59 protein-coding genes, 1 pseudogene and 1 riboswitch (2 of these 61 cut by a window edge) are annotated in these 54,291 nt (G+C 71.8%); of the genes and pseudogenes, 40 read left to right on the forward strand and 20 right to left on the reverse strand.

What is annotated here, in order from left to right; genetic code table 11:
• The 9 genes from ACFQRI_RS23170 to ehuA form a co-directional block, all read left to right on the forward strand.
• Positions 1-444: the final stretch of an S-(hydroxymethyl)mycothiol dehydrogenase gene (locus ACFQRI_RS23170; protein ID WP_380671995.1), read on the forward strand. It extends 642 nt beyond the left edge of the window; the window shows 444 of its 1,086 coding nt (coding positions 643-1,086); its start codon lies beyond the left edge, outside the window; the stop codon is at positions 442-444.
• Positions 441-1,070 carry an MBL fold metallo-hydrolase gene (locus ACFQRI_RS23175; protein WP_380671997.1) on the forward strand — a complete coding sequence of 210 codons (630 nt, stop codon included), beginning with the start codon at positions 441-443 and terminating at the stop codon, positions 1,068-1,070. Before ACFQRI_RS23170 ends, ACFQRI_RS23175 begins: the two co-directional genes overlap by 4 nt.
• Positions 1,071-1,302: 232 nt before the next feature.
• Positions 1,303-2,544 carry a sensor histidine kinase gene (locus ACFQRI_RS23180; RefSeq protein ID WP_380671999.1) on the forward strand — a complete coding sequence of 414 codons (1,242 nt, stop codon included), beginning with the start codon at positions 1,303-1,305 and terminating at the stop codon, positions 2,542-2,544.
• Between the two features lie 36 nt (positions 2,545-2,580).
• On the forward strand, positions 2,581-3,279 hold the full coding sequence (locus tag ACFQRI_RS23185; protein WP_380672001.1) for a response regulator: 699 nt from the start codon (positions 2,581-2,583) through the stop codon (positions 3,277-3,279).
• A gap of 286 nt (positions 3,280-3,565) precedes the next feature.
• A complete protein-coding gene (locus ACFQRI_RS23190; RefSeq protein ID WP_380672003.1) occupies positions 3,566-4,612 on the forward strand; it encodes a Gfo/Idh/MocA family oxidoreductase in 1,047 nt (348 codons plus the stop codon).
• A 194-nt stretch (positions 4,613-4,806) separates the two neighbouring features.
• The gene (ehuB, locus tag ACFQRI_RS23195) at positions 4,807-5,691 is read left to right on the forward strand and encodes an ectoine/hydroxyectoine ABC transporter substrate-binding protein EhuB (RefSeq protein ID WP_380672005.1); all 885 of its coding nucleotides are present in this window, start codon (positions 4,807-4,809) and stop codon (positions 5,689-5,691) included.
• A gap of 11 nt (positions 5,692-5,702) precedes the next feature.
• Positions 5,703-6,386 (forward strand): ectoine/hydroxyectoine ABC transporter permease subunit EhuC, encoded by a 684-nt coding sequence (gene ehuC, locus ACFQRI_RS23200; protein WP_380672007.1) that lies wholly within the window; start codon positions 5,703-5,705, stop codon positions 6,384-6,386.
• The gene (gene ehuD / locus ACFQRI_RS23205) at positions 6,386-7,042 is read left to right on the forward strand and encodes an ectoine/hydroxyectoine ABC transporter permease subunit EhuD (RefSeq protein ID WP_380672009.1); all 657 of its coding nucleotides are present in this window, start codon (positions 6,386-6,388) and stop codon (positions 7,040-7,042) included. The genes ehuC and ehuD overlap by 1 nt, the downstream gene beginning before the upstream one ends.
• 4 nt (positions 7,043-7,046) lie before the next feature.
• Positions 7,047-7,802: an ectoine/hydroxyectoine ABC transporter ATP-binding protein EhuA gene (gene ehuA / locus ACFQRI_RS23210; protein WP_380672011.1), complete on the forward strand. Its 756-nt coding sequence runs from the start codon at positions 7,047-7,049 to the stop codon at positions 7,800-7,802.
• Between the two features lie 125 nt (positions 7,803-7,927).
• Here the strand turns inward: ehuA and ACFQRI_RS23215 are convergent, their stop codons facing one another.
• Together ACFQRI_RS23215 and ACFQRI_RS23220 are read right to left on the reverse strand one after the other, a co-directional pair.
• A complete protein-coding gene (locus ACFQRI_RS23215; protein ID WP_380672013.1) occupies positions 7,928-8,890 on the reverse strand; it encodes an LLM class flavin-dependent oxidoreductase in 963 nt (320 codons plus the stop codon).
• A 52-nt stretch (positions 8,891-8,942) separates the two neighbouring features.
• Positions 8,943-9,125: a PspC domain-containing protein gene (locus ACFQRI_RS23220; protein ID WP_380672015.1), complete on the reverse strand. Its 183-nt coding sequence runs from the start codon at positions 9,123-9,125 to the stop codon at positions 8,943-8,945.
• Positions 9,126-9,196: 71 nt separating this feature from the next.
• Between ACFQRI_RS23220 and ACFQRI_RS23225 the strand changes: the two genes are divergently transcribed.
• Together ACFQRI_RS23225 and ACFQRI_RS23230 are read left to right on the forward strand one after the other, a co-directional pair.
• A complete protein-coding gene (locus ACFQRI_RS23225; RefSeq protein ID WP_380672017.1) occupies positions 9,197-9,979 on the forward strand; it encodes a hypothetical protein in 783 nt (260 codons plus the stop codon).
• Positions 9,980-10,383: 404 nt separating this feature from the next.
• The gene (locus tag ACFQRI_RS23230; protein WP_380672018.1) at positions 10,384-11,823 is read left to right on the forward strand and encodes an Nramp family divalent metal transporter; all 1,440 of its coding nucleotides are present in this window, start codon (positions 10,384-10,386) and stop codon (positions 11,821-11,823) included.
• Positions 11,824-12,019: 196 nt separating this feature from the next.
• Here the strand turns inward: ACFQRI_RS23230 and ACFQRI_RS23235 are convergent, their stop codons facing one another.
• Entirely contained in the window at positions 12,020-13,009 is a 990-nt protein-coding gene (locus ACFQRI_RS23235; protein ID WP_380672020.1) for a sugar-binding transcriptional regulator, read from the reverse strand.
• 133 nt (positions 13,010-13,142) lie between these two features.
• Here ACFQRI_RS23235 and ACFQRI_RS23240 point away from each other — a divergent pair, with 133 nt between their 5' ends.
• The 5 genes from ACFQRI_RS23240 to ACFQRI_RS23260 all read left to right on the forward strand — a co-directional run bounded on the left by ACFQRI_RS23240 (position 13,143) and on the right by ACFQRI_RS23260 (position 17,963).
• Complete coding sequence (locus tag ACFQRI_RS23240; RefSeq protein ID WP_380672022.1) at positions 13,143-14,144, forward strand: zinc-dependent alcohol dehydrogenase family protein; 1,002 nt, start codon at positions 13,143-13,145, stop codon at positions 14,142-14,144.
• On the forward strand, positions 14,137-15,480 hold the full coding sequence (locus tag ACFQRI_RS23245) for an ABC transporter substrate-binding protein (RefSeq protein ID WP_380672024.1): 1,344 nt from the start codon (positions 14,137-14,139) through the stop codon (positions 15,478-15,480). Before ACFQRI_RS23240 ends, ACFQRI_RS23245 begins: the two co-directional genes overlap by 8 nt.
• Positions 15,477-16,406, forward strand: a complete 930-nt coding sequence (locus ACFQRI_RS23250) for a carbohydrate ABC transporter permease (RefSeq protein WP_380672026.1) — start codon at positions 15,477-15,479, stop codon at positions 16,404-16,406. Before ACFQRI_RS23245 ends, ACFQRI_RS23250 begins: the two co-directional genes overlap by 4 nt.
• Positions 16,406-17,227 carry a carbohydrate ABC transporter permease gene (locus tag ACFQRI_RS23255; RefSeq protein ID WP_380672028.1) on the forward strand — a complete coding sequence of 274 codons (822 nt, stop codon included), beginning with the start codon at positions 16,406-16,408 and terminating at the stop codon, positions 17,225-17,227. Before ACFQRI_RS23250 ends, ACFQRI_RS23255 begins: the two co-directional genes overlap by 1 nt.
• Positions 17,228-17,534: 307 nt before the next feature.
• The gene (locus tag ACFQRI_RS23260) at positions 17,535-17,963 is read left to right on the forward strand and encodes an FHA domain-containing protein (RefSeq protein ID WP_380672030.1); all 429 of its coding nucleotides are present in this window, start codon (positions 17,535-17,537) and stop codon (positions 17,961-17,963) included.
• A gap of 83 nt (positions 17,964-18,046) precedes the next feature.
• Here ACFQRI_RS23260 and ACFQRI_RS23265 read toward each other — a convergent pair whose 3' ends face one another.
• Positions 18,047-18,676, reverse strand: a complete 630-nt coding sequence (locus tag ACFQRI_RS23265) for an HAD-IA family hydrolase (protein WP_380672032.1) — start codon at positions 18,674-18,676, stop codon at positions 18,047-18,049.
• Between the two features lie 32 nt (positions 18,677-18,708).
• Positions 18,709-19,596 carry a formylglycine-generating enzyme family protein gene (locus ACFQRI_RS23270; RefSeq protein ID WP_380672034.1) on the reverse strand — a complete coding sequence of 296 codons (888 nt, stop codon included), beginning with the start codon at positions 19,594-19,596 and terminating at the stop codon, positions 18,709-18,711.
• A 184-nt stretch (positions 19,597-19,780) separates the two neighbouring features.
• Here ACFQRI_RS23270 and ACFQRI_RS23275 point away from each other — a divergent pair, with 184 nt between their 5' ends.
• From ACFQRI_RS23275 to ACFQRI_RS23285, 3 genes are all read left to right on the forward strand, one after another.
• On the forward strand, positions 19,781-20,464 hold the full coding sequence (locus ACFQRI_RS23275) for an AMP-binding protein (protein ID WP_380672036.1): 684 nt from the start codon (positions 19,781-19,783) through the stop codon (positions 20,462-20,464).
• Between the two features lie 205 nt (positions 20,465-20,669).
• Positions 20,670-21,317: a TetR/AcrR family transcriptional regulator gene (locus ACFQRI_RS23280; protein ID WP_380672038.1), complete on the forward strand. Its 648-nt coding sequence runs from the start codon at positions 20,670-20,672 to the stop codon at positions 21,315-21,317.
• A gap of 109 nt (positions 21,318-21,426) precedes the next feature.
• Positions 21,427-22,866: an MDR family MFS transporter gene (locus tag ACFQRI_RS23285; protein WP_380672040.1), complete on the forward strand. Its 1,440-nt coding sequence runs from the start codon at positions 21,427-21,429 to the stop codon at positions 22,864-22,866.
• Between the two features lie 71 nt (positions 22,867-22,937).
• Here the strand turns inward: ACFQRI_RS23285 and ACFQRI_RS23290 are convergent, their stop codons facing one another.
• Positions 22,938-23,159 carry a hypothetical protein gene (locus ACFQRI_RS23290; protein ID WP_380672042.1) on the reverse strand — a complete coding sequence of 74 codons (222 nt, stop codon included), beginning with the start codon at positions 23,157-23,159 and terminating at the stop codon, positions 22,938-22,940.
• A gap of 128 nt (positions 23,160-23,287) precedes the next feature.
• On the opposite strand from ACFQRI_RS23290, the pseudogene ACFQRI_RS23295 reads away from it, so the two are divergent.
• The 3 genes and pseudogenes from ACFQRI_RS23295 to ACFQRI_RS23305 all read left to right on the forward strand — a co-directional run bounded on the left by ACFQRI_RS23295 (position 23,288) and on the right by ACFQRI_RS23305 (position 25,316).
• Positions 23,288-24,124: pseudogene (locus ACFQRI_RS23295) on the forward strand (Scr1 family TA system antitoxin-like transcriptional regulator).
• A gap of 13 nt (positions 24,125-24,137) precedes the next feature.
• On the forward strand, positions 24,138-24,338 hold the full coding sequence (locus ACFQRI_RS23300) for a DUF397 domain-containing protein (RefSeq protein WP_380672044.1): 201 nt from the start codon (positions 24,138-24,140) through the stop codon (positions 24,336-24,338).
• A 165-nt stretch (positions 24,339-24,503) separates the two neighbouring features.
• The gene (locus ACFQRI_RS23305) at positions 24,504-25,316 is read left to right on the forward strand and encodes an SAM-dependent methyltransferase (RefSeq protein ID WP_380672046.1); all 813 of its coding nucleotides are present in this window, start codon (positions 24,504-24,506) and stop codon (positions 25,314-25,316) included.
• Between the two features lie 14 nt (positions 25,317-25,330).
• On the opposite strand, the gene ACFQRI_RS23310 is transcribed toward ACFQRI_RS23305, so the two are convergent.
• The 3 genes from ACFQRI_RS23310 to ACFQRI_RS23320 all read right to left on the reverse strand — a co-directional run bounded on the left by ACFQRI_RS23310 (position 25,331) and on the right by ACFQRI_RS23320 (position 28,332).
• Positions 25,331-25,861 carry a cupin domain-containing protein gene (locus ACFQRI_RS23310; RefSeq protein WP_380672048.1) on the reverse strand — a complete coding sequence of 177 codons (531 nt, stop codon included), beginning with the start codon at positions 25,859-25,861 and terminating at the stop codon, positions 25,331-25,333.
• Between the two features lie 109 nt (positions 25,862-25,970).
• Positions 25,971-27,422 carry a 4Fe-4S binding protein gene (locus ACFQRI_RS23315; protein ID WP_380672050.1) on the reverse strand — a complete coding sequence of 484 codons (1,452 nt, stop codon included), beginning with the start codon at positions 27,420-27,422 and terminating at the stop codon, positions 25,971-25,973.
• Between the two features lie 10 nt (positions 27,423-27,432).
• A complete protein-coding gene (locus ACFQRI_RS23320) occupies positions 27,433-28,332 on the reverse strand; it encodes an AurF N-oxygenase family protein (protein WP_380672052.1) in 900 nt (299 codons plus the stop codon).
• A 104-nt stretch (positions 28,333-28,436) separates the two neighbouring features.
• On the opposite strand from ACFQRI_RS23320, the gene ACFQRI_RS23325 reads away from it, so the two are divergent.
• Both ACFQRI_RS23325 and ACFQRI_RS23330 read left to right on the forward strand, forming a co-directional pair.
• The gene (locus tag ACFQRI_RS23325) at positions 28,437-29,114 is read left to right on the forward strand and encodes a TetR/AcrR family transcriptional regulator (protein WP_380672054.1); all 678 of its coding nucleotides are present in this window, start codon (positions 28,437-28,439) and stop codon (positions 29,112-29,114) included.
• Between the two features lie 51 nt (positions 29,115-29,165).
• Positions 29,166-30,017, forward strand: coding sequence for a hypothetical protein (locus ACFQRI_RS23330; RefSeq protein WP_380672056.1), 852 nt, complete (start codon positions 29,166-29,168; stop codon positions 30,015-30,017).
• Here ACFQRI_RS23330 and ACFQRI_RS23335 read toward each other — a convergent pair.
• Together ACFQRI_RS23335 and ACFQRI_RS23340 are read right to left on the reverse strand one after the other, a co-directional pair.
• Positions 29,999-30,451, reverse strand: a complete 453-nt coding sequence (locus ACFQRI_RS23335; RefSeq protein WP_380672058.1) for a hypothetical protein — start codon at positions 30,449-30,451, stop codon at positions 29,999-30,001. The genes ACFQRI_RS23330 and ACFQRI_RS23335 overlap by 19 nt on opposite strands.
• A gap of 95 nt (positions 30,452-30,546) precedes the next feature.
• Positions 30,547-30,942, reverse strand: coding sequence for a DUF5997 family protein (locus tag ACFQRI_RS23340; protein ID WP_380672060.1), 396 nt, complete (start codon positions 30,940-30,942; stop codon positions 30,547-30,549).
• 42 nt (positions 30,943-30,984) lie between these two features.
• Between ACFQRI_RS23340 and ACFQRI_RS23345 the strand changes: the two genes are divergently transcribed.
• The 5 genes from ACFQRI_RS23345 (at position 30,985) to tatA (ending at position 36,493) form a co-directional block, all read left to right on the forward strand.
• Entirely contained in the window at positions 30,985-31,740 is a 756-nt protein-coding gene (locus tag ACFQRI_RS23345; RefSeq protein ID WP_380672062.1) for a substrate-binding domain-containing protein, read from the forward strand.
• Positions 31,741-31,801: 61 nt separating this feature from the next.
• Positions 31,802-32,521, forward strand: coding sequence for a polyamine aminopropyltransferase (locus tag ACFQRI_RS23350; RefSeq protein WP_380672064.1), 720 nt, complete (start codon positions 31,802-31,804; stop codon positions 32,519-32,521).
• Between the two features lie 526 nt (positions 32,522-33,047).
• A complete protein-coding gene (locus ACFQRI_RS23355; protein WP_380672066.1) occupies positions 33,048-33,866 on the forward strand; it encodes a C39 family peptidase in 819 nt (272 codons plus the stop codon).
• A gap of 207 nt (positions 33,867-34,073) precedes the next feature.
• Positions 34,074-36,113, forward strand: coding sequence for a putative bifunctional diguanylate cyclase/phosphodiesterase (locus ACFQRI_RS23360; RefSeq protein ID WP_380672068.1), 2,040 nt, complete (start codon positions 34,074-34,076; stop codon positions 36,111-36,113).
• A 191-nt stretch (positions 36,114-36,304) separates the two neighbouring features.
• On the forward strand, positions 36,305-36,493 hold the full coding sequence (gene tatA, locus ACFQRI_RS23365; protein ID WP_380672070.1) for a Sec-independent protein translocase subunit TatA: 189 nt from the start codon (positions 36,305-36,307) through the stop codon (positions 36,491-36,493).
• Positions 36,494-36,497: 4 nt separating this feature from the next.
• Here tatA and ACFQRI_RS23370 read toward each other — a convergent pair whose 3' ends face one another.
• From ACFQRI_RS23370 to ACFQRI_RS23385, 4 genes are read right to left on the reverse strand one after another with little or no spacing between them, the layout of a single operon-like run.
• Complete coding sequence (locus ACFQRI_RS23370) at positions 36,498-38,216, reverse strand: ABC transporter permease subunit (protein WP_380672072.1); 1,719 nt, start codon at positions 38,214-38,216, stop codon at positions 36,498-36,500.
• On the reverse strand, positions 38,213-39,691 hold the full coding sequence (locus ACFQRI_RS23375; RefSeq protein WP_380672073.1) for an ABC transporter substrate-binding protein: 1,479 nt from the start codon (positions 39,689-39,691) through the stop codon (positions 38,213-38,215). Before ACFQRI_RS23375 ends, ACFQRI_RS23370 begins: the two co-directional genes overlap by 4 nt.
• A 27-nt stretch (positions 39,692-39,718) precedes the next feature.
• Positions 39,719-40,993, reverse strand: a complete 1,275-nt coding sequence (locus tag ACFQRI_RS23380; protein WP_380672075.1) for an MFS transporter — start codon at positions 40,991-40,993, stop codon at positions 39,719-39,721.
• Between the two features lie 7 nt (positions 40,994-41,000).
• Positions 41,001-41,534: a GNAT family N-acetyltransferase gene (locus ACFQRI_RS23385; protein ID WP_380672077.1), complete on the reverse strand. Its 534-nt coding sequence runs from the start codon at positions 41,532-41,534 to the stop codon at positions 41,001-41,003.
• Positions 41,535-41,653: 119 nt separating this feature from the next.
• Here ACFQRI_RS23385 and ACFQRI_RS23390 point away from each other — a divergent pair, with 119 nt between their 5' ends.
• A complete protein-coding gene (locus ACFQRI_RS23390; protein WP_380672079.1) occupies positions 41,654-42,163 on the forward strand; it encodes a hypothetical protein in 510 nt (169 codons plus the stop codon).
• Between the two features lies 1 nt (position 42,164).
• Here the strand turns inward: ACFQRI_RS23390 and ACFQRI_RS23395 are convergent, their stop codons facing one another.
• Both ACFQRI_RS23395 and ACFQRI_RS23400 read right to left on the reverse strand, forming a co-directional pair.
• Positions 42,165-42,353, reverse strand: coding sequence for a hypothetical protein (locus tag ACFQRI_RS23395; protein WP_380672081.1), 189 nt, complete (start codon positions 42,351-42,353; stop codon positions 42,165-42,167).
• 131 nt (positions 42,354-42,484) lie between these two features.
• Positions 42,485-43,279: a DUF6597 domain-containing transcriptional factor gene (locus ACFQRI_RS23400; protein ID WP_380672083.1), complete on the reverse strand. Its 795-nt coding sequence runs from the start codon at positions 43,277-43,279 to the stop codon at positions 42,485-42,487.
• 117 nt (positions 43,280-43,396) lie between these two features.
• On the opposite strand from ACFQRI_RS23400, the gene ACFQRI_RS23405 reads away from it, so the two are divergent.
• Entirely contained in the window at positions 43,397-43,837 is a 441-nt protein-coding gene (locus ACFQRI_RS23405) for a DUF3224 domain-containing protein (protein WP_380672085.1), read from the forward strand.
• Here ACFQRI_RS23405 and ACFQRI_RS23410 read toward each other — a convergent pair.
• Entirely contained in the window at positions 43,834-44,148 is a 315-nt protein-coding gene (locus ACFQRI_RS23410; RefSeq protein ID WP_380672087.1) for a DMT family transporter, read from the reverse strand. The genes ACFQRI_RS23405 and ACFQRI_RS23410 overlap by 4 nt on opposite strands.
• Positions 44,149-44,157: 9 nt before the next feature.
• Positions 44,158-44,224: riboswitch (guanidine-III (ykkC-III) riboswitch) on the reverse strand.
• A gap of 175 nt (positions 44,225-44,399) precedes the next feature.
• On the opposite strand from ACFQRI_RS23410, the gene ACFQRI_RS23415 reads away from it, so the two are divergent.
• Complete coding sequence (locus ACFQRI_RS23415; protein ID WP_380672089.1) at positions 44,400-44,807, forward strand: hypothetical protein; 408 nt, start codon at positions 44,400-44,402, stop codon at positions 44,805-44,807.
• Between the two features lie 441 nt (positions 44,808-45,248).
• On the opposite strand, the gene ACFQRI_RS23420 is transcribed toward ACFQRI_RS23415, so the two are convergent.
• A complete protein-coding gene (locus tag ACFQRI_RS23420; protein WP_380672091.1) occupies positions 45,249-46,109 on the reverse strand; it encodes a carbon-nitrogen hydrolase family protein in 861 nt (286 codons plus the stop codon).
• Positions 46,110-46,257: 148 nt separating this feature from the next.
• On the opposite strand from ACFQRI_RS23420, the gene ACFQRI_RS23425 reads away from it, so the two are divergent.
• Positions 46,258-47,679: an MBL fold metallo-hydrolase gene (locus tag ACFQRI_RS23425; protein WP_380672093.1), complete on the forward strand. Its 1,422-nt coding sequence runs from the start codon at positions 46,258-46,260 to the stop codon at positions 47,677-47,679.
• Positions 47,680-47,682: 3 nt separating this feature from the next.
• On the opposite strand, the gene ACFQRI_RS23430 is transcribed toward ACFQRI_RS23425, so the two are convergent.
• Positions 47,683-48,318, reverse strand: coding sequence for a DEAD/DEAH box helicase family protein (locus ACFQRI_RS23430; protein WP_380672095.1), 636 nt, complete (start codon positions 48,316-48,318; stop codon positions 47,683-47,685).
• Between the two features lie 531 nt (positions 48,319-48,849).
• Between ACFQRI_RS23430 and ACFQRI_RS23435 the strand changes: the two genes are divergently transcribed.
• The 7 genes from ACFQRI_RS23435 to ACFQRI_RS23465 form a co-directional block, all read left to right on the forward strand.
• Positions 48,850-49,335 (forward strand): GNAT family N-acetyltransferase, encoded by a 486-nt coding sequence (locus tag ACFQRI_RS23435; protein ID WP_380672097.1) that lies wholly within the window; start codon positions 48,850-48,852, stop codon positions 49,333-49,335.
• Positions 49,336-49,400: 65 nt separating this feature from the next.
• Complete coding sequence (locus ACFQRI_RS23440) at positions 49,401-50,405, forward strand: methyltransferase (RefSeq protein ID WP_380672099.1); 1,005 nt, start codon at positions 49,401-49,403, stop codon at positions 50,403-50,405.
• 56 nt (positions 50,406-50,461) lie between these two features.
• On the forward strand, positions 50,462-50,584 hold the full coding sequence (gene ykgO / locus ACFQRI_RS23445) for a type B 50S ribosomal protein L36 (protein ID WP_093416249.1): 123 nt from the start codon (positions 50,462-50,464) through the stop codon (positions 50,582-50,584).
• 35 nt (positions 50,585-50,619) lie between these two features.
• Positions 50,620-51,429 (forward strand): class I SAM-dependent methyltransferase, encoded by an 810-nt coding sequence (locus ACFQRI_RS23450; protein WP_380672101.1) that lies wholly within the window; start codon positions 50,620-50,622, stop codon positions 51,427-51,429.
• 85 nt (positions 51,430-51,514) lie between these two features.
• Positions 51,515-52,282 (forward strand): acetoin reductase, encoded by a 768-nt coding sequence (locus ACFQRI_RS23455; protein ID WP_380672103.1) that lies wholly within the window; start codon positions 51,515-51,517, stop codon positions 52,280-52,282.
• 51 nt (positions 52,283-52,333) lie between these two features.
• Entirely contained in the window at positions 52,334-53,605 is a 1,272-nt protein-coding gene (locus ACFQRI_RS23460; protein ID WP_380672105.1) for a helix-turn-helix domain-containing protein, read from the forward strand.
• A gap of 129 nt (positions 53,606-53,734) precedes the next feature.
• Positions 53,735-54,291 carry the 5' portion of an NAD(P)/FAD-dependent oxidoreductase gene (locus ACFQRI_RS23465; protein WP_380672106.1) on the forward strand. 1,249 nt of this gene lie beyond the right edge of the window, so only the first 557 of its 1,806 coding nucleotides appear in the window; its start codon is at positions 53,735-53,737; the stop codon falls past the right edge of the window.

Genomic DNA, 54,291 nt, shown 5'->3' on the forward strand with positions numbered 1-54,291 from the left:
AAGCTCGACTGGGCGCGCGAGTTCGGCGCCACGCACACCGTCAACGCCGCCGAGAGCGACACCGTCGAGGCCGTCCGCGAGCTCACCGACGGCAACGGCGCCGACGTGGTCATCGACGCCGTCGGCCGGGTGGAGACCTTCAAGCAGGCGTTCTACGCCCGCGACCTCGCGGGAACGGTCGTGCTGGTCGGCGTGCCGACGCCCGAGATGACCCTGGACCTGCCGCTGCTGGACGTCTTCGGCCGCGGCGGCGCGATCAAGTCCTCCTGGTACGGCGACTGCCTGCCCGAGCGCGACTTCCCGATGCTGGTGGAGCTCAGCGCGCAGGGCAGGCTGCCGCTGGAGAAGTTCGTGACCGAGCGCATCGCGCTCGACCAGGTGGAGCAGGCCTTCGAGAAGATGCACCGCGGCGAGGTGCTGCGTTCGGTGGTGACCTTCGGATGACCCTGCGCATCGATCACGCGACCACGTCCGGGACGTTCTCCCTGGACGGCCAGACCCACGAGGTCGACAACAACGCCTGGGTGGTCGGCGACGACGCCGAGTGCGTGGTGCTCGACGCACCGCACGACGTGGCCGTCATCCGGGCGCTGGTCGGGGACCGCCAGGTGCGGCACGTGCTGTGCACGCACGCGCACGACGACCACGTCCGCAAGGCCCCGGAGCTGGCCGACGCGGTCGGCGCCCCGATCCACCTGCACGCCGACGACCTGGTGCTGTGGAACCTCACCCACCCCGACCGCGAGCCGGACCGGTTCTTCACCGACGGCGAGGCGGTGGAGATCGGCGACGGCACCCTGGAGGTCCTGCACACGCCCGGCCACGCGCCCGGCGCGGTGTGCTTCTACTCGCCGGAGCTGGGCGTGGTGTTCACCGGGGACACGCTGTTCGCGGGCGGTCCCGGCGCCACCGGCAGGTCGTACTCGGACTTCGGGGTGATCACCGAGTCCATCCGCGACCGGCTGCTCCCGCTGCCGCCCGAGACCCGCGTCCTCCCCGGACACGGAGAGTCAACGACCATCGGCGCAGTCGTCCCGCAGTTCGACGATTGGGTGGCACGCGGATACTGAATCCACCGCAAGCCTGATACGCAACGTCGTAGACTCCGCCTTCCGGCGGATGTTGACTCACCGAACGGCGGGCAGACTTTCCCTGCCCGCCGTTCGGTGCGCCGGCGCGGGTGCGGTGTGCTGCCGGGCATCGGACCCCCCGACTCCGGTGCCCGCGGCGCACGCGCGGTCGGTTCCAGCGCCGGTCATCCGCGATGCCCGGCGCGGTCGAGCGGCGGAACGGGCAGGTGCGATGGTCGAGCAGGTCGCAGGCGGCGTGGTGTTGCCGCGGTCGCGGTCGGGGTGGTGGAAGTGGGCCGTCGCGCACCGGGTGAGCCTGGGCGACCTGGCCTTCGTCGCGGTCGTCTCGGTGCTCTACGCGTTCGACCTGACCATCTCCGAGCACCCGCCGTGGATGCCCTGGTGGGGGCCGATGCTGGTCGGCGTCCCGGCCAGCTGCCTGCTGCCGCTGCGGCGCCGCGCGCCGTGGACGGTGCTGCTGGTGCTGGTCGGCGTGACCATCGGGCTGACCAGCATGCAGCTGAGCATCGGCGGCCTGAACCTGATCATCCAGGTCGCGCTGTACTCGGTGTGCGTGCGCAGCACACCTCCGGTGATGGCCGGCGCCGCGGCGCTGGCGATGTGCTACCCGGTCGCCGATGCGATCGCCTACCAGATGCCCGCGCTGGTCGGGATGCTCCGGGTGACCGGTGCGATCGTGAACCTGGTGATCGTGGTGGGTCTGGCCTACGCGGTCAAGATCGGCAGGCGCCGCGCCGAGCAGCTGGAGCGGACGATGGCGCTGCTCGACGACGCGCGCGACCAGCTCGCCGCCGACGCTGCGTCGATCGAGCGCGCGCGCATCGCGCGGGAGTTCCACGACATCGTCTCGCACAACCTCTCGGTGGTCGCCCTGCGCGCGGGTGTGGCGCGCGCGGTCATCGACCGCGATCCCGACCACGCCAGGGAGACCCTGCAGGAGCTGGAGTCCAGTTCGCGCGGGGCGCTGGCCGAGATGCGCGACGTGCTCAACGCGCTGCGCGACCGCGACGCCTCGGGCCAGGAGACCGTCGACTGGCAGCCGGCGCCGACGCTGGACGCGCTGGACGATCTGGTGGCCTCGGTGCGCGGCGGGCACGTGGACTGGAAGCTGACCCGGCGCGGGCAGATCCGGGACCTCAGCGCTGCGGTGGAGATGACCGCCTACCGCATCGTGCAGGAGGCGATGACCAACGTGCTCAAGCACGCCGGCGCGGGACGCGCGCGGGTGCTGCTCGACTACGGCGCCACCCAGCTGCGCATCGAGGTGACCAACGAGTCCGGGGTGCTCGATGACGTGGTGCAGCGGCCTGCGCCCCAACAGTCGGGGCACGGCTTGATCGGACTGCGGGAACGCGTTGCGCTGCTGGGCGGAACCTTGACCGCGCATCCCGTCATGAACGGATTTCGCTTGGAAGCCGTGCTACCGTGCCCGGAAAATTCGGACCTGGCCTGAACCGGTATTCCGGTCGCCGGGACCTAGGAGGCTTCGGTGGAAACTGCGGAGACGACTGTCCTGGTTGCCGATGACCAAGCGATGATCCGCGCCGGGTTGGTCGCGCTGCTGTCCAACGAACCGGGCCTGCGGGTGCTCGCCGAGGCCGCCGACGGCGACTCCGCGGTGGCCGCCGTTCGTCGGCGCCGCCCCGACGTGGTGCTGCTCGACGTGCGGATGCCGGGCAAGGACGGCATCGCCGCAGCGCAGGAGATCATCGCCGAGACCGAGGGGCGCACCTCGGTGATCATGCTGACGGTGCACGACCTCGACGAGTACGTCTACGGCGCGCTGCGCGCCGGGGCCAGCGGTTTCCTGCTCAAGGACGCCAGCCCGGAGGAGCTGGTCAAGGCGGTGCACACGGTCGCGGCGGGGGAGGCCCTGCTGGCGCCGCGGGTGACCAAGCGCCTGCTCCACCGCTTCGCGGCCCTGGGCGTGCGCGATGCGCGCAGCGAGCTGGGCGCGCTCACCGAGCGCGAGCTGGACGTGCTGCTGGAGGTCGCCCGCGGCGGCTCCAACGCCGACATCGCCCGCAACCTCGGGCTGGCCGAGCTCACCGTGAAGTCGCACCTCTACCACGTGATGCAGAAGCTGCAGATCTCCTCGCGGACCCAGCTGGTGATCCTCGCCTACGAGACCGGTCTGGTCTCCCCGGGGCAGGACAACGCCCTCCCGCACCTGGGAAGCCTGGCCTAGGGATTGTTCAGGGATTGCTTTGCTTGGCGGTGCGGGTGGCAGAACCTCCAGCGGCTCCGTCGGCTGCGGGCGCCGCTCCTCGTGCAGCGACCTGCGCGGCGTCGCGGCCGTCCGCACCACGAGGCCGCTGGAGAACCTGCGGCGGTGCGGGCTGGGTCCCACACCTGGAACAGCGGCTCCGCCGCAGTCCCGAACAGCCCTAGCGTCCCCCGATGAGGTGCGGTTCTGGGCCGAACCGCCTGGTCCCCGAATCGGGGAACGCCGTGCTGACGTGTCTAATGGGGACATGGGCGATGAGCTTCGTGTCGGAATTGTTGGGTACGGACTGGGCGGATCGGTCTTCCACGCTCCGCTGATCGCCGCGCACCGCCGGCTGCGGCTGGACGCGGTGGTGACGGCGAACCCGGAGCGTCGCGAGCAGGTGCGCGCCGAGCACCCGGAGACCGCGACCGTCGATGACGTGGACGCGCTGCTCGCTCGCGAACCGGACCTGGTCGTGGTGACCACGCCGAACCGCACGCACGTGGAGGTGGCGACCGCCGCGCTGGACGCGGGCTGCCCCGTCGTGGTGGACAAGCCCTTCGCGCCGAGCGCGGAGGAGGGCCGGTCGCTCATCGAGCACGCGCGCGCCAAGGACCTGCTGCTGACGGTGTTCCAGAACCGCCGCTGGGACAGCGACCTGCGCACCGTGCAGAAGGTGCTGGAGTCCGGTGACCTGGGCGAGGTGCACCGGTTCGAGTCGCGGATCGAGCGGTGGTCGCCGCAGGCCAAGCCGACCTGGCGGGACTCCGGCGGCGCCGAGGACGTCGCGGGCCTGCTCTACGACCTGGGCAGTCACCTGATCGACCAGGCCCGACTGCTGTTCGGGCCGGTCTCCGAGGTCTACGCCGAGGTGGACGCGCGGCGCGCCGGCGTGCGCGCCGACGACGACACGTTCGTCTCGCTGACCCACGCCAGCGGCGTGCGCTCGCACCTGTGGATGAGCAAGGTCGCGGCGCGCTCCGGCCCGCGGTTCCGGGTGCTGGGCAGCAAGGCCGCGTTCACCAAGTACGGCAACGACCCGCAGGAGGACGACCTGCGCGCGGGCAAGCGCCCGGTCGACGACACCTGGGGTCGCGAGATCGAGCTGGAGTGGGGCGATCTGGGCACCGCCGACGACGTGGAGACCGTCGCCACCGAGCCCGGCAACTACCTGGCCTTCTACGACGGCGTCGTCAAGTCGCTGACCAAGGGCGCCGAGCCGCCGGTGGACCCGGCCGACGCGGTCGTCGGACTGGAGATCATCGCCGCGGCCCAGCGATCGGCGGTCAACCGAACGGTGGAACGACTCTAGTCATTTCGCGCGAGAACGCCCGGCGCGCGGCGCTGGGCGTTCTCCCGCGAAGGGTCCGCCGACGCGCCCCGGAGCGGCGACGGCGAATCGGTCTTTCGGAATTTCCCGCATTGACAGGGAAAATCGGGCGGCCTACGGTCTCCTCCCAACCGCATCGCCCTAATGGGCGATGTATCGAGGGGAGGCTCGGGCGAATGCGCAAGACGGACTTTTCCCGGAGACAGTTCTTTCGCGCTTCCAGCGCGGCCGCGCTGGCCGTCCCCGCAGCGGGACTGCTGACCGGCTGCAGCTTCACCGACCCCGGCAGCGGACAACCGACCGGGGCCACATTGGACCGGCTGAAGCAGCAGGGCTTCGCGCGCATCGCGATCGCCAACGAGCCCCCCTACACCAAGATCAAGCCCGACGGCACGGTCACCGGCGCCGAGCCGGACGTGGTCGCCGCGGTGCTCAAGCGCATGGGCGTCCCGGAGATCGAAGGCGTCGTCACGCCCTACGAGTCGATGATCCCGGGGCTCAACGCCAACCGCTGGGACATCATCGCCGCGGGCCTGTTCATGAAGCAGTCCCGCTGCTCGCAGGTCGCCTACTCGCAACCGCAGCTGGTGTCCACCGAATCCTTCGCCGTCCCAGCGGGAAACCCCAAGGGGCTCAACGACGTCGCGGCCGTCAAGGCCGACCCCGCGCTGCGGGTCGCCGTGCTGCCGGGCGGTTTCGAGGACGGCGCGCTCAAGACCGCGGGCGTACCACCGGCCCAGACGGTCAACGTGCCCGACGGCCGCAGCGGCATCGAGGCCGTCCAGGCCGGGCGCGCGGACGCGTTCTTCCTGCCCACGCTGTCGCTGAACTCGCTCAAGACCGAGGGCATCGAGATCACCCCGCCGATCCAGGACGTGCAGCAGACCGGCTCCGGGGCGGGCTTCCGGAAGAAGGACGCCGACCTGGTCGCCGCCTACGACCGGGAGCTCAAAGCGCTCAAGGACACCCCCGAGTTCGACTCGATCCTGGACCAGTGGGGCTTCTCCGCGGACGCCGCGCGCGGCGTGACCCGCGAAGAGCTCTGCAGCGTCGAAGGCTGAACCGAGCGGGCATGTCGCAACTCCTGCCCTTCACCCCGCTGCTGCTCAAAGGCCTGCTGGTCACCATCCTGCTCACCGTCGCGGGGATGGTGCTCGCGCTGGTCGTCGCCTTCGCCGCCGGGCTGGCCAGGATGTCGCCGCGGCGCTGGTTGCGCTGGCCCGCAGCGGTTTTCGTCGAGGTCTTCCGAGGAACGTCGATGCTGGTGCAGCTGTTCTGGCTGTTCTTCGCGCTGCCGTTCTTCGGGGTCAAGCTGGTGCCCTTCGCCGCGGCGATCCTGGCGCTCGGCCTCAACGAGGGCGCCTACGGCGCCGAGATCGTCCGCGGCTCGATCACCGCGCTGCCGCGCGGTCAGCGGGAGGGCGCGATCGCGCTGAGCCTGAGCCCCTACCAGCGGATGCGCCACGTGATCCTGCCGCAGGCGATCCCCTCGATGATCCCGCCGTTCGGCAACGTGCTGGTCGACCTGCTCAAGAACACCTCGCTGGTGTCGCTGGTGACCGTGGCCGACCTGGCCTTCACCGCGCAGATGGTGCGCAACACCACCGGGGCGACCGCGGCGGTGTTCGGCGCCATCCTGGTGCTGTACTTCGTCGTGGCCTACGCGTTCTCGTTCGGCACCAACCGGCTGGAGAAGTGGGTCGATCCGTCCCGCCCGGCCCGGCCGGTCTCGATCGGTGACGGGCGGGTGAGCTGATGATCTGGGACTGGGCCTACGCGTGGTCGATCGTCCCGTTCCTGCTGGAGGGGCTGTGGGTGACCGTCGAGATCACCCTGATCGGCATGGCCATCGCCCTGGTGCTGGGGTTGTTCGTCGCCGTGCTGCGCTACTCGGCGATCCCGGTGCTGAGCAAGGTGTTCGACTTCTACGTGCTCTTCGTCCGCGGCACCCCGCTGCTGGTGCAGGCCTACTTCGCGTTCTTCGTGCTGCCCGACTTCGGGATCAAGTTCAGCGCGCTGGTCACCGGGATCGTGGTGATCGGCGTCAACTACAGCGCCTACACCGCCGAGGTCTACCGGGCGGGCATCCAGGGCGTGCCGAAGGGCCAGTGGGAGGCGGGCACCGCGCTGAGCCTGTCCACCCTGGACCGCTGGCGGTTCGTGGTGCTGCCGCAGGCGGTGCGCGACGTGGTGCCGGTGCTCGGCAACTACTGGGTGCAGATGTTCAAGGACTCGGCGATCCTGTCGGCGATCACGGTCTTCGAGCTGCTCAACCACGCGACCTCGGTCGGGTCGGAGAGCTACCGCTACCTCGAACCGCTGACCATCGCGGGCGTCCTGTTCCTCGCGGTGAGCCTGCCGGCCGCGCGGCTGATCAAACGATTGGAGCTCCGCCTTGCCCACCCCCGATGAACCGATGATCTCGTTTGCCGGTGTGGGGAAGTCCTTCGGCGACAACCACGTGCTGCGCGAGCTGGACCTGAGCGTGGCCGAGGGCGAGAAGGTCTCGATCATCGGCCCGAGCGGCTCCGGCAAGACCACCATCCTGCGTCTGCTGATGACCCTGGAGGGCCCGGACAGCGGGCTCGTGCAGGTCGACGGCGAGACGCTGTGGGACTGCCGCAGCGGTTCCGCGGTCGACGCCAGGAAGCAGAGCGAGGTGCGGCGCAAGATCGGCATGGTCTTCCAGCACTTCAACCTCTTCCCGCACATGACGGTGCTGGACAACGTGACGCTCTCGCCGGTGCGGGTGCTCGGGATGGGCAAGGAGGAGGCCCGGCAGCGCGCGGTGGAACTGCTGCAGCTGGTGGGGCTGGACAGCCACCTGTCGCACAAGCCGGGCCAGCTCTCCGGCGGTCAGCAGCAGCGGGTCGCCATCGCCAGGGCGCTGGCCATGCGCCCGAAGGTGATGCTCTTCGACGAGGTCACCTCGGCGCTCGATCCCGAGCTCATCGGCGAGGTCCTGTCGGTCATCCGCGACCTCGCCAACACGACCTCGATGACGATGCTGCTGGTCACCCACGAGATGCGCTTCGCCGAGGAGATCTCCGACCGGGTGCTGATGTTCGACTCCGGCGCGGTGGTCGAGTCCGGCCCGCCGCACCAGATCTTCGAGACACCCCAGCACGAGCGAACCCAACGCTTCCTCAAAGCAGTCCTCGAACGCAAATGACCCACCAACGACCCTCACCCGATCAGCGGAACCTCGAAAAACCCTAGAACTCTGCCCTCAAAAGACCAGGAATTTGGCGGGTGCGATTGCCCGGAACTTCCGCCGGGTCGTCCGAGGCTGTCCGGTCAGGTCAGGGTGGCTAGGAGGCGGTAGGAGGCGAGGCGGTCCGCGGGGTCGTGGGCGGTGGTGGTGACCAGCAGCTCGTCGGCGCCGGTGCGGGCGACGAGGTCGTGGATCGCCGCGCTCGCCTCGTCGGGGGTTCCGTGGATGTGCCCGGACATGGCGCGGGTGAAGTGCGTGCGTTCGCGGTCGGTCATCTCCCGGGCCAGGACGTCCTCGGGGGATTCCAGCGGCGGGAACTCGCCCCGGGTGCGCGACCAGGTGTTGGCCCAGGCCTCCGGCACGAGCAGGCGGCGGGCGGCTTCGGTGGTCTCGGCCACCGCGATCGAGCGGGACACCACGACGTACGGCTCGGCCGCGCGGGCCGAGGGGCGGAAGTCCGCGCGGTACTCGTCGATCGCGCGCAGCATCCGCTCCTCGCCGAGCGGGGAGGCGATGACCAGCGGGAGCCCCAGCTCGGCCGCGGTGGTGGAGGAGCGGGTCGCCAGCACGAACACCGGCAGCGAGACCCCGCAGGCCGGGACCGCGGGCACGGCGGCGGTGCCGTCGAGGTGGCCCAGCAGTTCGCCGACCTGCTCGCCGAACCGGCTCGCGTCCTCGGCGCCCAGGGCGCGGCGGACCGCGCCGGTGAAGCCCAGCGATCGGCCCAACCCCACGTCGATGCGCTCGCCGAACAGCGAGGCGAGCGCTCCGAACTGCTCGGCGACCGGCAGCGGCCGGTGGTTGGGCAGCATCACGCCGCCGGTGCCGACCCGGATGTGCTCGGTCGCGCTCGCCACGGCAGCGGCCAGTACGGTCGGTGCCGCACCGGCCACGCCGGGCACGCCGTGGTGCTCGGCGACCCAGAACCGGTGGTAGCCGAGCTGCTCGACCTGCCGCGCGAAGCGGACCGTCTCGCGCAGGGCCTGCTGCGGGTCGCCACCCGCCCGGACGTGCGAGCGGTCCAGCACGGACAGACGCGGGATCACGTCAGGTGCAACGCCGCGGGAGGCGCCGCATTCCGGCCGCCGGGTGTGATCTCTAGCGGCCCTTGGGCAGCAGGATCCACAGCAGGATGTAGAGCAGCACCTGCGGCCCGGGCAGCACGCACGAGATCACGAAGATCACGCGCACCAGGAACACCGGAAGGCCGAAGCGGTGGGCGAGGCCTGCGCAGACACCAGCGATCATCTTGCCGTTGCGAGGACGTTCCAACTTGCTCATGCACCCACCCTGCCCGCGATCCGGTGATCGCGCCACGTGCGCGCGCCCCGGCGCGGTGGCAGTTTGGACGAGTGGGCCTGGACGACGTCGCGCGCGAGCTCTACACCGCCGACCCGGCGGAGTTCGTCGCCGCCCGGGACCGGGCGGCGGGCGAGGCCGGTGGGCAGCTGGCCCGCGAGATCAAGAAGCTGCGCAAGCCCACGCTGGCGGCCTGGGCGGTCAACCTGCTGGCGACTCGCGAGCCCGACGAGCTCGAAGCCCTGCTCGACCTCGGCGAACGTCTCCGCTCGGCCCAGCGCGAGCTGCGCGGGGACGACCTGCGCGAGCTCGCCGCCGAGCGCACCCGGGTGCTGCGCGCGGTGACCGACCGGGCCGCGGCGCTCGCGGCCGGGGCCGGGCACGAGCTCGGCGACGCGGCGCGCGACCAGGTGGAGACCACCTTCACCGCCGCCCTGTCCGATCCCGAGGCGGCCGCGAGCGTTCGCGCGGGATGCTTGGCGAAACCCCTGGAGTACAGCGGTTTCGGCCTCGACGAGCTGGCCGCCGCCTCGATCCGCCGCGGCCCGCTGGAACCGACGCGCGAGGCCGGTGACGGCCCGGGGGCGAAGGTGATCGAGCTCCGGAACCGGTTGCGGGAGACCGAAGAACGCGCCAACGCGACCGAGTCCGAGCTGCGGCGGGCGGAGGAGGCGCACCGCGAGGCCGAGGAGGAGCAGCAGCGCTTGCGCGATCAGCTGGCCGAGGCCGAGGAGCGGCTGCGGGTCGCCGGTGAGCACCTCCGCGCGGCGCGCGAGGACCACCGGCGGGCCCAGCGGGAGCGCGAGCAGGCGGCCGACGACCTCGACCGCGGGTGAGCGCGGCGCCTTCCGGGCGGGGAGTCGAGCGCGGGAATGGGGGCGCGAATTGTGCGGCCGGGTGCATTCCGGCCCGTTTTCCCGGCTAGGGATGAGCTGAATTGGAGCGCGGCTGTTGACGGCGGACATCCGGTGGTGTACCAGGCGGATATTCGCCGTTGAAGAATTGCATTCGAGCGACTAGCGGGGTGCTGCGCCCTCCGGCCGCTCATTCCGGATGGCCCGATCGGGAAGGTCTTGACCTGCGGGTTCCCCGGATCGGCGACGAATTGATTACGGCCATCAACAATCCTCGTCCGGTGGCCTACCTTGACTTCGCCGGTCGCCGGGCGGGCCGAGTGGCGTTCCGCGAGCGGCCGGTGGAGAAGTTCGCACCGACCGGAAAAATCGAGCAAGGGTGCCAGATGGTCGACCGCAAAGAAGCGAGTCTGTCGAATCCGGCAGAGGCGTTTCCAGACAAGTACATCCCGCTCCCGCAGGTCCGCGATCTGCCGGACGCGCCCACCCGGCAGTGGCGGCTGATCGGTCCGGGCGTCGTCGCGGCGGGCGTGGGCCTGGCCAGCGGGGAGTTCATCCTCTTCCCGTACATCACCTCGCAGGTCGGCCTCACCTTCGTGTGGGCCGCGCTGCTGGGGTTGATCACGCAGTTCTTCCTGAACATGGAGATCGAGCGCTACACGCTGGCCACCGGTGAGACCGCGGTGACCGGCTTCTCCCGGCTCTGGAAGCACTGGGGCCTGGTCTTCGCGATCATGGCCTACTTCGCGAACCTCTGGCCCGCGTGGGCGACGAGCTCGGCCACGCTGTTCACCTACGCCTTCGGCGGCGACAAGGCGATCGTCTCGGTGGCGATCCTGCTGCTCATCGGCGCGATCCTGACCCTGGCTCCCGCGGTGTACACGGCGTTGGAACGAGCCGAGATGCTCAAGGTCGCCGCGGTGCTGCTGCTGATCGTGATCGGCTGCCTGTTCGTGGTCGGCGTGGAGACCTGGCAGGCCCTGCCCGACGTCGTGACCAAGCCGGCCTTCCCGGTCGCCGAGCTCGGCTTCGCGGTGCTGATGGGCGCGCTGGCCTTCGCCGGTGCCGGCGGCGGCCAGAACCTGGTGCAGAGCAACTGGATCCGGGACAAGGGCTTCGGCATGGGCAGCTACGTGCCCAAGATCGTGTCCCCGCTGACCGGGCAGAGCGAGGCGCGCGGCCAGGCCGGGTTCATCTTCCCGGCCACCGAGGAGAACCTGGACCGGTGGCGCGGCTGGTGGCGCTTCGCCAACAAGGAGCAGCTGATGACCTTCGTGGCCATCACGTTCCTGTCCATCGTTTTCATGTCCCTGCTGGCCTACGGCACCGTGTTCGGCCACCAGGGCGTGGAGAACGACGTGTCGTTCCTGCGCGTCGAGGGCGAGGTGATGAGCGCCGCGACCGGCGGTTGGTTCGGCTACTTCTTCTGGATCGTCGGCGCGTTCTCGATGTTCGCCGCCGCGCTGGGCATCGTCGACTACACCAGCCGGCTGGCGGCCGACGTGATCAAGACGACCTACCTGCCGGACCGCTCGGAGAGCAAGGTCTACGCGGCCCTGGTCTGGGGCCTGGTGCTCATCGGCAGCGCGGTGATCCTGATCGGCATGGACGAGCCGATCGTGCTGGCCACCATCGCCGCCTGCACCGGCGGGACGATGATGTACATCTACTCGGGCCTGCTGATCGCGATCAACCGCAAGATGCTGCCCGAGCAGATCCGCATCCGCGGCGTGCGGCTCGGCGCCCTGGTGTGGGCGATCCTGCTGTTCGGCGTGCTGGCGGTGCTCACCGTGCACCAGGAGGTCGGCGACCTCCTCGGCGGCTGATCCCGGAGCGCGGCGGGGCGGGGCGATCGGGTCGCTCCCGCCCCGCCGCGCGTTCGGGAAGCCCCCGGCCGCTCGGACCGGAGGCTCCGTCGGCCGAGCTTTCGAATGCCCCACGTGCCAGCGCGGGGCTCCCGGCCTCAGTTCCAGGGTACGAGCGGTGCGGCCGGGAACAACACGCTCCGGGAGGCGAGCGGCCTCAGGTCGAACCGCCGACCGGGCGCTGGGTGACGAGGTCGTGGAGGACGTCGGCGACCTCGGCGTCGGTGATCAGGGTGTTGACGATTCCGGAGCGCAGCACGGCGTCGATGGCGTGGGCCTTGGGGGTGGTGTAGCCGATGGCGATGACCTCGGGCACCGCGCGCAGCTGCTCGTGCGGGATGGCCAGCACGTGGTGGGCGAGCCCGGTGGACAGCGGGTTGCCGTCGGCGTCGAACAACCGCGCCGCGATCTCGGCGGTGGCCCCGCGCTCGCGGATCGACTCGCGCTCGCTCGGGCTCAGCGCGTCGTAGACCGTCGACTCGTTCTCCTGCCAGGCGCCGATGCTGACCACGGCCTTGGTCAGCTGGTCGAACTGCTCGAAGGTCTCGGCGATGCCCGGTTGGTCGCGCAGGATCTCGGTGGTGCGACGGTCCGGCAGCACCAGCGGGCCGTAGATCGGGTAGGAGGCCCCGCCGCCGACCGCGGCCACCCGGCCGACCGTCTCCACCGAGCGGTCCCGCATGTCCATGCCCGCCTGCACGCCGCACAGCTGCACGATCGGGCAGCGCGGCAGCGTGTGGACCGCCTCGGCCATCGCGTTGACCGACCGCGCCCAGGACAGCCCGATGACATCGCCGGCGACGGCGACCTCGGAGAGCAGGTCAGCGGCCAGCGCGCCGATGCGGCGGCGCAGCTCCGGTCGGTCCCCCTTCGAGTGCGCTCGGCTGAGCACCAGGGCGCGCCGGATGCCGTAGGCGGTGCGCAGCCGTTCGGACAGCTCCACGTCCACCGGGAAGGGCAGGTCGAACTCCACCCGGACCAGCCCCGATTCCTGCGCTGCGCTGAGGATTCGGGCCACCTTGAAGCGCGATACCCCGAACTCCTCGGCGATCTCCAGCTTGGAGGCCCCCGCGACGTAGAAGCGGTGCGCGATGGCGGCGGCCGTCATGGAGTCGACCAGTCCAGTTCGGGCTCGTGAAGCGCTCATATGAGCACTATAACCCGAAATCCGCATGAAAGGTTGACGCCATCACCAGGAAACCTCTTCAATGCTGACCAAGTTCAGGGCAGTGTACAGCCCAGTCCGCTCAAATGAGCGACCTGGAGGAGGCGGAGGACTCATGCGCGCCGCGATCATTGACCAGCCCGGCACCATCCGGGTGGGCGAGGTGCCGGACCCGGTGCCCGGCGAGCGGCAACTGGTGGTCAAGGTCGGTGCCACCGGGATCTGCGGCACCGACGTGCACATCGCCGACGGGCACTTCCCGCCCACCCCCTATCCGATCGTCCCCGGCCACGAGTTCGCCGGTGAGGTCGTGGAGGTCGGGTCCGACGTGCCGGGAGGTTGGGAGGTCGGCGATCGGGTCGCGGTGGACCCCTCGCTGTTCTGCGGCTACTGCACCCCGTGCCGCAACGGGCACGGCAACCTGTGCGCGAACTGGGGCGCCACCGGCGACACCGCGGACGGTGCGTTCGCCGAGTACGTCGCGGTGCCCTCGGCCAGCTGCTACGCGATGCCCGAGGGCATGACCTGGCAGCAGGGCGCGCTGGTCGAGCCCGTCTCCTGCGCGGTCCACGGCGTGCGTCAGATCGGCGTCGAGGCGGGGGAGCGGTTCCTGGTCATCGGCGCGGGCACGATGGGTCTGCTGATGCAGCAGCTGCTCCAGCGGGCCGGTGCGCAGGTCACCGTCGCCGACCGCAACCCGGACCGGCTGCCGCGCGCGACGCGCCTGGGCGCGGTCGAGGTCGTCGAGGACGCCGACCGGCTGGAAGTCGGCTTCGACGCGGCGGTGGACTGCACGGGTGCGGCCCCGGCGATCGAGACCGCCTTCGACAAGCTGCGCCGCGGCGGCAGGCTGCTGGTCTTCGGCGTCGCACCGGCCGAGGCCCGCATCTCGCTGTCGCCCTTCCGGATCTACAACGACGAGATCAAGATCGTCGGCTCGATGGCGGTGCTGCACAGCTTCGGGCCCGCTCTGGACCTGATGGCCTCCGGCGCGATCAACAGCGACGAGCTGCTCACCGACGCGCTGCCGCTCGACGAGTTCCCCAAGGCCCTCGAACTGATGCGCAGCGGTGCCGGGCTGAAGGTCCAGGTGCTGCCGGGAGGCGGCGATGCGTGACCGGATGAAGCTCGCCCTGATCGGCCTGGTGTGCCTGCTGCTGACCAGCTGCGCCGGTGCGGGCGCGATCGGCACCAGCGACCGCACGCTGGTGGTGGCCATCGTGTCGAACCCGCAGATGGAGGACGCGGTCGCGCTCTCCCACGAGTTCGAGGAGCAGAATCCCGGCATCCGGCTGAAGTTCGTGCAGCTGCCGGAGAACCAGGCCCGCGCGAAGATCACCTCGTCGGTGGCCACCGAGGGCGGCGAGTTCGACGTGGTGATGATCAGCAACTACGAGACCGCGCAGTGGGCCCAGAACGGCTGGCTGGAGAACCTGCAGCCCTACATCGACGAGTCGAAGGGCTACGACCAGGCCGACTTCATCCCCAGCATCCGCGACTCGCTGTCCTACCAGGACTCGATGTACGCGGTGCCGTTCTACGGCGAGTCGTCCTTCCTGGCCTACCGCAAGGACCTCTTCGACCGGGCCGGTCTGAAGATGCCGGAGCACCCCACCTGGCAGCAGATCGCCGATTTCGCGGCCAAGCTCGACGACGAGAAGAACGGCATCGCCGGGATCTGCCTGCGCGGCAAGCCCGGCTGGGGCGAGAGCCTCGCGCCGTTCAACACCGTGGTCAACACCTTCGGCGCGCGCTGGTTCGACCGGGACTGGAACGCCCGGCTGACCTCCCCGGAGTTCCGCGCGGCCGCGCACTTCTACGTGAACCTGGTGCGCGAGCACGGCGAGGTCGGCGCCTCCAGCGCCGGGTTCTCCGAGTGCGGCACCAAGTACGGCCAGGGGCAGGCCGCCATGTGGTACGACGCCACGGTCATGGCCGGCACCAACGAGAACCCGGAGGAGAGCAAGGTCGTCGGCAAGTCGGCCTACGCCCCGGCCCCGGTGAGCAAGACCGAGCAGAGCGGCTGGCTCTACACCTGGTCGCTGGCGATGCCGAAGGTCACCGAGCACAAGGACGACGCCTGGAAGTTCATGCGCTGGATGACCGACAAGAAGTTCGTGCGCGAGGTGGGCGCCGAGATGGGCTGGAACGCGGTGCCGCCGGGAGTGCGCCGGTCCACCTACGAGATCCCGGAGTACCGGAAGGCGGCCGCCGCCTACGCGCCGCAGACGCTGCGGGCCATCGGCCAGGCCGAGCAGGAGAACGTGATGACCAAGCCGGTGCCGTACCCGGGCATCCAGTTCGTCGGCATCCCCGAGTTCCAGGACCTGGGCACCCGCGTCAGCCAGCAGCTGTCGGCGGCCATCGCCGGGCAAATCTCGGTCGACGAGGCGCTGGAGCAGTCCCAGCAGTACGCCGAATCCGTCGGCGAAGCGTACAAGGAGACGCGATGAGCCAAACGGTGCTCGACGTCGAAACCCCGGTCGCACCGGGGAGAACCGAGCAGCGCGGACCGGCCGCCCGGGCCTGGGTCCGGCGGGCCCCGCTGCTGCCCGCGCTGCTGTTCACCGTCCTGGTCACCCAGATCCCGTTCCTGGTGACGGTGATCTACTCCTTCCAGTCGTGGAACCTGGTTCGCCCGGGATCCCGGCACTTCGTGGGATTCCGCAACTACGTCGAGGTCTTCGCCGACAGCCAGTTCCGCGGTGCCATGGTCAACACCGTGGTGCTGACTGTGGTCTGCGTGCTGGTCTCGATGGTGCTCGGGCTGGGGCTGGCGCTGCTGCTGGACCGCAAGTTCGCCGGGCGCGGCGTGGTGCGCACCCTGCTGATCACGCCGTTCCTGATCCTGCCCGCGGCGGGCGCGCTGCTGTGGAAGACCACGATGTTCGACCCGACCTACGGGCTGCTGAACTTCGCCCTCGGCGGCAACACCGACTGGCTGGCGCAGTACCCGTTGGCCGCGGTGATGACCCAGATCGTGTGGCAGTGGACGCCGTTCATGATGCTGCTGATCCTGGCCGGGCTGCAGGGGCAGTCCCGCGAGGTGCTGGAAGCGGCCGCGGTCGACGGAGCCGGCCGGTTCCGCACGTTCTGGTCGATCACCCTGCCGCAGCTGAGCCGCTACCTGCAGCTGGCGGTGCTGCTGGGCGCGATCTACATCGTGAACAGCTTCGACGCGATCTTCCTGATGACCCAGGGCGGGCCGGGCACCGCGAGCACCAACCTGCCCTACTACATCTACCAGCGGGCGTTCGAGGGCTTCGACATCGGCCAGTCCTCGGCGATGGGCGTCATCGTGGTCGTGCTGACCTTGATCGTGGCGACTTTCGCGCTGCGCCTGATGTTCCGGACCTTCGGCCTCAGCGAGGTGAAGTGATGCGCACCGCCAATCCGTTGGGCCGGTGGGCGCTGACCGCGTTCACCTGGCTGATCGCGATCCTGTTCGTCCTCCCGCTGCTGTGGATGGTGCTGACCTCCTTCAAGCAGGAGTCCGACGCCTACACCGACCCGCCCCGGCTGCTGTTCACCCCCACGCTGGAGCAGTTCGCCGGGATCCTGGAGCGCGGGTTCCTGCCCTACCTGGGCAACTCCGCGTTCGTCACGGTCGTCTCCACGCTGCTGGTGCTGGTGCTGGCGGTTCCGGCGGCCTACGCGCTGTCCATCGCGGCGGTGCCGGCGACCCGCGACGTGCTCGGGTTCTTCCTGTCCACCAAGATGCTGCCGATCGTGGCGGCGATCATCCCGCTGTACGTGATCTCGCAGAACATCGGTCTGCTGGACAACGTCTGGGCGCTGATCGTCCTCTACACCGGGATGAACCTGCCGCTGGCGGTGTGGATGCTGCGCTCCTTCTTCCTGGAGGTGCCGCGCGAGATGGTCGAGGCGGGCCGGATCGACGGCGCGCCGCTGCCCACGCTGCTCTACCGGGTGGTGCTGCCGGTGGTCGCTCCCGGGATCGCCGCGACCGCCCTGATCTGCGTGATCTTCTCCTGGACGGAGTTCTTCTACGCGGTCAACCTCACCGCCGCGCAGGCGGGCACGGTGCCGGTGTTCCTGGTCGGGTTCATCACCAGCGAAGGCCTGTACTGGGCGCAGCTGTCCGCGGCGGCGCTGCTGGCCTCGCTGCCGGTGATGATCATCGGCTGGATCGCGCAGAACCACTTGGTGCGCGGGCTGTCGATGGGCGCTGTGAAATAGGTCGCCCCGCTCCAGCGCGCCGCCGGGTTCCGAGGGCCCGGCGGCGCGCCGTGCGCAGCCCGTGACGGCCCCGCGATCGGCCCCGCTGTGGAGCGGTGATCAGCGATTTCGGTTCGCAACCCGGTCGGGTGGCTATCGCCGGTACCCGTCCACCGTGCGTCACCGATCGCCCGAGCTCGGGGTCTCCCGGAGGATTTCTCCGGGACGTAGGTCCTGGCGGGGTCGCGCGCACCTTGTGCATGCTGGGAAGAAGCGGTCCGGTAGCCCGCCGCGAATTCCCCTTTCGCCCGTCGGCTAGGAGACGATCATGGAGCAGACCAGGTTCGGCGCGCACCAGGAGCCGGTCGAGGGTGCGCGGGAGTCCACCCGGTCCATGTCCGTTCCCGCACCGGGCGCGCAGCCGGTACCCGAGCCGCGGGCCCCGCAGGTACCGGACGTCCACCAGGGCAAGCCGCGTCTGGTGCTGACCAGGGGAGCCGAAGCCGGGCAGGGCTTCGTGCTGGACAAGGACGTGACCACCATCGGCCGGGCGCACTCCAACGACATCGTCATCGACGACATCACCGTCTCCAACTGGCACGCCCAGGTCCGCGCTCGCGGAGACCGCCACGTGCTGGTCGACGGTGGCTCGCTCAACGGCACCTACCTCAACCGGATCCCGGTGGATTCCACGGAGCTCTCCGAGAACGACGAGATCTGGGTCGGCAAGGCCCGCTTCGTCTACCGCACCACCTGATCCCGGAAGGCGCCTGGCAGTTCGGCCGCGAACCCGACCCCTCGCGGGGGCGGGGTTCGCGGCCGAACTGCGTGGGGGCCGCGTCACTCCGGGAGCGCGAGCGCGCCGCCGTCCCAGGAGATGCCGCGGAGGTCGGCGACGACCACCTCGGCCTCGGTGGTCCGGGCGTGCTCGCCCACGCCCACCACCCGCGCGCCCGCGGCGAGGCCCGCGCGCACCCCGGCCGTGCTGTCCTCGAACACGACGACCTCGCGCGGTGCGAACCCCAGTCGCCCGGCGGCGGTCAGGTAGCCGTCGGGGGCGGGCTTGCCCTCGGTGACGTCGTCGGCGGTGACCAGCAGGTCCGGCAGCGGCAGGTCCGCGGCCGCCAGCCGGGCCGTGGCCAGCGCCTTGTTGCCCGAGGTGACCACCGCCCACTTCCCGGCGGGCAGCGAGCTCAGCAGCTCGCGCGCTCCGGGCAGGGCGACCGTGGTGTGGGCGTTGGCCAGCTCCAGTCGGTCGATCTCGGCCAGCGCCTCGGCGCGCTCCGGTTCCGGGACCAGGCGGGCGACGGTGTCGGCGGCGCGGCGGCCGTGCACGATCGGCAGGACCTCGTCGGGGTCCAGTCCTCGTCCGCGGGCCCACTGCGCCCAGGCGTCCAGCGCTCCTGCGTCGGAGTCCACCAGGACGCCGTCGTTGTCGAACAGCACCGCGTTGCAGGGGATCGAAGTCATGGGGTCCTCCTGGTCGGGGGAGCCGGCGCGGCTCACGCGTCGGCCGCGCAGCGGAAGCCGAGGTTCCCGCTGGAGCTGTCGGGGGTGTTGGCGCTGCGCGCGGCGACGCGGTACCGGTTGCAGTAGGAGTCGTGGCACAGGTACGAACCTCCGCGCATGGCGCGGGGTTCCACGCCCTCGGCGAACGGGTCGGCGCACCACTCCCAGACGTTGCCGGAGACGTTGTAGAGCCCGAAGCCGTTGGGTTCGAAGGCGTCCACCGGCGCGGTGCCCGCGTAGCCGTCGGCCTCGGTGTTGCGCACCGGGAACTGCCCCTGCCAGACGTTGCACCGGTGCTCGCCGCCGGGTTCGAGCTCGTCGCCCCACGGGAAGCGGGCCTGGTCGATCCCGCCGCGCGCGGCGTACTCCCACTCGGCCTCGGTGGGCAGCCGCTTGCCCGCCCACGCGCAGTAGGCGGCGGCGTCGTTCCACGAGATGTGCACCGCCGGGTGCTCCCAGCGGTCGGTCAGGTCGCTGCCGGGGCCCTCGGGGTGCCGCCACCAGGCGCCCCGCACGCCGCACCACCACGGGGCTCCCTCCGGCCGCGGGGAGTCCTTGCGCAGGTGGCCGGGCAGGAACTTGGCGAACACGAAGCTCCAGCCGTACTGCTCGGCGTCGGTGCGGTATCCGGTGGCATCGACGAACTCGGCGAAGCGCGCGTTGGTCACGGCGCACGCGTCGATGGCGAACGAGGAGACCTCGACCTCGCGGATCGGGCCCTCGTTGTCGTCCGGGAAGCCGTCGGCGTCCTCGGTGCCCATCCGGAAGACCCCGCCCGGAAGCACGAGCATGCCCGTCGAATCACCGCTGCCGGTGGGGATCTGCTGGTCGGTCTTCGCGGCGGGAGCGCCGGACCGCGACGGGGAGCAGCAACTGGACACGCGTCACGCACCTCGTGGCCGGGGAACATCGATGCCTCGACGTTACCTGGCCCGGCTTGCGGCTCCGGACCTGCTGTGACCGCTGTTACCAGGCGCGACGCGCCGGTGGTCCGCCCGATTCGCCCCTTGTCGGTCGATTCGGCCTGCCCTAGCCTGGCGCGGTCGTCTCGCCGAGGAGCCGATGGTGTCTACAGGGGATGCTGCGATGTTCGACGTCGTCGAGCGCTGGGCCCGCGCCGAACCGGACCGGGTGGCACTGGAATTCGACGAGCACCGCTGGACCTACGCCGAGTTCGCCGAGCGCGTCCGCCGCGCCGCGACGGCGCTGCGCGACTGCGGGGTCGAACCCGGCGACCGCTTCGCGGTGCTCGACCAGGACCACCCGGCCTGCCTGGAGCTGATCTTCGCCGCCTCGCTGATCGGCACGAGCTGCGCGGTGGTCGACGGCGGTGCCGGCCGGGAGGAGATCACCGGGGTGCTCGGCGAGTCCGGTTGCGGCGTGGTCGCGGTGGGGGAGGACTTCGTCGACCTGCTCGACGAGCTGATCGACGACCTGCCGCTGGTCCGGGACGTGATCGTGCTCGGCGAGGACTACGAGGCCCGCCTGCTCGCGGTGGACCCGATCACCGATCCGCACGAGCCCGACGCCGACGAGCGCGTCCTGCTGCTGCACCCGGCCGGCTCCGCCGGGCACGCCGAGACGCCGCGGGGCCTGGCGCGCGTCGAGACCGCCGCGGCGGACGAGCCCAACGTCGTCTCCGCGCCGCTGTGCGATCCGGCGGGAGCGGGCCGGGCGCTGGGCGGGCTGCGCGCCGGTGCCCGGACGGTCGTGGTCCGGCAGCGGGCCGCGCTGCCGGTCGATCGGTGACCTTCGTCATCCCGGAACGTCGGTGATCCGGTCCGCTGCGCCCCGCGAAGAATTCGGTTGACCTGCGAAGACCTCGGCGTGTGCAATGGGCGCCGGGGATTCGGACGCAGCCGATCCACTTTGTCGCGGCGCGACATTTAGTCGCGGAACGACGCTACAGTGGTGGCAGCGCACTGGGGTAGCGATTGTCGAGGGGGGTACTGCTGTGACTGCTGAGCACGACACGCACGCCCCCGAGCGGCAGGGCAGGCGCGCGATGAGCGAGACGCGCCGCAACCTGCAGCGCATGGAGATCGCTCGCGCCGCCGTGCGGCTGTTCCGCGAGCAGGGCGTCGCCGAGACCAGCGGTGAGCAGATCGCCGCCTCGGTCGGGCTGTCGGTGCGCACCCTGTGGCGGTACTTCCGCAACAAGGAGAGCTGCGTCGAACCGCTGCTGGCGAGGGCCGTCGATGCGCTCGTCGACACGCTCAAGGGCTGGCCGGCCGACCGGCCGCTGGAGGACTACCTGCTGGCGGGCGAACCGCCCGAGCACGCCGATGCCGACGCCGAGGCGGCGCTGGCCGTGGTGCGGATGTCCCACGAGGAGCCCGCGCTGCGGGCGATCTGGCTCGCCACGCACGAGCGCGCCGAGTCGGTGCTGGCCGAGCTGGTCGCGGTGCGCCTCGACCGCAGCCCCGGTGACCTGGTGGTTCGCGTGCAGGCGGCCACGATCAACGCGGCGCTGCGGCTCACCCTGGAGGACCTGGCGATCGCCGACTGCACCCGGGGCCACGTCATGGACGACGGGCCGGCCCGGTTCTCCGAGGCGATCCGCGCGGCGACTCACGGCGTCCTGGGCGGTCGAACCATGTGACGGGGGCCGACCGGCCCGCGAAATCTCCGCCCCGAGCAGCGATCAGCACTGCTCGTGGGCGCTCGAGCACCAGAAACCGGCCAACCGGCCACCGATGCGAGAGGGACCCATGTCCGAAACGGCCGCGATCGCCGAACCCGACCGCGCGACCACCCCACCGAAGGCGAACCTGCTGCTCGGTGTGCTGGTCGCGTCGGCGTTCGTGATGATCCTCAACGAGACCATCCTGAGCGTGGCGCTGCGCCACCTCACGGTGGACCTGAACGTGACCACCACGACCGTGCAGTGGCTGACCAGCGGATTCCTGCTGACCATGGCGGTGGTCATCCCGACGACGGGTTTCCTGCTGGAGCGCTTCACGCCCCGGCAGGTCTTCCTCGCCGCGATGACGCTGTTCACCGCGGGCACCTTGATCAGCGGTGTGGCGCCGGGCTTCGGGATGCTGCTGGTCGGCCGCGTCGTGCAGGCCGGTGGCACGGCGGTGATGATCCCGCTGCTGATGACCACGGTGATGCGGCTGGTCCCGCCGGAGCGCCGGGGCGCCACGATGGGCACGATCACCATCGTCATCGCCGTGGCGCCCGCCCTCGGCCCGACGATCGGCGGTGCGGTGCTGAACTGGCTGAGCTGGCGCTGGATGTTCTTCATCGTGCTGCCGCTGTCGGTGTTCGCCCTGGCGGTCGGGTTCCTGCACATGAAGCTGGACAGCGAGACCCGGTCGGTCCCGCTGGACGTGCTCTCGGTGCTGCTGTCGGCGCTCGGCTTCGGCGGTCTGCTCTACGGGCTGTCCTCGATCGGCGAGTCCGGCGGCGAGGCGCTCGTCCCGCCGTGGGCCCCGATCGCGGTCGGCGTGCTCGGGCTGGTCGCCTTCGTGACCCGGCAGCTGCGGCTGCAGCGCAAGGAGCGGGCGCTGCTGGACCTGCGCCCGTTCACCCACCGCCCGTTCGTGGTGGCGCTGGTGCTGGCCGCGCTGCTGTTCATGTGCCTGCTGGGCGCCGCCGCGGTGCTGCTGCCGCTGTACCTGCAGACGGTGCTCGGCGTGAGCACCTTCGTCAGCGGCCTGGCCGTGCTGCCGGGCGGTCTGATGATGGGCCTGATGGGCAGGCCGGTCGGTCGGCTGTTCGACAAGCTCGGCGCGCGCCCGCTGGTGATCCCCGGCGCGGCGGCGATGGCCACCTCGCTGTGGTTGTTCACCACGCTCGGGCCGGATTCCTCGGTCTACACCGTGGTCGGCTTCCACGTGCTGCTGATGGTCGGGCTCGGCCTGATGATGACGCCGCTGATGACCGAATCGCTGAGCATCCTGCCGGACCACCTGTACTCCCACGGCAGCGCCATCCTGGCGACGCTGCAGCAGGTCGCCGGTGCCTTCGGCACGGCGGTGTTCGTCACCGTCGCCGCGGTGGCAAGCCAGCGCGGCGACGGCGTCCCGGACGCGTCGGGCCTGCAGATCGCCTTCGTCGTCGCGGGCGTCATCGGGCTGCTGGCCTTCGTCACGTCCCTGTTCGTCCGCAAGTCCGAGGGCGCCTCGACCCCGGCGGTGCACTGACGACGCCCGGACCGCGGTCCCGCTGAACGAGGAGTCCCGTCGCGTTGCGCGGTGGGGCTCCTCGTTCTGCTTCACGCCTCGCCCTTGAGGGTTTCGCTGCAGGTGCCGCAGGTGGGGAAGGAGATCCAGTCCAGTTCGCTGGGGTGAGCCAGCGCGACGTGCTCACCGCACACCGCGACGTCGGCGGGCTGGCCGTCCCAGCGACCGCCCCGGAAGGCGTGCCGCACGCCGCCCCGCTGGTTGCCGTTGGCCACGGGAAGCCAGAAGTGGCGCGCTGTTCGAGTCGAGGTCATCCCATGAGTCCCTTTCCTGTCGGGCCGCTGTCGCGATGCAAGCTATCGGTGTGCAATTGCATCTCGCTATTACCCAAACGGGTCACTTGCTTGATCGGGTGAAGCCCGAGGCGGCATGATCCTCAGCCATGTCCAACACGTGGCCGGCGGTGCGCCGGGTGCAGGTCGGGTTGATCCTGCGCGCGCTCCGCGAGCGTTCCGGGGTGAAGCAGAAGGAGATCAACGACCGCCTGGACTGGTACGTCGGCAAGCTCCAGAAGGTCGAGCGCGGCGACCTCACGGTCTCGGCCGCCGAGGTCAACGAGCTCCTCCGCCTCTTCGAGGTGGAGGACGAGTCGGAAGCCGAACGCCTGCGCTCGCTGGCCAAGGAGGCCCGTCGGCGGGACCAGCCCGCCCGCGTTCCGGACTGGGCGGCGACCTACGTCGCCCTGGAGGGCGCGGCCGCGGAGATCAAGTTCTTCGACCCCGAGATCGTTCCCGCTTTCCTGCAGACCGAACGCTACGCGCGGGCGATACTGTCCAATCCGCTCGATGACACCCAAGATGTCGAGCCGGCCGTGCTCGAACGAATGGCTCGTGCGGAACGAGTGCTCGGCGACGACGGCCCCGACGTGTGGTGCGTGATCGGCGAAGCCGGGCTGCACCGGCAAGTCGGTGGGCGATCGGTGCTGCGAGAATAGCTGCAGCACCTGCGCAAGGTGGCGGCTCGACCCAACGTGACCCTGCAGGTGCTGCCTTTCGACGCCGGAGAGCACGTCGCTCTCGGTTCGTCGTTCCGGCTGTTGCACCTCGCCGAGCCGGAAGCGACCTACGTCTACCTGGAGGCGCTGACGAGCGGGGACTACCTCGACAAGCCCTCCCACACCGACCGCTACGCCACTGCGTTCGATAGGCTGCGCATGGTCGCAGCATCCGACCGGGTGACGGTCCAGATGCTCGACCGGAGGATCAGAGAGCTGGCCTAGTGGAGTGGTGATCATGGCCCCGGCCTCGCCCGTTTCGGGTTGGCGCAAGTCGAGCTTCAGCCAGGGGGCCGACAACTGCGTCGAGGTCGGCCGCACCGCTGGCGGCGCAGCCGTGCGCGACTCGAAGGACCGCGCCGCCGGGTTCGTTGTCGCCGACCGCGCGCAGTGGGCCTCGTTCGTCGCGGCCCTGAAGAGCGACCGCTTCTCCCGCTGAGCACCGCCCGGTCGAGCGCCCCGTTCGGGCCGCTGCCGGAGAGATCGGGCGCCGCAGCCGAATCCGCGCCGCCGCGTCCCGGAGCGTCGTCCCGATGACGGTTGACACGGGCGCGGACGGGCGATCAGCGTTTCGGCGGCAGGTGTCGAAGGGGAGGACCGGAAGATGAACGAGGCGGACCCGAGCTGGGTCGGCGGCGACGTCGACGTCGAGACGCCGAACGCGGCCAGGATGTACGACTACTACCTCGGCGGCTCGCACAACTTCGCCCAGGACCGCGCCGCCGCGGCGCGTGCGCTGGAAGTGACCCCGACGATGATCCCCGGGGCTCGCGCGAACCGGGCCTTCCTGCAGCGCGCGGTCCGGTTCTGCCTCGACGCCGGTGTCCGGCAGTTCCTCGACCTGGGCTCGGGCATTCCCACCGTCGGGCACGTCCACGAGATCGCGCACCGGGTCGACCCGTCGACCCGGGTGGCCTACGTCGACAACGAGCCGGTCGCGGTCGCGCACACCCGTCGCATCCTGTCGGACGCCTCCGCGGTAACCGTCACGCGAGCTGATCTGAAGGACCCGGAGGAAGTGCTCAACGCGCCCGGCGTGGCCGGGTTGCTGGACTTCGGCCAACCCGTGGCCGTGCTGGCGGTGGCGGTGCTGCACTTCATCCCGGACGCCGAGGACCCCGCCGCGATCCTGGACGCCTACTGCCGAGCCGTGCCCTCGGGCAGCTTCCTGGCCGTTTCGCACATCACCGACCACTACGACACCCCCGAGAAGGTCGCCGAGATCGACCGCTTGTACTCCAGCACCACGCACGCCGCCCGGCACCGCAGGTTCGAGGAGTTCACCGCCCTGCTCGGGGATCGAGAGCTCGTCGACCCCGGAGCGGTGTACGCCACCGACTGGCGCCCCGAGACCGGGTCCGCGCCCGCCGACGGTGCGCGGACCGCGTTCTGGGCTGCCGTGGCCCGCGTTTCGTAGGACGCGCGGCGCGGTCAGCGCCAGGTCGGCAGGCGGCGCTCGTAGCCGAGGAGGTCGGCGAGGCGGGCGAGGGAGCCGAACACCAGGTGCTGCAGCCGTGCCGGGATCCCGGCGAGGTAACCGTCCTGGGCGCGCCAGAGCAGGCCCAGCGCCAGGGGATTTCGGGGCACGCCGGACGCGGTGGTGCGCCCGGAGACGTCCAGCGCGTGCCACAGCTCGAACATGCGGCGGTGGTTCAGCGGCGGCCGGATCTCGTGATCGATGATGACGTCCGGTGTCTCGCTGCTGAACTCGTGCACCTGCCGCGAGTCGGCGGACGCCGACTCGCCGGGGCCCGCGGTGACCTCCCGGCCGTCGATCCGGAACCGCAGCCGGCCCTGCCGGACCGTCCAGCGCTCGCGGATCACCGGGTGCCAGTGCGGCCCGGCCTGGCGCGCGGGAGCGGGCAGGCGGTGCTCGATGCGCAGGTAGGGCCCGCGCTCGTCGGTGCCCTCGGCGACGAACTCCACCGTTCGCCCGTCCCGGAACACCAGCCGATCCACCATGATCGTCCCCTTCGCTCCGGAGGTCGGGGGCCAACGGTAGCCGATCCGGTTCCGCGCCAGCGCGAAAACGCCCCCGCCGGTTCTCCGGCGGGGGCGTCCTCGGGTGCGATCACCTGCGCGAGCGCAGGAGCTTCGGGAAGGACTTGGCGTCCTCGGCGGGGGAGTGGAGCTTGCCCTCGGCGGCGTCGTCCATCAGCGCGTCGACGGTTTCGCTCGCGCACGTGCGGTTCGCGCCGATGCCGCCGGACGCGCCGCGCTTCGCCCAACCCACCACGTAGGTGCCCGGTTCCACGCGGCCACCGGTGTTCGGGATGGTGCCGGTGGCCTCGTCGAAGGGCAGCTGCGGGATCGCGACGCCCCGGCTGCCGACCGACCACATGACCAGCCCGGTCTCCAGCTCGGCTCCCTCGGTGCGCAGCGCGCGCGCCTGCGCGTCCCCGCGCACCTCGGCGGGCGGGGAGGAGAACCGCAGCACCAGCCGGCGTTCCTCGGGCACCGCGCCGTAGTCGATCTCGGCGACCGGCAGATCGCGCAGCAGCCCCGCCGTGGAGCCGGTCTCGGCCGCGGCGATCGTCTCGCCGGCACCGCCGTGCGCGTCGACGACCATCCGCTCGCCCAGCGCCTCGCGCAGCCCCAGCAGCTCGGAGCGGGTGCAGGCGGCGTGCTCCGGGCCGCGGCGGGCCAGCAGCACGACCTCCCGCACCTTGCTGGTGCGCAGCGCGGCCAGCGCGTGCTCGGCGATCTCGGTGCGGGCCAGCTCCTCCGGGTCGGTCAGCAGCAGCCGCGCGGCGTCCAGCGCCACGTTGCCGTTGCCCACGATGACCGCGCGCTCGGCGGACAGGTCCACCGCGTCGGCGGGCACGTCCGGGTGCCCGTTGCACCAGCCCACGAAGTCGCGGGCGGGCAGCGTGCCGGGCAGGTCCTCACCGGGGATGCCCGGCTTGCGGTGCCCGGGCGCGCCCACCGCGTAGACCACGGCGTTGAAGTGCTCGGTGAGCTCCGCGTGGCTGACGTCCCGGCCCACCTCGACGCCCAGCTGCAGCCGCACCCTGGGGTGCTCGTAGTTGGACGCGAACGTGCTGCCGATGCGCTTGGTGCTCGGGTGGTCCGGCGCCACGCCGAACTTCACCAGCCCGCCGGGCTCGGACATCCGGTCCAGCACGGTGATCTCGGCGTCGGTCGAGCGCACCAGCGACTGGATCGCGTACCCGGCCGCGGGGCCGGTGCCCACCACCGCGACCCGCGGCGCCGCGGCGTGCGCCGGCAGCGACCGCGGGAAGCGGGGTTCCCCCCAGGGGTGCTCCTGCGTCCCGGTGAAGTGCTCCGCGTTGAGCTCGACGTGCACGGCCTGCGGGCCGGTGAGCTTGTCGATCGGGAAGATCGCGTCCACCGGGCACGCGTCGGCGCAGGCCCCGCACCCGATGCAGGTGCGCGGGTCGATGTAGAGCCGGTCGGTGGTGCCGAAGTCCGGCTCGTCCGGGGTGGGGTGGATGCAGTTGACCGGACACACCGACACGCAGGTGGCGTCCGCACAACAGGATTGCGTGATCGCGTAGGTCATGGTGCCCGCTTCAGATCATGTGCACGCGCCGGTACAGCGCGATGGCGGGGCGGGTGAGCAGGCCCGCCTCGGACAGGAACTCCATCAGGCCGGCGGAGGCGTTGCGCATCATCGACTTGCGGTGCTCGTTGGCGTTGACCGCGGCCACCGCGCGCTTGGGATCCAGGCCCACCGACTTGTAGACCTTCGGGCTGACCAGGCTGGAGACGATCACGTAGGCGACCACGGCGATGGCCAGCGCGCTGAAGCGCCGCTTGACCTTGCCGATCGATTGCATGTGCTCCCGGATCTCCTCGCGGGCGAAGCTCATGTGCCGGGACTCCTCGACCACGTGGATCTTGGAGCTGGTGCGCACGATGTCCAGCACGTTCTCGCCGCGCATCCAGTCGCGCTGCATGACGTCGAGGACTTCCTCGGCCACCAGGCCCGCGCCGTAGGCGACCTCGCCGGTGGCGGTGCTCTTGAAGAAGCGGGCCAGCTCCACGACCGTCCGGGACGGGAAGTAGGCGGGAACGCCCATGCGCTCGCAGATCCGGGCGAACATGATCGAGTGCCGGCACTCGTCGGCGATCTCGGTCAGCGCGAACTGGAACTCGGACTTCGCCGGGTCCTGCACGTACTGGTCGCGCAGGATCATCTGCTGCAGGATCATCTCGAACCAGATCCCGGTGCTCATGATCGAGCAGACCTCGTGCCTGGTCAGCGTGACGCGCTGCTGCTCGGTGAGCTCGTCCCACAGCGGCGTGCCGTACAGCGTGCTCCACTCCGGGTTCAGCCCGTAGTGCTCCTCGGGGAGAGGAGCTTCCCAGTCGATCTCCTTGATCGGGTCGTAGGACAGCGTCTCGGAAGATGCCAGCAGGCGGCTGGAGAAGTCCGGCCCGAGGTCCTGCTCTGCACTGACGGCGGTCATCGCTTACCTCCGCACTTCGTCGTACTCGGAGTAACAGTAACAGACCGTACCCCATAGTTGCGCGGGTTCGGGAGGGTGTTCTTCGCGGCCGATAGAATCAGCGGGTGACTGCATCAGCGACACCTCAAGTGGACGGCAGGAGCGCGCGTTGGGCGGGGCACCGCGAGCGCCGCAGGGGTGAGCTGATCGACGCCGCGGTCCGGGCGATCGCCAAGCACGGCCCGGACGTCTCGGTCGAGCAGATGGCCGAGGAGGCCGGGGTCGCTCGGACGCGCCTGTACCGGTATTTCAACGACGCGGCGGACCTCGGAGGTGCGGTCGCCGACCGCGCCGCCGAGATGATCACCACCGAGATGGCCGCGGTGTTCAGCGTCAGGGCGACGCCGCTGGAGCTGACCCGCAGCGCCATCGGGGCGCACATCAACTGGTTGACCGAGCACGGCGACCTCTACCGCTACCTGACGATGCACGCCCTCTCCAGCGGGCACCACGCCATCAACGACGTCAAGACGGTCATCGCCCGCCAGCTGGTCGAGGTCTTCGAGCTCTACCTGCGCTCCTTCGGCGCCGAGTCCGAGGACGTCCTCGACCCGCTCGCGCACGGCATCGTCGGCATGGTCGAGTCCAGCGCGAACAACTGGCTCGACGCGCCGGGCGAGATCACCGCCGACCAGCTCGCCGAATGGCTCACCAGCTGGACCTGGACCCTCCTGGACCACACCCTCCGCGCCCGCGGCCTGGAGATCGACCCGGAAGCCCCGCTACCCCTCCCGGACGACTGATCTCTCGGAAGCGCCTGCGCCTGAAGATCATCCGCGCGCATACTGCGCAGCGTGTTCTGCGACTGCGACATCGGCCGGAGGCAGCGCGAGTGGGCTGTCGAGTTCGTTCGCACCGTGCTGCTGGTGCTCGCCGTCCTGCTCGCGACGGTGGCCGGGTTGCGGCTGGGGGTCGCCTTCCAAGTGATGGACCAGGTGGTCGTCGAGCTGGTGGCGAGCGCGAGCGCGGTGTCGCTCGCGCTGTTCGTCTTCCTGCGGGCGCCGCTGGAGCCGGCGGCGTTCTCCTGGCGATCGCTGGGCGTGGGCGACTGGGTCAGCGTGATCTTCTTCGTCCTGGCCACCACGCTGGGCTGGATCGACTTCTGGGAGACCGCACCGGGGATCGCGGTCGGCTACTTCGCGGCGGTCACCACGCTGCTGCACTGCGCCTTCTTCTGGGCGATGCTGATCTTCTTCCTCCGGTTGTCGCGATCGCTGCGCAAGGCGTTCGGGCACCACGGCAGCGGAGCGAGTCTCGAAGAGCTCCGCGAACGGCGCATCCGCGCTCGGCACATGATCGTGTGCGGGGAAGGCAGTCGGGCTGAACGCAGGTACCGCTCCGGGCTCGCCACCGGTGCGCGCGCCCGTCGCAGGCAGCGCCGCTCCGCGCGCTGGGAGTGGTGCGCGCGCAAGCTCGATCGGCTCATCGGGGCCTACGAGAACTCGTCCACCTGGATGTCGGCTGCTTGCGCTTCCGGTGGCCTGTTCATCTGGGCGGTCCAGAACCTGGAACCCGGGCCGCTCGGAGCGTTCTTCCTGTTCACCCCGTTCGCCGCGATTCCGCTCATCGATTTCGCCAGGGGCCGTCTCACCACCGATCGTTCGCCCAGCGCGGGCGAGCGCGGTGCTCAGGTGCGCTCGGCGTGACGCGCGGCGGCCCGCAGCAAGCGGTGGACGACGAGGGCGTGGCCCCGGGTGCCGATCACCGCCGCGCGGTAGAGGGAGCCGCGCAGGCCCGGGAAGTCGGCGCGGGTCTCGGCCCGCAGGCGGGTGGTCCCGTCGGCGCGGTCGTCCAAGCGGAAGATCAGCGCGTACTCGGAGAACCGGTGCCCGCCGAGCAGGGCCAGCTCGCGCGGTTCGTCGGCAGCGACGCGGAAACCGGGGAAGGTCGAGCCGGTCGCGAGCGGGCGCGGTCCGGACGCGGCGGTGTCCCGGCACCCCAGCGCCCGCGCCACCGGGCCGACCCAGCCGGCGGAGAACGCCCGCTCGGCGACCTCCGCGACGGACCTCCAGACGACGGGTACCGCAGCGCTCACGACGATCGAGCGCTCGTCAACGCGCGCGAGCTCACCACCTGCCACGTCGACGGACTGTAGCGCCCGGCGAGCGCGCGCCACGGCAGTTCGGCCGGAGATCGCACGCCGCGGCGTGCGATCTCCGGCCGAACTGCCCGGGATCAGGCGTGCTTCTCGGCTTCCTTGGCCGCCTTGCGCTCCTTGACCCGCTGCTCCTCGTGGAGGGCGTTGATCCGGGTGGTGCGCTCGTGCTGCAGCCACTCCGGGTTCTCGTCCTTGATCGCGTTGATCTGCTCGGTGGTCAGCGGCTCGGTGAGGCCGTTGCGGGCCAGGCCGCTGGTGGAGATGCCGAGCTTCTGGGCGACCACCGGCCGCGGGTGCGGACCGTTGCGGCGCAGCTCGCGCAGCCACTCCGGCGGGTCGGTCTGCAGCGCGTTGAGCTCGTCGCGCGAGACGACGCCCTCCTGGAACTCGGCGGGCGTGGCTTCGAGGTAGACACCCAGCTTCTTGGCCGCCGTGGCGGGCTTCATCGTCTGGGTGGACTTTCGCGACGTCATATCCCCAGCTTAACGGCCGGCTCCGGTCGGTAGTCTGGGCAGGTGACCGAGTCCGAGGCAGCCCCGACCTTCGACCTCGCCTACGTGCCGGGCGTGACCCCGGACAAGTGGGTGCGCAGGTGGAACGAGCGCGAGTCCGAGGTCGCGCTCGCCCTGCGGCACACCGCCAACGCGGAGGCCGCGGGCCTGGTGCGCGAGGGAGCGGTGGACGCCGCTCTGGTGCGGCTGCCGATCGACCGGACCGGGCTGCACGCCATCCCGCTCTACACCGAGCGGACCGTGGTGGTGGCGCCCAAGGACCACCTGATCGCCGCGGCCGACGAGATCGCGCCCGCCGATCTGGACGAGGACGTCGTCCAGCACCCGCTCGACGACCCGCTGGACTGGGACGAGGTGGACCGCGAAGGCCCGCCCGGGTTGCCCGCCATCGAGCGCCCCGCCACCACGGGCGATGCGATCCAGCTGGTCGCAGCCGGGGTGGGGCTGCTGATCGTGCCGCAGTCGGTGGCCAGGCTGCACCACCGCAAGGACCTCACCTACCGGCCGATCAGCGAGGCCCCGGAGTCGACCGTGGCGCTGACCTGGCTGGTGCGCGAGGAGACGCCGGACCTGATGGAGCAGTTCATCGGCGTGGTGCGCGGGCGAACGGTCAACAGCACCCGCGGCAAGCAGCAGGAGCAGCCCGCCAAGCAGAAGCGCACCTCGGCCAAGCAGGCCAAGCCCCAGCCGGCGCAGCGCGGCAAGCCCCGGCGCGGTGGCCCGCGTCCCGGCGGTCGGCGCAACCCCCGCCGCAGGTAGTGCGCCGAGCGGCGTGGGAAGCTGGCTCGGCGTTGACCATGCCTGCGAACGGACACCTGCCTTGCCCGCACGTTTCGAGGAGCTCGACTGGCGCGAGACGCCGATCGGGGTGATCAGCCTGCGGCGCCGGCTCGATCCGATGCTCGGCGTGCAGGTCCACGAGGTGAAGCTGAACGACGAGTACCTCATGTCCAGCCTGTTCACCGCGGCCGAGATCGCGCTCGCCCGGATCGGCCTGGCGCAGCTGTCCGGCACCGAGCTCGACGTCGTGGTCGGCGGGCTCGGTCTCGGCTACACCGCCAGGGCCGCGCTGGAGGACTCCCGGGTGCGCTCGCTGCACGTCGTGGAGGGCCTGGAGCAGGTCGTCGAGTGGCACGAGAACGGTCTGCTGCCGCTGGGCGCCGAGCTCACCGCGGATCCGCGCAACCACTTCGTCACGGGGGACTTCTTCGCGATGGCGCTGGGGGAGCGGGGCTTCGACCCCGACGCGCCCGGCCGACGCTTCGACGCGGTCCTGGTCGACATCGACCACTCGCCGCGGCACACCCTCGACTCCGGTCACGGCGGCTTCTACGCGCCCGACGGGCTGCGGCGGCTCGCCACCCACCTCCAGCCGCGCGGTGTGTTCGCGCTGTGGTCGGACGACCCGCCGGACGAGGAGTTCGAGGCGGCCCTAGCCGAGGTCTTCACCGACGTGCAGGACCACTCGGTGTTCTTCGACAACCCCTACGGCGGGCCTCGGAAGGCCAACACCATCTACACCGCGCGACGGGCTGCTTGAACCCTCACGGAATTCCTGGTTCGTGTATCGATCCAGCGACCAGCTGTTCGGCACTCGGCACAGTGGACGGCCCCGACCAGGGATGACACCCCACCTCGCGGCGGGCTGGGCTCGCGCTGCTGATCCAGAAGGTGTGCGCAGAATTGTCGGACCAGCTGTCGGGGAAAGCACGATTGCTCCGAATGCCGGTACCGCGAAGCGCGTTGTAATATAGTGGGCGAACCGATTCAATTCGGTTTTCGAGTTCGCTCCGCGACTCCGCGTGACCGAGCATGTCGGCTCTGTGACGTGCTGGTATGGCCGGAAGCGACGAGTGCTGAGCTCATCACGGCCCGTTGTTTCTCACGCAATGCGTCGATCTCTGCGCGTTTCGTGAGAAAGGTGTCGCGGGTCTCAATCGCTTTTCTTCGGCCCGTTCTCCGTGGATTGTCGGTTGCGAAATCGAGACCGAGTTGTGATCCCCCCGATCTGATCTCGAGATCCCCCGAATGATCTCGAATTGGAGGTCAACCCTATGCGACGCCTCATGCCTGCGGTCCTCCCGCTTGGCCTGGCAGCCGCAAGCCTGAGCGTTGTCGCGCTGGCGAACGCCGAATCCCCCGAAGACGGCGCCAACGCGACCGCGCCCAAGCCGGTGGCGGCTTCCGCCCCGGCCCCGGCCGCCCCGAAGGCTCTCGCCCCCGCCCAGCAGCAGGCTCCCCAGAGCGCCCCGGCGATCTCCCCCGCGCAGGCCAACGAGCTCCCCGCTGCTGCCAAGGCCGCCCCCGAGAAGAAGGCAGCCCCGAAGAAGGAGGCCGCTCCCAAGAAGGAGGAGTTCGCTCCGAAGGAGGCGGTCAAGTCCCTGCCCATCAACTACGAGGCCCAGGTCACCGGCTACTGGTGCGGCCCGGCCGCGACCCGCATCGCGATGTCGAGCCAGACCCAGGACCTGCCCGACCAGGCCGCGCTGGCGTCCGCCCTGGGCACCACCACGAACGGCACCGACCACATCCGCCAGGTGACCGACTTCCTGAACAACGCCCTGGGCGGCGAGAAGTACAAGACCGTCGACTGGGGCGGCAAGCCGCTCACCGACGAGATGAAGCAGCAGCTGTGGCAGGACACGGTGAAGGACGTCGACGAGGGCAAGGCCCTGGTCGCCAACATCGTGGCCGCTCCGGGCAACCAGCCCCCGAACTACCCGTCGAGCCAGACGATCTACCACTACGTGTCGATCGTGGGCTACGACGCCCCGAACCAGAAGGTCCAGATCGCCGACCCCGCGAACTTCGGCGGCCAGACGACCTACTGGCTGAGCCTGGACCAGGCCGCGAGCCTGATCCAGCCGAAGGGCTACTCCCACTGATCCGGGTCTAGCCCGCCCCCGAACCTCGCCGCCGCGCGTTGGTGGAGCCACCCCCGACTCCCACCCCCGCGCGGCGGCGAGTCTCGTTTCACCCCTCCGGCTCTCGCCGACCTCACCTCATCCGGTCGCGTGCCCGGTTGTGTTGCCGGACGTGCGGGTTCGTCGCACTCTGGACCGGTCAGAGCGCCGCTTGGTGGGTGGGACGTCATGGGCTTTTCCGATGAGGCGATCGGAGCTGCCGGTGGCTCGCGTCTGCAGCGCGCGCTCGCGCAGCGCTCCGGCGCCGCCGACGTCGCGGTGTTCACCCTCGACCGCGAGGGGCGGGTGAACAGCTGGAACCCGGACGCCGAGCAGCTGGAGGGTTATCCGGCCGACGAGGTCCTCGGTCGGCACTTCTCGATGTTCTACCCGGAGTCCGATCGCGACTACCCGAGCGTGGAGCTGGCGAACGCCGCCGAGGCCGGCGTGCACGTCACCGAGGGGTGGCGGGTGCACCGCGACGGCACCCGCTTCTGGGCCTACGTCGTGCTCGCCGCCCAGCGCGACCAGCGCGGCGAGGTCATCGGCTTCATCAAGGTGGTGCGCGACGACACCGCGTCGCACCTGCGCCAGGAGCGCTCGGCCAAGCGGTTCTCCGACCTGCTCGACCTCGCCCCGGTCGGGATCGGGCTGATCGACGAGGCCGGCAGGCTCTACGAGGTCAACGAGGAGCTGGCCGAGCTGATCGGGGTTCCGCGGGCCGATCTGGTCGGCGTCCCGGTCGTGGACCTGCTGCACCCCGAGGACGATCCGGGCGCGCTGGCCTCGGGCGCGGTCGGCGACGCCGAGCCGCACACCCTCGTCGGGCCGGACGGCCGCTCGGTGACCTGCGAGGTCTCCCAGGTCATCTCCGTGCAGGACGACGGTCGCCGGTTCCGGCTGGTGGTCTTCCAGGACGTCACCTCGCGGGTCCGCGAGGCGGAGATGCTGCAGTACCAGGCCACCCACGACCCGCAGACCGGGCTGCTCAACCGGCGGGGCATCGACGAGCTGCTCGGCGAGGCCACCGCCGACACCGCGGTGCTGCTGTGCGATCTGGACAACTTCAAGCGCATCAACGACGCCTTCGGCCGCGCAGGCGGCGACGAGGTGATCGCCCAGGTCGCGCGCAACCTGAGCGACGCCAAGCTGCCGGGCTGCACGGTCGCGCGGCTCGCCGGCGACGAGTTCCTGATCGTGTGCCCGAACGTGGCCGACGCGGGCGGGCTCGCCGCGCTGGCCGACGAGGCCTCCGGCGTGCTGAGCATGATCGCCACGGTGCGCGGGATGCCGGTGCAGGTCACCGCGTCGATCGGTGCCGCCATGCCGCCCTCCGGCGGTGTCGCGGGCGACGACCTGCTGCGCTACGCCGACGCGGCGCGGTACCAGGCGAAGGAGCGCGGTCACCAGAAGGTCGTGCTGGCCACCGACACCTCCGCGGAGGAGCTCAACGAGCGGGTGCGGCTGGAAGCCGACCTGGCGGTCGCGCTGCGCACCGACGGGCTGGAGCTCTACTACCAGCCGATCGTCGACGCCACCGGCGCCCCGCTGACCGCGGAGGCCTTGGTGCGCTGGCCGCACCCCTGCCGCGGCGTGCTCTCGCCCGCGGTGATCATGCCGCTGGTGGAGCAGATCGGGCTGGTCGAGGAGCTCGATCGCTGGGTGCTGCGCACCGCGCTGAAGCAGGCGGCGGCTTGGCCGGAGGCCCCGAGCGGTCCGATCCGGGTGTCGATCAACCTCAGCCCTTCGGCCGCGGGCAGCCCGGAGTTCCTCCACTCGGTGGCCGACGCCCTGTCCGAGCGGGAGTTCCCGCCGTCGCGGCTGATGCTGGAGGTCACCGAGATCGCGCTGGTGGAGCTCTCCCCGGCGACCCTGCTGGCGATGCGGCACCTGATCGAGCTGGGCGTGCACTTCGCCATCGACGACTTCGGCGCGGGGTACTCCTCGCTGGCGCGGCTGAAGAACCTGCCCGCCGCGACGATCAAGCTGGACCGCCAGTTCGTCGCCGGCATCGAGGATCACGAGGTGGACCGCGCGATCGTCCGCTCGACGGTGGACATGGCCCACGCGACCGACCGCCGCTGCGTGGTCGAGGGCGTGGAGACCGAGGTCCAGTTCCGCATGCTCGAAGCGCTCGACGTCGACGCCTTCCAGGGGTTCCTGTTCTCCCGCCCGCTGACCAACGGGGACTTCGAGACCTACCTGCGAACCCCGCCCGGCCAGCGCTGACCGGTTGCGCCGGCTCGTCCGGGCCGTCGGCCGAGAACCGCTGTCGGTGACCTCGGGGAGCGGGCGCGACGCCGGGCGCCCGAATCGCGCGCCGGGTGCCGCCCCGCGCGCGGTTCGGGGCGCGGCCGGCCGGTAAGCTCGTGAGGTAGGCGAACGACCGCCGCCGAGGCGGGAAGCGGGGAGGGCACATCATGGGAGCGTTCAGCGCGTGGCATTGGCTGATCGTCATCGCGGCGGTCGTGCTGCTGTTCGGGTCGGCCAAGCTGCCGCAGATCGCCCGCTCCGTGGGCCAGTCCGCTCGGGTCCTCAAGGCCGAGGCCCGCGGGCTCAAGGAGGACGAAGCAGCTGCCGAGCGGGACGCGAAGCGAGACGAGAGCTGACCGCTCAGCGCCCGGTCCGGGCCAGACCCGCGACCAGCCCGAGCAGGGCGAGTCCCAGCGCCGGGACCGCGACCGCCCACGGCGCCGACTCGGCGTAGGGCAGCGAGGTCGACAGCATCGCGCCCCACTCCGCCGAATCGTGCGGCGCGGCCAGTCCGAGGAACCCCAGACCCGCCAGCGCCAGCGCGTTGTGCGGGATGCGAACCAGCGCGTGCCGCAGCAGCGGGGGCAGGATCACCGGCAGCACGTGCCGCAGCAGGATCCGCGCGCGCCCCGCGCCCAGCGCCCGCGCGGCACGCACGAAACCCGCGGCGCGGACCTCGGCGGCCAGCGTGCGCGCGTGAACGGCCAGCGGGATCCACGCCACCGCGCACACCGCCGCTCCCGCGCCCAGCAGACCCGGTCCGGCCACCGCCGCGGCGATGATGCCCGCCAGCACCGGCGGCACCGCGTTGAGCACGTCGGTCAGCGCGGCCAGGGCGCGCGCCCGCGCGGTACCCACCAGCAGGCCGAGGACGAGCGCGATCGCGCTGATCGCCAGCGCCGCGCCGATGCTGAGCAGGGCTCCGTGCCCGAACCGGGCGAGCAGGTCGCGGCCGAGCTCGTCGGTGCCGAACGGGGCCTCGGCCGAGGGGGCGCCGAGCCGCTCGCTCAGCGCGACCGAGCTGGGGTCGCGGAGCAGGCCCGCGACCACCAGCGCCACCAGCAGTCCGGTCACGACCAGCGCCCAGCGCTGGTGACCGGCACCGCCGGCCGCGCCAGGGGTGAGCGCGCCGTCGCGCATCGCCGGGCCGAGCAGCCTGCGGTGCGCGAGCATCCCGGCCGCACCCAGCGCCAGCCCGATCAGCGTCAGCAGCGCCACGCACGCCTGCACCACCGGCAGGTCCTGCGCGAGCACCGCCTCCAGCGCGGTGGACCCCAGGCCGGGGATCGCGAAGAGCGTCTCGACCACGATCCCGGAACCGAGCAGCCCCACGAACAGCAGCACCACCTGCGGCAGCGCGACCGCCACCGCGCGCCGCAGCACCGCGGCGGCCGTGGTCGCGCGGCGGAAACCGGCGGCGCGCCAGGTCCGCACCCACGGCTCGGCCAGCGTCGCGTCGACGGCACCGGACAGCACCCGGCCGAGCACCCCGGCCGCGGGCAACCCGAGGGCCAGAGCGGGCAGCGGGATGTTCTCCGGACCCGACCAGCCCGAGGTCGGCGCGAGCCCCAGGTGGACGCCCAGCGCGGTCAGCAGCGCGGTCCCCACCAGGAACTCCGGGAGCGCGCCCAGCAGCGCGCCGGTCGCCAGCGCACCACCGCCGACGCCGCCACCGGAACCGGCCGCGCGGCGCAGGCTCGGCGCGAGCAGCAGCAGCGCGCAGACCAGGCAGACCACCGCGGCCGAGGCGGCCAGGGACAGCGAGATCCCCAGCGGCTGGACGATCGAGTCGGCCACCGGGGCTCCGGAAACCCAGGAACGCCCCAGGTCGCCGTGCAGGGCACCGGCCAGCCAACCCAGCGCCCCGCTGACCGCGTCGTCCGGGATGCCGACGTCCTGCCGGATCGCCGCCAGCACCGCGGGGTCGAGCTCGCGCTCGGCCGAGCGGGCGCGCAGCACCGTCTGCGCGGGATCGTCCCCGCTCAACCACGGCAGCGCGCCGACGACCAGCGCCAACCCGACGACCGAGCCGAGCGCGATCACCGCGCCGCGGGCCGCGGCGAGAGCGCTCGCCGTCATGCGCCGGCCGTGGTCTCGGCGGTGATCAGCCTGCGCTCGAAGACGTCCTCGGCCACGCCCGAGACGCCCTCGGCGAGCCCGACGCGGGTGCGCTCGTGCACCAGCGGAACCACCGCGTCCGAGGCCAGCACCCGGCCGGAGATCCGCACCGCGGCGCGCTGCCGCTCCGGCATCTCCTCCCGCTCGGCGCGGTCGATCGCGGCGTCCACGGCCGGATCGCACAGCTGCGCCAGGTTGTAGGAGCCCGCGCAGCCGAAGTCGGTGCGCAGGTAGCCCAGCGGGTCCCCGGTGTCCAACGCGTTCGAACGCGCTCCCACCACCAGGTCGAAAGCGCCGCCGAGCAGCTCGGATTCGATGGTGGAGTACTCCTGCGCCCGCACTTCCCGCACGTCGAAGCCGGCTTCGCGCAGGTTCTCGGCCAGCACCGAGGCGATCTCGGGCAGCTCCGGGCGCTCGTCGTAGGTGGCGATGCGCACCGGTCGGCCGCGCGGGTGGGCCGGCGGCGTTCCGCGCTGCGGCGCGGGGTTCTTCGCCCAGGTGCTGGCCGGGCCGAACAGGCCGCGGGCGGTGTCGGCGTGCCCGGAGTACACACCGGAGGCCAGCGCCCCCGGGTCGATCGCCGCGCGGGCCGCCGCGCGCATCGCGGGATCGGCGAACGTACCGCTGCGGGTGTTGAGGTGGGCGCTGACCAGGCGCGGCAGCGGCAGCTCGACCACGCGCTGCGAGTCCAGCGAGGGCAGCTGCGAGACCGGCACGGTGTCGATCACGTCGACCTCACCGGCGCGCAGCGCGTTGACCCGCGCCGTGCCGTCGGAGATGAACCGCGCGTCGATGCCGGAAGCCTTCGGCGCCCCGCCCCAGTACCTGTGGTTGGCCCGCAGCGCGGCGCCGGCCTGGCCCCGGACCTCTTCGAGGACGTACGGGCCGGTGCCGGTGCCGATCGGGTTCGGCGCGCTCGGGTCCCGGTAGGCGGACGGCGCGAGGATCGCCAGGTTCGGCGAGGTCAACCGCTGCGCCAGCACCGGATCCGGTGCGCCGGTGGAGACCTCCAGGGTGCGCTCGTCGATCGCCTCGGCGGTCAGCCGCACGCCGTCCAGGGCCCGCGGCGGGGTGGTCGCCCGCGCCGCGCGCCGCAGCGCGCCGGCCGCGCTCTCGGCGGTCAGCGGCGTGCCGTCGTGGAAGGTCACCCCGGGGCGCAGGGTGAGGCGCAGCGCGTCCGGCCGCGGCTGGGTCCAGCTCTCCGCCAGACCCGGCTTCGCCGTTCCGTCCCGGTCGAGCACCGCGAGAGTCTCGGTCGCGCCGAGCCTGCTCAGCAGCTGCGCGTCGTCGCTGTAGATCGACATCGCCGCCTTCGGCGCGAAGGACAGCGCCACGCCCAGCCGGTCGCCGGCACCGCCCCCGGTGCTGGCGAAGCAGCCGGACAGCAGCAGCAACCCGGCCAGCGCGACGGATAAGCGCGCGATCTTCGAGCGCATGGGACCTCCAGAAGTACTCAGGTCGAACTAGGGGCGGGCGGATCGCCGGGCGAGGACCAGCAGCACCACCCCGCCGAGCGCGGGCAGCGCCGCCAGCACCAGCCAGGGCACCACCGCCAGCGGGCCCGGTCGTCCGGCGAGGTCGAGCAGCCCGCCCACCCCGCCGCTGCCGAGCAGAACCGCCAGGCCGCCCGCCGAGGACAGGAACCCGAAGTGCGAGCCGAGATCCTCCCCGTCGGCCAGCCGCGGAACCAGGTCCTGGGCGACCGGGACCGCCAGCATCTGGCCGAAGCTGAGCAGCACCACGAAGCACACCGCGGGCGCCAGCGCGAAGCCTCCCGGCAGCGGCGGCCACGGCGCCCACGCCGCCACCGCGGCGAACGACAGGCTCAGCAACCCGAACCCCAGCGGAAGCGCCCGACCGGCACCCAGCCCGGACCGCGCCCACGAGGCCAGCGGCAGCTGCCCGAGCACCACCAGCACCGAGGCGAGGGCGAACATCCAGCCGAGCGCCCAGCCGGCACCCGCCCGCCCCAGCTCGACCGGCAGCGCCAGGTAGAGCTGGTTGTAGCTGAGCAGGTAGGCGCTGTAGGCGGCGGCGAAGACCAGGAACGTGCGATTGCGCGCGATCCGCGCCCAGCCGGCCAGGAACGGCCGCGGCTCGCGGGTGCCGCGCGGCAGCATCCGGGCGTGCGCGAGCAGGATCAGCACGAAGACCCCGGCCGCCACCGAGCACGTCAGCGCGAAGTCGACGCCCAGCAGCGCCGCCCCGAGCAGCGGACCGGTGACCGCGCCGACCTCGCCGCACACCGCGAACAGCCCGAAGAGCTCGGTGCGGGTGATGATTCCGCGCTCCTCCAGGTCGGTCCCCCGCTCGGCGAGCGCCGATTCGACCGCGGGGGAGAACAGCGCGGCGGCGAATCCGATGAGGACCGTGCCGGCCAGCACGGTCGCGAAGTCCCCTGCCGCGGCGAGCACCACGAAGCCGAGCACGCGCAGCGCGCAGCCGGTGAGCACCGTCGGCCGGATGCCGAAGCGGTCGGACAGCGCGCCGCCGAGGGCGAACATGCCCTGCTGGCTGAAGGTGCGCACCCCGAGCACGATCCCGATGGCCCAGCCGGCCATCGCCAGGTCCTCGGCCAGGTGCGTGGCCAGGAAGGGCACGACCAGGTAGAAGCCGATGTTGAAGGCGAGCTGGGTCAGCAGCAGCAATCGGGGCAGCGCCGGCAGCTCCCGCAAGCGGGACAGCGATGACCAGCGGCGGGAGGCCGGTTTCGCGCGGGTGGTCGTCTCATCGGGCACCGCGCGATCACACCTGGGGCATCGGGACTTCGAAGTGGACGATCCCGTTGCCGCCGGGCTCGCCCCGCTCGTCGTGGACCTCCTTGGCAAGGCTGCGCCAGAAGGGTTCGGCACCTTCGATCGCCGGGTCGGTGTGCAGGTAGATCGAGTCGTAGCGCTCCGCGCTCGCGATGAACGCGCATGCCCGCTCCACCAGCGCCCCGGCCAGCCCGCGGCGGCGGTGCCCCGGGTCGACGTAGACCCGGGCCAGCTGGGCGGCGTCGGCGTAGCGCTCGGCCAGCCAGGCGGGGTTGGGCGGGTTCTTCGGGCCTCCGGCGCGCACGCCCGCGGTGCCCACGACCCGCTCGCCGTCGACCGCCACGAACAGCGCGTTGCCCGGGCGGCGCAGGTAGGTCTCGTGGATGTCGATCACGTCGGTGTGCCACTGGGGCACGTAGCCGTGCCCCATGACCAGGTAGAAGGTGTCGAACATGAGCTTGCGCGCACCTTCGACGTCCTCCGGCCGCGCCATCCGCAGCTCGTAGGCCCCCACCTCGGACACCGGCCACCTCCGCAACGCCAGAACACGGTCCGAACCACTCTCATGCTGTAGCAAATCATTTGCAACAGTTCTGACGAATGGATCACCCCCGCAACCGCCCCGCGTGCTACGAAACGGAGATGGGGGACGAATTCCGGCGCCGCGCGGTGGTGTGGTGCGCCTGCGGCGCCTTCGCGGCCGCGCTGCCCACCGTCGTGTGGCGACTGCTCCTGGCCGCCGGTTTCGAGCTCGGCACACCGGCCGAGTGGCGCGCCGCCCAGGACATCCCGGGCAGCGGCACCTGGTACGTCCTCGGCCTGTCGCTGGTGCAGCTCGCCGCTGCCGCGTGCTCGTTCGCGCTGGTGGTCGACCTGCGCGGGCTCCTCCCGCGTCGGGTGCCGAGCGCCGTGCGGCGAGCGGTCCCGGCGGCGATCGCGACGGCGGCCCTCCTCGGCGCCGTGCCGCTGGCCGTGCTGGTGGTCATGTCCGTCGTGGCCCGGGACGCGGTCGACCCCTTCGCGGGCCGCCCCTACGGCGCCTGGGCGTGGCTCTCCGCGTCGGCGTACCTCTGCGCGGTGCTCTGGCCGCCCCTGCTGGCCTCCGCCGCCATCGCCCACCTGCTCGGCGACCGTCGCGCGGTGCCCCGCTGACTCAGGCGGCGTGCCGTGCCTGCGCGGGTTGGAGCCCGGTGATCACGTGGTCGGCGAGCTCCAGGAACTCCTCGAGCTCGGTCGGGTCGGCGGTGTCGATCTCGTCGATGGCGGTGGTCACCGCCAGTTCCGCGAGCAGGTCCTCGACGTTCGAGCGCACTCGGCGAGTGCGCGGGAACAGGTGCTCCATTGCGAATCCCCTCTCGTGCTTCGCGATGCCGGTGGGACTCGCGAACGGGCTTCGCGGATCCGCTTCCACCGCCGGAGAACTCGAAGGTGTGGAACCCGTCCGCGGTTGGTGACGCGCCGTGGCGGGAGCGATCAGGTCGTGCCCGGGTCCCGCTGGTACATCGCTGGCGGGGTGCCGACCACCTGGGTGAACACCCTGGTCAGGTGGGCCTGGTCGCTGAACCCGAGCCGGTCGGCCAGCGCTGCCCAGTCCACCGCTTCGCCGGAGTGCGCGGCCGCGGTGGCGTCCAGGATGCGCGAGCGCTGGATCACCCACTTCGGTCCGACTCCGACGTACTCGGAGAACAGCCGCTGCAGGCTGCGCAGGGTCAGGCCGGCGTGGCGGGCGAGCTGCTCGGCGCGCACGATCCCGCTGCGCCGCTGCACCTCGCCGACCAGGTCGGTCACCCCGCGGCCGGTCGGGTCCGGTTCGGGGGACAAGCTCAGCAGGTAGTCCTCCACGGCTCGCACCATCGGCTCGCTCGCCTCGCTCGCGGCGATGCGCTCGGCGGCGGGGCGGTCGTCGCGACCGAGCAGGTCCAGGCCGGGCCGCACGGTCCCGGCGATCGAGGCCACCGAGGACCGCAGGACCGCGCGGAAGCCGCCGGGGTGGAACGCCGCGCCCAGCACGTGCCCGGTGCCGGTCAACGTGCGGAAGAAGGGCTCGCGCGAGACCCCGTGCACCAGCAGCCGCCCGTGCTCGCCGGCGAGGTGGACGCGCGGCTGGGGCACCACCTGCTGGCGGTGCTCGGTGACCCGCCAGCGCACCAGCCAGTGGTAGTCGACGAACTCGGCGAGCCGCGGATCCGGTGCGATGCGCTCGACGTCGAAGGCGCGCTCACCCGCCTTGGGACGCACGATCGCCTCGGGTCTCCCGACTTTCCGCACGCGTCGAGGGTACGGGGTCGGGTCGCGACGCGGCGCGAACCGCGTTCCAGGAGCCGGGATCCGAGCCGTCGCGTTTGTTCAAGACCGGGCGCAGCGGCGGTTCGTAGCGTCCTCTCCATGAGTTACGCGCACGAGGCCACCTGCCGCTTCAACGTCACCGCCTGGTCCGAGCACCTGGTCGCCGACATCGACGGCGAGGGGGTCACCGCCGGTTCGGCGTACTACCCGAACCGCGGCCTGACCCGCGCCGAGGTCACCTACTCCTACGCCGGGGACGTCGAGGGAACCGGCTCGCTGACCTACCTGATCGCCTACAAGGCCGACGCCGCACCGGTGCTCGGCCTGGAGCGCTTCGAGGGCTCCATCGGCGGCCACGAGGGGACCTGCGTGTTCCGCCGGACCGGCGAGCAGGACCAGGGATCGGTGACCGAGCACCTCGAGGTCGTGCCCGGCATGGGCACCGGGGGACTGGCCGACCTGCGAGGCGAGGCCCGGGTCCTGGTCGCCGGGCACGGCGACGACGGCTACGAGCTGGTGCTGGCCTTCGACATCGGCTAGTGCACGAGCTTGAGCCCGGCGACCCCGCTGATGATCATCAGCAGGAAGAGGACCTTGAGCACCGAGACGGCTTCGGCGCCGGTGGTCATCGCGTACACCACGGTCAGCACGGCGCCGATGCCGACCCACACGGCGTACGCGGTGCCCAGCGGCAGGTCGCGCATGGCGTAGGCGAGCCCGCCCATGCTGACGGCCAGCGCGGTGACGAACAGCACCGACGGCCACAGCCGGGTGAAACCCTCGGACTTGTCGAGCGCCGTGGCCCACACGGCCTCGAACGCACCGGACAGCACCAGCACGATCCACGACATGACTGCCTCCGCGGGCCGTCTTGTCGTGGTCCGGGTACGGCACCCCTCGTCCGGGAGGTCGATCGCCGACCTCTTCATCCCAAGTTCGCACACCGCACGACCGGGGGCAATGTCAACCCGGTCACCGTCCGCCGCCCGCAGCGGTGCGGCCGGAATCGCGCACCGGAGACGTGCAGTCCCGCCGAAACGGGGCGGGCGCGGTACTTTGGGCAGGTCGTCATGTTCGCCGCGCGGGCTCGGGAGGACTCGGCATGGGGGACGGCGGCGCGGTCGCGCGGGTGGACCTGCGGTCGTGGGAGGTGGAGGACGGGGCGCCCACCGCCGACCCGCTCGCCACCGGGTTGTTCGTCTTCTCCGGCGCGGCTTCCGCGTTCGGGGTCGTCCTGGTGGTGCCGCAGCTGGTGACGTTGGCCGACGGGCGCACCTGGGCGCACGGCACCTACGCCGGGTTCGCGCTGGTGCTGCTCAGCGCGAACGCCGGGGTGTGCCACCGGGTGCTGCGGCGCCGGTTCGGCGCCCGGTCGTCGTCGAGCTGCGCGAGCTGCTCGAAGTCGTCGCCGCGGAGGGCGCCCGGGGCCGGGAGCGGCTGGCTCGGGAGGACCCGGGAGCGCTCGCGGCCTAGCGCGGTCGGGCCCGCGAGCGGTTCCGCCACAACCTGAGCACCCGGTGCGAGATCGCGGCCCTGGCCGACCGGTTGGGCTGGCGGTGGTTGTGCGATCGGGAGGTCCGGAGGATGCGCGCGGTCGGGGAACCGCTCGTGCAGGAGGCCGAGTGAGGGCCGCCTCGTCGCGCGGGACCGCCGGCCGCGCGCGGCCTTTCGCGCGACGAGGCGCTCCGCTGGGCGCGGCGGCTCCCCGGTGATCGAGGCCGTGCCGGGTGGCGGTGCGGATGACGTCGTCCGAGGTGTTGCGCGCCCAGGACTCGTTCATCGCGCCGTCGACGGACACCTCGTAGCGCAGCCCGTCGCGGGGCAGCGCGGGGACAGGCCCACCCGCACCACGCGGCGGTGATCCGCTACTCGAGCCGCGCGCGACCCGCCCGGACGCACGCTGCCGGAGGTGGACGGTAGGGCTCCGTCGTCCCGGCCGAACTGCTGCGCGCTACGGGGCGGGCTTCCAGCGCCCCGGGTCGATGCGGCCCTGGTACAGCGGGAGCCGCACGGGGTCGTCGGTGTCGTCGAAGTGGTCCCAGACCCGGGCCACCCCGGCCGTGCCCCTGCTGCGCACCCGCGCGACCTCGTCGAGGTCGACCTCACCGGTGAGCACCGCCGGGTCCGGCCCGGGGGCCTCGGCGAGCACCCGCCCCTCGGGGTCGACGGCGAGGCTGTGCCCGCGCCCCTCCGGGCCGGCCTCGTTGACGCTGAGCACGAACACCTGGTTGGCGATGGCGTTCGCGCGGTTGAGGACGACCTCCTGCGGTCGGTCCGGGGTGGTCGTCTGCACCGGGTTGACGATCACCTCGGCGCCCATCCAGGCCAGGTGCCGGGCGGTCTCCGGGAACCACGCGTCGAAGCAGATCGAGAACCCGACGCGGCCGAGGTCAGGTGCGTCGAACACGACGAACTCGCCGCCGCGCCGGTAGGGCTCGTAGGGCCGCCACGGGAAGATCTTGCGGTAGCTCGCGGCGAGCTCGCCCTCCGGGGAGAACGCCAGCGCGGTGTTGAACGGCTCGCCACCGCTGGTCTCGCAGACCGTGCCCGGCAGCAGCCACACGCCCAGGTCGCCGGCCAGCTCGGCGAGCGCGCGCACGCGCGGCCCGTCGAGCGGCTCGGCGCACGCGCGCAGCCGCTCGTGCGCTCCCGGGCCGCTGGCCCCGCACAGGTGCAGCTCCGGGTAGGCCACCAGCGCACCTCGCGGCAACCCGGAGCTCACGCGCTCAACGTCGGTGGCGAAGTTCGCCATCGGCTCGCCGATGGGCGAGCGCGGAGCCTGGACCAGCGCGTACGTCAGAGCACGGGGCATGCGCAGAACATACCTGCCCGCTTCGGACTCCTGTTCGGTCCCGCTCGGGGTCAGGAAAAGCGATCGGCGGGCTCGGCGGACGTGCGATTCGCGCGTTCGGCGGGACAGTGGAGGCATCGGGTCGGTTGCGAGGTCGAGAGGGGCCACGATGACTGCGCTGGACGTGGTGAAGCAGGAGGAGCGCCTGCCCGGTGGGCTGGCGGTCGAGGTGATCGAGACGTCCTCGCTGGGGGACCGCAGCTACCTGGCGTCCGACGGCGAGGTGGCGGTGGTGGTCGATCCGCAGCGGGACGTCGACCGGGTGATCGCCGCGGCCGGGCGGTCGGGGGTGCGCATCGCGCTCGTGCTGGAGACGCACGTGCACAACGACTACGTCTCCGGTGGCCTGGAGCTCGCGCGGCTCACCGGGGCCGAGTACGGCCTGGCCGCTGCCGACGAGGTGCCGTTCGAGCGGCGCGGACTGGCCGAGGGCGACGTGGTGGAGCTCTCCGCGCGGCTGCAGGTGCGGGTGGTGGCCACTCCGGGGCACACCTTCCACCACCTGTCCTACGTGCTGGAGGGCGAGCAGGGCCCGGCCGGCGTGTTCACCGGGGGCTCGCTGCTGTTCGGGACCACCGGCCGCACCGACCTGCTGGGCGCGGAGCACAGCGAGGAGCTGGCGCGGCACCAGCACGCCTCGGCGCGCAAGCTTGCGGTGCTGCTGCCCGACGGCGCGCGGATCTGGCCCACCCACGGCTTCGGGAGCTTCTGCTCGGCGGGCAGCACGTCGGGCGATTCGGCCACGGTGGGCGAGCAGAAGCGGAACAACCCCGCGCTGACGCTGGCCGAGGGGGAGTTCGTCGAGCAGGCGCTGTCCGGTTTGGACGCCTACCCGGCGTACTACGCGCACATGGGCGTGCGCAACTCCGCCGGCCCCGAGCCGCTGGACCTGCGCGCCCCCGCCCGCGCCGAGCCCGACGAGCTGCGGCGCAGGCTCGAACGCGGCGAGTGGGTGGTGGATCTGCGCTCGCGCAGGGCCTACGTCGTCTCGCACCTGGCGGGCACCGTCAGCCTGGGGCTCGACGGGCCGATGGCGACCTGGCTGGGCTGGATGATCGACTGGGGCGCGCCGATCACGCTGCTCGGCGAGACGCGCGAGCAGGTCGGCGAAGCTCAGCGGGAGCTCGCGCGCATCGGCATCGACCGCTTCGCCGGCGCCGCGGTGGGAGATCCGGACGAACTGGCGGTCGACGGCGAGCAGCTGCGCTGCACCCGCACCGCGAGCTTCGCGGACCTGGCCGCGGCGCTCTCCGGGTCGAACGGTGCGCTTCCGGCCCCGGACGCGGTGCTGGACGTGCGCACCAACAACGAGTTCGCCACCTCCCACGTCGCGGGCGCCGCGCACATCCCGCTCTACGAGCTGGCGGACCGGATCGGCGAACTGCCGCGGGGCACGGCGTGGGTGCACTGCGGCAGCGGGTACCGCGCCGCCGCGGCGGCCTCGCTGCTGGAGGCCGCCGGGCGCGCGGTCGTGCTCGTCGACGACCAGTTCAGCAACGCCGCCGACGCCGGTGTGCCGATCACCGCGTGACGCTCACCCGCGCGCGAACCACCCGGCGCGGAACACCGGTGCCTCGCCGCGCACCGCTCGCTCGCACCACCGGACCACTTCGGCACCGACCTGCTGCGGCGCGAGGTGGGAGGTGTCCAGGACCGTCATGGCCCACTCGGGCCCGGGGGAGCGTCCGACCCAGCGCTCCCAGCGCATCGCCTGCCAGGCGTCGCCGGTCACCGCTTCCGGGAGGTGACCCGGGTCGACGGCGTGCGCGCGCAACCAGGCGGCGAAGGCCTGGTGCAGCGGAACCAGCTCCGCGGGCTCGCCGCGCTCGGCGAGGCGGTCGAGATGCACCTCCTCGTCGACGTCGAGCAGGCACGCGGCGATGTCGATGCGGTCCGCGCTCGGTGCGGCGAGGGCCTCGCCGAGCGGCACCGGATCACCGGCGAACAGCAGGTGCTTGCCCTCGGACTCCAGCGCGATGGCGCGCCGGACCGCGGCCTCCACCTGCTCCTGGCGCCAGGCGATCGTCGGCACCGCGGGGACCGGGCCGAGGGTGAACAGCTCGGCGGTCTCGTAGCGCGCGTCGAGACGGCGGCGTTCGAACAGGTGACGCGCGTGCAGCCGCGCGGTGGTCTTGCCGACGCCGGAAGCGCCGGAAACGAGCAACAGCAACTCTTCTCCTTCGGGCACGACTCGAAAGGCACCGCGCACCAGCGGCGCCGGACCTCGGCGGAGCGGGATCAGCCGAGCCGGAAGAAGAACTGCTCCATCACGTCCCGGACCCTACGGCGCGCTTCCCGGCGCGGAAACCGAGTTTCCCGGCCGGTGCCGCACGCGGCGGAGCGGAGCACGTGGTGCTGGATCGCGGTGGTGGCCGCGCGCCCCGCGCCCAGTGCTCGGGGCCGTCGGGCCGGACGGCGATCGACACCGGTCGCGCCCGCGGGTGCCGGTTCTCCCGGACGCCCCGCCGAGGACGTCCTCGGCGAGACCGTTGCCCTGTCGGTGAGGACGACCTCGCCCGTCATGGTCAGCACCTCGCGGAAAAGGACTGGAACACCGGTGCTCGGAGCTGGCACGCTCCATCCGTGGCGTGCTGCGCGACGGAGCGCATCCGAGCCTGAGCCCCGGCTCCCGCCGGGGAGCCCGAGTCCGCCTCCGCAACCGGGGGCGGGTCCCGTCGTGCTCACCGAGGAGAAGCGCCCCATGCGAATCAGGACCTACGAGCGGGCCGACTTCCCGGCCCTGCTGGAACTCACCCTCGCCGTCTTCGCCTCCTTCCACGAGGACTCCTACCGCCCCCTGGTGGGCGAGACCGTCTTCGCCAACCGGCACGGGCATTGGCGCGAGGACTACCGCGAGCGGCTCGGCCGCGCGCACGACCCTCGAGCGGGCAAGCACGTCGCGGTCGCGGTGGTCGACGACGAGGTGGCCGGGTACGTCGGCTGGGTCGAGCAGGTCGAGCAGCGCCACGGCGAGATCGACATCCTCGCCGTGGCCGCCCGACATCGCCGCCGGGGCGTCGGGCGAGCCCTCGCCGAACACGCCATCGAGCACATGAGAACTGGCGACCTGCAGGTGGTCTCGGTCGGAACGGGCGGTGACCCCTTCCACGCTCCGGCCCGAGCGCTCTACGAGGACCTCGGCTTCACCCCGCTGCCGACCGTCAACTACACCCGGCCGTTGCGGTGAGCGCGGCACGTCGGTCGAATCGTGCCGCTCCCGATCGGGGACCGGCGGAGAGGAACAGGTCGGACATGGGAACTCCCGCGAAGCGCAGTGCTGGTGAGTTGGCCGATCTGGCGACGCCGATGGCCGTTCGGGTGGCCGCGACATTGAGCCTCGTGGAGCGGGCCGGAAGCGCCGGCACGACCGCGGAGCAGCTCGCCGAGGAGACGGGGGCGAACGCTCCCGCACTGCGGCTCCTGCTCGACCACCTCGTCACGGTTGGGGTTTTCGACGTCGACGGGGAGCGGTACCGGCCGACCGAGCTCGGTGCGCAGCTCCACGAGGACGCGCCGGGCGGGATCAAGCCGCTGCTCGACATCAACTGCTCCGGCGGGCGCGCCGAGCTCGCGTTCGTCGAGCTGCTCGGGACGATCACGACGGGCGCCCCGGCGTACCCGCGGCGGTACGGTACGGACTTCTGGTCGGACCTCGACGCTCGCCCCGAGCTGCGGCGCTCCTTCGACGCGCATATGAATTGGCGCTTCCGCGAACACGCCCCGCGCATCGCCCGGGGCTTCGACCGGGGTCGGTTCGCCGAGATCCTCGACGTCGGCGGGGGTGATGGCACGCTGCTGGCCGAGATCCTGCGCGCTCATCCGGGTGTCCGCGGCCGGGTCCTGGACGTCGCCGCGACCACCGCCGCCGCGGCCGCCCGGTTCTCGGCGGACGGTCTCGGTGATCGGGCGGGCGTGGTAGCGGGCAGCTTCTTCGAACCGCTGCCGACCGGTGCCGACGCGTGCCTGCTCTGCGATGTCTTGCACGACTGGGACGACCGGTGCGCTCGCGAGATGCTGGCCGGATGTCGGCGCGCGGTGGCCGATAACGGCGCGGTCGTGGTGATCGAACCGATCCGCGGCGCGGGCGTGGGGACCGCGAGGGACCTGCACATGCTCATGTGCTTCGGCGGTCGGGAGCGGGAGGTCGACGAGATCGCGGCTCTCGCTTCGAGCAGCGGCCTGGAGCTCCGCGGGCGCGTTCCGGTCTCCGAGGGGCGCACCGCCCTGGAGTTCGCTTCCGCTCCGAGCCAGTTTTGAAAACGGTTATCAATTGCAGTAGGGTGGTGCTGATCAGTCGACCTGGGAGGAGCGTCGTGAAGGTTCGGAAGTCGTTGCGGTCGTTGAAGCAGAAGCCGGGTGCGCAGGTGATCCGCCGGCACGGCAAGACCTTCGTGATCAACAAGAAGAACCCGCGCTACAAGGCGCGCCAGGGCTGACCGGGCGGATCATCGCCCCGGAGGGGAGCGAGCGGATGGGACGTCCGGCCAACACCGGGTCGCGCGAGGCGTTCGACGCCGCGGCCGCGGACTTCGCCGCGCTGGGGCGGTACCTGTGGGAGCCGGTCGCGACCGATGCGGTGGCGACCGCCGACCCGGGTCCCGGCGAGCGGGTGCTGGACGCCTGCTGCGGGACCGGTGCGTCGGCCATCCCCTCGGCTCGGCTGGTCGGGGAGGAAGGCCTGGTCGACGCCGTGGACGTCTCGGCGCCCATGATCGCCGAGCTGCGCGAGCGCGCATCCGGCATCGCGCAGCTGCGCGCCCACGAAGCCGATGTCACCGCCTGGGGCGGAGCCGGCTACGACCTGGTGCAGTCGGTGCTGGGCATCTTCTTCTTCCCGGACGTGCTCGACGGGACCCGGCGCCTGATCGGCATGGCGCGACCCGGCGGTCGCGTCGCGTGCACCATCTGGCGCCGCGGTGCCGTGGTGGCCGCGGGCGAGCAGCTCGGCCTCGCCATCGCCGACGTGCGGCGGACCGATCCGCCCGCGGAGCGGCCAGCGCACCTCATCGACCGGATCAACCAGCCCGGCCCCTTCGCCGAGTGGCTGCGCTCGCTCGGACTCGTCGAGGTGCGCGTCGCGGTGCACGAGCGCGCGCTGCCGATGACGCCCGGGGTCGCCTGGCTGCTGGTGCTCGGCTCGGGCTACCGCGGAGCCCTGACCGGCCTGCCGCCGGAGGTCGTCGCCGAGGTGCGCGACCGCTACCTGGCCCGCCTGCGCGAAGCGGGGATCGACGAGCTCGACACCACCACGCTGACCGGGACCGGTACCGCGCCGGTCTGATCGCAACCCCTCCGCAACCCTGGTGCGCCCGCCGATCCGCGCGGTCTGATCGACGAGGAGCCGGGCGACGCGGAGGAGGAGATCCATGGCACGGGTAGCACTGGTGACGGGAGCAGGACGCGGCATCGGTCGGGCGATCGCGCTGCGGTTGGCCGCCGACGGCCACGACATCGCGGTCAACGACGTGAACGCCGACGGGGCGGAGTCGGTCGCGCGGGAGGTCCGCTCGGCCGGTCGGCGGGCGGTCGCGGTGCCCGGCGACGTCTCGGACCGGGAGACCGTGTTCGGCGTGGTCGCCGATGCCGTCTCCGAGCTCGGCGGGCTGCACACCCACGTCAACAACGCGGGCGTGGCGCAGGTCAAACCGCTGCTGGAGGTCGAACCCGCCGAGCTGGAGCAGCTGTTCCGGGTCAACGTCTTCGGCGTCGTCTACGGGCTGCAGGCGGCCGCGGAGCACATGCGCGAGCACGGCGGCGGGAAGATCATCAACGCCGCCTCGATCGCGGGTCACGCCGGCTTCGACTACCTCGGCGCCTACTCGGGCACCAAGTTCGGCGTCGTCGGGATCACCCAGGCCGCAGCGAAGGAGCTCGCCCAGCACGGCATCACCGTCAACGCCTACTGCCCGGGCATCGTGGGCACCGACATGTGGGACGACATCGACGCCCGCCTCGGCGGCTACCTCGGCCTGGCCAGGGGAGCGGCCATGGAGCAGTACGCCCAGGGCATCGCGCTCGGGCGGGTGCAGACGCCCGAGGACGTCGCCGGGTTCGTCGCCTACCTGGCCGGGCCCGACGCCGACTACATGACCGGGCAGTCGGTGGTGATCGACGGCGGTGTGGTCATGCGGTGAGGCCGCGCCCGCCCCCTTGGCCGCGGGTGAGATGTGGGACACACTGGGGCGGTGCGCCAGGAGAGCCTCGAAGCCGCGTTGCCGATGGGTGCCGACCCGCATCGCCACGCCCGCTTCCTCGCGCGGGTGCACGATGCGGCGGTCGCCGGCGAGCGGCCGCCCGCGCGGCCGCGCCCGGTGATCGACGCGTCCTGGCGGCGGATGCTGTCGCAGGGCATCGACCCCGAGCGGGGCTGCTGCGGGAATCCGCTGCCGCCCGAGGAGCTCGGGGAGCGCAGGCGCGGTTCGGCGCTCGCCGAGGTGCTGCCGCTGCTGCGCGGCAAGCTGGCGGGCGTCGCCGAGCAGACCGCGAACATCATGGTGGTCACCGACGCCGACGGGCGGGTGCTCTGGCGCGAGGGCAGCACCGCCGTGCGGCGCGACGCCGATTCGCTCGGGTTCGTCGAGGGCATGAGCTGGTGCGAGGAGTCCGTGGGCACCAACGCCATCGGCACCGCGCTGGTCACCCGGCTGCCGGTGCAGGTGTACTCCGCCGAGCACTACGTGCGCTCGCACCACACCTGGACCTGCGCGAGCGCACCGATGCACGACCCCAGGAGCGGTGAGCTGCTCGGCGCGGTGGACCTGTCCGGGCCCGCGGCCACGGTCAGCCCGACCACGCTCGCGCTGGTGCAGACCGTCGCGCAGCTGGCCGAGTCGCAGCTGCACGCCGTGCACGCCGCCGACCTCGAGCGGTTGCGCGCAGCCGCGGCGCCGATGCTCTCGCGGGTGGGCGGGCGCGCGGTGGTGACCGATCAGCAGGGCTGGGTGGCCGCCTCGGCCGGGGTGGTGCCGATGAACCGCGTGGCGCTCCCGGACGGGTGCGCCCCGGGTCGCGCGTGGCTGCCCGCGCTCGGCGACTGCGCGGTGGAGCCGGTGCAGGGCGGCTGGCTGGTGCGTCCGCTCGGCGAGGACTCCGTGGCCGAGGCCCGCGCCCGCGTGCTGCTCGACCTGCGATCCGCGCGGCAGGCCTGCCTGGAGGTCGTCTCCCCGTCGGGGCGGTGGAGCCACCCGCTGAGCCCGCGGCACGCCGAACTGCTGTTCCTGCTCGCGAACCACCCGGACGGGCGAACCGCGGCGCAGCTCGCCTCCGACGTGTTCGGCGACCCCGGCCGGACCGTGACCGTGCGCGCCGAGATGTCGCGGCTGCGGCGCCACCTCGGCGGCCTGCTCAGCCGCAGGCCCTACCGGTTCAGCGGGAACGTCGAGGTCGACGTGCTCCGGCCGGCGGACCCGGACTCGTTGCTGCCGCACTCCACCGCCCCGGCGGTGCGCGGCTGCTGAAGCCGCGATGCAACCCCCTGCAACCCGTGCGCGACCGGGTTCGGTCTGGCTTCATGGCACGTGGACGTGATCGCGGCCCCGCACCGGGTGCCGCGACCGGGGCAACGACGCCCGACCAGGAGGTAGTCCGTGAGCCAGACCGTGGAACGCAGCGCGAACCGAGCCCGCGTGGAGCACTGGATCTCCGAGTTCTCCGAGGCGATCGCCGCCCGCGACGCCGAGCGGGTGGTGGCGCTGTTCGCCGAGGAGAGCTACTGGCGCGATCTCATCGCGCTCACCTGGAACTTCATCACGCTCGAAGGGCGAGCGGAGATCGCCGACATGCTGCGCGCGACCCTGGAGCGCGCGGCCCCGCAGAACTTCACCGTGCTGGAGGAACCGACCGAGGCCGACGGGGTGACCGAGGCGTGGTTCTCCTTCGAGACCGCGGTGGGGCGCGGGACCGGACACCTGCGGCTCGTCGACGGCGCGGCGTGGACCTTGCTGACCACGCTGGACGAGCTCAAGGGCCACGAGGAGCCGTCGAATCACCGCAGGCCCAAGGGCACCGAGCACGGGGCCAACCCCGACCGCATCACCTGGCGCGAGCAGCGCGAGGCCGAGCTCGACGAGCTCGGCAGCGCCCGCCATCCCGAGGTGGTCATCGTCGGCGGCGGTCAGGGCGGCATCGCGCTGGGCGCGCGGCT

Source organism: Saccharopolyspora griseoalba (assembly GCF_042665275.1).
Classification (GTDB): domain Bacteria; phylum Actinomycetota; class Actinomycetes; order Mycobacteriales; family Pseudonocardiaceae; genus Saccharopolyspora; species Saccharopolyspora griseoalba.

Bases quoted from the DNA above. Each gene is read 5' to 3' on its own strand.
- ACFQRI_RS23175 (WP_380671997.1), top strand. From the start codon at position 441: ATGACCCTGCGCATCGATCACGCGACCACGTCCGGGACGTTCTCCCTG.
- ACFQRI_RS23180 (WP_380671999.1), top strand. From the start codon at position 1,303: ATGGTCGAGCAGGTCGCAGGCGGCGTGGTGTTGCCGCGGTCGCGGTCG.
- ACFQRI_RS23190 (WP_380672003.1), top strand. From the start codon at position 3,566: ATGGGCGATGAGCTTCGTGTCGGAATTGTTGGGTACGGACTGGGCGGA.
- ehuB (WP_380672005.1), top strand. From the start codon at position 4,807: ATGCGCAAGACGGACTTTTCCCGGAGACAGTTCTTTCGCGCTTCCAGC.
- ehuC (WP_380672007.1), top strand. From the start codon at position 5,703: ATGTCGCAACTCCTGCCCTTCACCCCGCTGCTGCTCAAAGGCCTGCTG.
- ehuD (WP_380672009.1), top strand. From the start codon at position 6,386: ATGATCTGGGACTGGGCCTACGCGTGGTCGATCGTCCCGTTCCTGCTG.
- ehuA (WP_380672011.1), top strand. From the start codon at position 7,047: ATGATCTCGTTTGCCGGTGTGGGGAAGTCCTTCGGCGACAACCACGTG.
- ACFQRI_RS23220 (WP_380672015.1), bottom strand. From the start codon at position 9,125: ATGAGCAAGTTGGAACGTCCTCGCAACGGCAAGATGATCGCTGGTGTC.
- ACFQRI_RS23230 (WP_380672018.1), top strand. From the start codon at position 10,384: ATGGTCGACCGCAAAGAAGCGAGTCTGTCGAATCCGGCAGAGGCGTTT.
- ACFQRI_RS23235 (WP_380672020.1), bottom strand. From the start codon at position 13,009: ATGAGCGCTTCACGAGCCCGAACTGGACTGGTCGACTCCATGACGGCC.
- ACFQRI_RS23240 (WP_380672022.1), top strand. From the start codon at position 13,143: ATGCGCGCCGCGATCATTGACCAGCCCGGCACCATCCGGGTGGGCGAG.
- ACFQRI_RS23245 (WP_380672024.1), top strand. From the start codon at position 14,137: ATGCGTGACCGGATGAAGCTCGCCCTGATCGGCCTGGTGTGCCTGCTG.
- ACFQRI_RS23250 (WP_380672026.1), top strand. From the start codon at position 15,477: ATGAGCCAAACGGTGCTCGACGTCGAAACCCCGGTCGCACCGGGGAGA.
- ACFQRI_RS23255 (WP_380672028.1), top strand. From the start codon at position 16,406: ATGCGCACCGCCAATCCGTTGGGCCGGTGGGCGCTGACCGCGTTCACC.
- ACFQRI_RS23260 (WP_380672030.1), top strand. From the start codon at position 17,535: ATGGAGCAGACCAGGTTCGGCGCGCACCAGGAGCCGGTCGAGGGTGCG.
- ACFQRI_RS23265 (WP_380672032.1), bottom strand. From the start codon at position 18,676: ATGACTTCGATCCCCTGCAACGCGGTGCTGTTCGACAACGACGGCGTC.
- ACFQRI_RS23285 (WP_380672040.1), top strand. From the start codon at position 21,427: ATGTCCGAAACGGCCGCGATCGCCGAACCCGACCGCGCGACCACCCCA.
- ACFQRI_RS23290 (WP_380672042.1), bottom strand. From the start codon at position 23,159: ATGACCTCGACTCGAACAGCGCGCCACTTCTGGCTTCCCGTGGCCAAC.
- ACFQRI_RS23300 (WP_380672044.1), top strand. From the start codon at position 24,138: ATGGCCCCGGCCTCGCCCGTTTCGGGTTGGCGCAAGTCGAGCTTCAGC.
- ACFQRI_RS23305 (WP_380672046.1), top strand. From the start codon at position 24,504: ATGAACGAGGCGGACCCGAGCTGGGTCGGCGGCGACGTCGACGTCGAG.
- ACFQRI_RS23310 (WP_380672048.1), bottom strand. From the start codon at position 25,861: ATGGTGGATCGGCTGGTGTTCCGGGACGGGCGAACGGTGGAGTTCGTC.
- ACFQRI_RS23315 (WP_380672050.1), bottom strand. From the start codon at position 27,422: ATGACCTACGCGATCACGCAATCCTGTTGTGCGGACGCCACCTGCGTG.
- ACFQRI_RS23320 (WP_380672052.1), bottom strand. From the start codon at position 28,332: ATGACCGCCGTCAGTGCAGAGCAGGACCTCGGGCCGGACTTCTCCAGC.
- ACFQRI_RS23340 (WP_380672060.1), bottom strand. From the start codon at position 30,942: ATGACGTCGCGAAAGTCCACCCAGACGATGAAGCCCGCCACGGCGGCC.
- ACFQRI_RS23355 (WP_380672066.1), top strand. From the start codon at position 33,048: ATGCCTGCGGTCCTCCCGCTTGGCCTGGCAGCCGCAAGCCTGAGCGTT.
- ACFQRI_RS23360 (WP_380672068.1), top strand. From the start codon at position 34,074: ATGGGCTTTTCCGATGAGGCGATCGGAGCTGCCGGTGGCTCGCGTCTG.
- tatA (WP_380672070.1), top strand. From the start codon at position 36,305: ATGGGAGCGTTCAGCGCGTGGCATTGGCTGATCGTCATCGCGGCGGTC.
- ACFQRI_RS23370 (WP_380672072.1), bottom strand. From the start codon at position 38,216: ATGACGGCGAGCGCTCTCGCCGCGGCCCGCGGCGCGGTGATCGCGCTC.
- ACFQRI_RS23375 (WP_380672073.1), bottom strand. From the start codon at position 39,691: ATGCGCTCGAAGATCGCGCGCTTATCCGTCGCGCTGGCCGGGTTGCTG.
- ACFQRI_RS23390 (WP_380672079.1), top strand. From the start codon at position 41,654: ATGGGGGACGAATTCCGGCGCCGCGCGGTGGTGTGGTGCGCCTGCGGC.
- ACFQRI_RS23395 (WP_380672081.1), bottom strand. From the start codon at position 42,353: ATGGAGCACCTGTTCCCGCGCACTCGCCGAGTGCGCTCGAACGTCGAG.
- ACFQRI_RS23405 (WP_380672085.1), top strand. From the start codon at position 43,397: ATGAGTTACGCGCACGAGGCCACCTGCCGCTTCAACGTCACCGCCTGG.
- ACFQRI_RS23410 (WP_380672087.1), bottom strand. From the start codon at position 44,148: ATGTCGTGGATCGTGCTGGTGCTGTCCGGTGCGTTCGAGGCCGTGTGG.
- ACFQRI_RS23415 (WP_380672089.1), top strand. From the start codon at position 44,400: ATGGGGGACGGCGGCGCGGTCGCGCGGGTGGACCTGCGGTCGTGGGAG.
- ACFQRI_RS23420 (WP_380672091.1), bottom strand. From the start codon at position 46,109: ATGCCCCGTGCTCTGACGTACGCGCTGGTCCAGGCTCCGCGCTCGCCC.
- ACFQRI_RS23425 (WP_380672093.1), top strand. From the start codon at position 46,258: ATGACTGCGCTGGACGTGGTGAAGCAGGAGGAGCGCCTGCCCGGTGGG.
- ACFQRI_RS23435 (WP_380672097.1), top strand. From the start codon at position 48,850: ATGCGAATCAGGACCTACGAGCGGGCCGACTTCCCGGCCCTGCTGGAA.
- ACFQRI_RS23440 (WP_380672099.1), top strand. From the start codon at position 49,401: ATGGGAACTCCCGCGAAGCGCAGTGCTGGTGAGTTGGCCGATCTGGCG.
- ACFQRI_RS23450 (WP_380672101.1), top strand. From the start codon at position 50,620: ATGGGACGTCCGGCCAACACCGGGTCGCGCGAGGCGTTCGACGCCGCG.
- ACFQRI_RS23455 (WP_380672103.1), top strand. From the start codon at position 51,515: ATGGCACGGGTAGCACTGGTGACGGGAGCAGGACGCGGCATCGGTCGG.